Source organism: Streptomyces sp. NPDC033131, from assembly GCF_055578365.1.
In genome coordinates, this window is the sequence record NZ_JBVIPA010000004.1 from 143,776 (window position 1) to 199,953 (window position 56,178).

Annotated in this window: 48 protein-coding genes and 4 pseudogenes (1 of these 52 only partly in view); 29 read left to right on the forward strand and 23 right to left on the reverse strand. The window is 72.1% G+C overall.

Features of this window, described 5'->3' with window-relative positions; genetic code table 11:
* The 3 genes from ACZ5XS_RS07920 to lanKC all read right to left on the reverse strand — a co-directional run.
* The coding region (locus ACZ5XS_RS07920; protein WP_468648858.1) for an ABC transporter ATP-binding protein at positions 1–1,726 on the reverse strand (1,726 nt) is incomplete at its 3' end.
* 91 nt (positions 1,727–1,817) lie between these two features.
* On the reverse strand, positions 1,818–1,934 hold the full coding sequence (locus tag ACZ5XS_RS07925; RefSeq protein WP_383862910.1) for a SapB/AmfS family lanthipeptide: 117 nt from the start codon (positions 1,932–1,934) through the stop codon (positions 1,818–1,820).
* Between the two features lie 57 nt (positions 1,935–1,991).
* Positions 1,992–4,598 (reverse strand): class III lanthionine synthetase LanKC, encoded by a 2,607-nt coding sequence (lanKC, locus tag ACZ5XS_RS07930; protein ID WP_468648860.1) that lies wholly within the window; start codon positions 4,596–4,598, stop codon positions 1,992–1,994.
* Between the two features lie 188 nt (positions 4,599–4,786).
* On the opposite strand from lanKC, the gene ACZ5XS_RS07935 reads away from it, so the two are divergent.
* The 7 genes and pseudogenes from ACZ5XS_RS07935 to ACZ5XS_RS07965 all read left to right on the forward strand — a co-directional run bounded on the left by ACZ5XS_RS07935 (position 4,787) and on the right by ACZ5XS_RS07965 (position 9,827).
* Positions 4,787–7,303, forward strand: a complete 2,517-nt coding sequence (locus ACZ5XS_RS07935) for a SpoIIE family protein phosphatase (protein ID WP_468648862.1) — start codon at positions 4,787–4,789, stop codon at positions 7,301–7,303.
* Positions 7,300–7,719, forward strand: coding sequence for a CBS domain-containing protein (locus tag ACZ5XS_RS07940; protein WP_468648864.1), 420 nt, complete (start codon positions 7,300–7,302; stop codon positions 7,717–7,719). Before ACZ5XS_RS07935 ends, ACZ5XS_RS07940 begins: the two co-directional genes overlap by 4 nt.
* A 163-nt stretch (positions 7,720–7,882) precedes the next feature.
* Complete coding sequence (locus ACZ5XS_RS07945; protein WP_468648865.1) at positions 7,883–8,062, forward strand: hypothetical protein; 180 nt, start codon at positions 7,883–7,885, stop codon at positions 8,060–8,062.
* Between the two features lie 73 nt (positions 8,063–8,135).
* Positions 8,136–8,250, forward strand: a pseudogene (locus ACZ5XS_RS07950) (sugar phosphate nucleotidyltransferase); the annotation flags it as partial.
* 100 nt (positions 8,251–8,350) lie between these two features.
* Positions 8,351–8,755 carry a hypothetical protein gene (locus ACZ5XS_RS07955; RefSeq protein WP_468648867.1) on the forward strand — a complete coding sequence of 135 codons (405 nt, stop codon included), beginning with the start codon at positions 8,351–8,353 and terminating at the stop codon, positions 8,753–8,755.
* A gap of 104 nt (positions 8,756–8,859) precedes the next feature.
* Positions 8,860–9,027: pseudogene (locus tag ACZ5XS_RS07960) on the forward strand (dTDP-4-dehydrorhamnose reductase); the annotation flags it as partial.
* Positions 9,024–9,827 carry a class I SAM-dependent methyltransferase gene (locus tag ACZ5XS_RS07965; RefSeq protein WP_468648869.1) on the forward strand — a complete coding sequence of 268 codons (804 nt, stop codon included), beginning with the start codon at positions 9,024–9,026 and terminating at the stop codon, positions 9,825–9,827. The pseudogene ACZ5XS_RS07960 and the gene ACZ5XS_RS07965, both read left to right, overlap by 4 nt.
* Positions 9,828–9,948: 121 nt before the next feature.
* Here the strand turns inward: ACZ5XS_RS07965 and ACZ5XS_RS07970 are convergent, their stop codons facing one another.
* Positions 9,949–11,913, reverse strand: a complete 1,965-nt coding sequence (locus ACZ5XS_RS07970) for a glycosyltransferase family 2 protein (RefSeq protein ID WP_468648870.1) — start codon at positions 11,911–11,913, stop codon at positions 9,949–9,951.
* A gap of 184 nt (positions 11,914–12,097) precedes the next feature.
* Here ACZ5XS_RS07970 and ACZ5XS_RS07975 point away from each other — a divergent pair, with 184 nt between their 5' ends.
* Together ACZ5XS_RS07975 and ACZ5XS_RS07980 are read left to right on the forward strand one after the other, a co-directional pair.
* Positions 12,098–12,598 (forward strand): metallophosphoesterase family protein, encoded by a 501-nt coding sequence (locus tag ACZ5XS_RS07975; protein ID WP_468648872.1) that lies wholly within the window; start codon positions 12,098–12,100, stop codon positions 12,596–12,598.
* A gap of 91 nt (positions 12,599–12,689) precedes the next feature.
* Complete coding sequence (locus ACZ5XS_RS07980) at positions 12,690–13,604, forward strand: aminoglycoside phosphotransferase family protein (RefSeq protein ID WP_468648874.1); 915 nt, start codon at positions 12,690–12,692, stop codon at positions 13,602–13,604.
* Between the two features lie 22 nt (positions 13,605–13,626).
* Here ACZ5XS_RS07980 and ACZ5XS_RS07985 read toward each other — a convergent pair whose 3' ends face one another.
* Complete coding sequence (locus tag ACZ5XS_RS07985) at positions 13,627–14,748, reverse strand: XdhC family protein (RefSeq protein ID WP_468648876.1); 1,122 nt, start codon at positions 14,746–14,748, stop codon at positions 13,627–13,629.
* Between the two features lie 216 nt (positions 14,749–14,964).
* Here ACZ5XS_RS07985 and ACZ5XS_RS07990 point away from each other — a divergent pair, with 216 nt between their 5' ends.
* The gene (locus tag ACZ5XS_RS07990; RefSeq protein WP_468648878.1) at positions 14,965–16,935 is read left to right on the forward strand and encodes a GTP-binding protein; all 1,971 of its coding nucleotides are present in this window, start codon (positions 14,965–14,967) and stop codon (positions 16,933–16,935) included.
* Positions 16,936–17,028: 93 nt separating this feature from the next.
* Complete coding sequence (locus ACZ5XS_RS07995) at positions 17,029–18,888, forward strand: endoglycosylceramidase (protein ID WP_468648880.1); 1,860 nt, start codon at positions 17,029–17,031, stop codon at positions 18,886–18,888.
* Positions 18,889–19,291: 403 nt separating this feature from the next.
* On the opposite strand, the gene ACZ5XS_RS08000 is transcribed toward ACZ5XS_RS07995, so the two are convergent.
* Positions 19,292–20,545, reverse strand: a complete 1,254-nt coding sequence (locus ACZ5XS_RS08000; RefSeq protein ID WP_468648882.1) for a YncE family protein — start codon at positions 20,543–20,545, stop codon at positions 19,292–19,294.
* Between the two features lie 171 nt (positions 20,546–20,716).
* On the opposite strand from ACZ5XS_RS08000, the gene ACZ5XS_RS08005 reads away from it, so the two are divergent.
* On the forward strand, positions 20,717–21,379 hold the full coding sequence (locus ACZ5XS_RS08005; protein WP_468648884.1) for a TetR/AcrR family transcriptional regulator: 663 nt from the start codon (positions 20,717–20,719) through the stop codon (positions 21,377–21,379).
* 302 nt (positions 21,380–21,681) lie between these two features.
* Here ACZ5XS_RS08005 and ACZ5XS_RS08010 read toward each other — a convergent pair whose 3' ends face one another.
* On the reverse strand, positions 21,682–22,911 hold the full coding sequence (locus ACZ5XS_RS08010; protein ID WP_468649136.1) for a glycosyltransferase: 1,230 nt from the start codon (positions 22,909–22,911) through the stop codon (positions 21,682–21,684).
* Between the two features lie 204 nt (positions 22,912–23,115).
* Between ACZ5XS_RS08010 and ACZ5XS_RS08015 the strand changes: the two genes are divergently transcribed.
* The 3 genes and pseudogenes from ACZ5XS_RS08015 (at position 23,116) to ACZ5XS_RS08025 (ending at position 26,935) form a co-directional block, all read left to right on the forward strand.
* On the forward strand, positions 23,116–25,092 hold the full coding sequence (locus ACZ5XS_RS08015; RefSeq protein WP_468648886.1) for a ricin-type beta-trefoil lectin domain protein: 1,977 nt from the start codon (positions 23,116–23,118) through the stop codon (positions 25,090–25,092).
* A gap of 165 nt (positions 25,093–25,257) precedes the next feature.
* Positions 25,258–25,770, forward strand: a pseudogene (locus ACZ5XS_RS08020) (RNA polymerase sigma factor); the annotation flags it as partial.
* Positions 25,771–25,960: 190 nt separating this feature from the next.
* Positions 25,961–26,935 (forward strand): CU044_5270 family protein, encoded by a 975-nt coding sequence (locus tag ACZ5XS_RS08025; protein ID WP_468648888.1) that lies wholly within the window; start codon positions 25,961–25,963, stop codon positions 26,933–26,935.
* Here the strand turns inward: ACZ5XS_RS08025 and ACZ5XS_RS08030 are convergent.
* Both ACZ5XS_RS08030 and ACZ5XS_RS08035 read right to left on the reverse strand, forming a co-directional pair.
* Positions 26,936–27,040 (reverse strand): annotated as a pseudogene (locus ACZ5XS_RS08030) (bifunctional 5,10-methylene-tetrahydrofolate dehydrogenase/5,10-methylene-tetrahydrofolate cyclohydrolase); the annotation flags it as partial.
* Positions 27,041–27,289: 249 nt separating this feature from the next.
* Positions 27,290–27,670 carry a nuclear transport factor 2 family protein gene (locus ACZ5XS_RS08035; RefSeq protein ID WP_468648890.1) on the reverse strand — a complete coding sequence of 127 codons (381 nt, stop codon included), beginning with the start codon at positions 27,668–27,670 and terminating at the stop codon, positions 27,290–27,292.
* A gap of 173 nt (positions 27,671–27,843) precedes the next feature.
* Between ACZ5XS_RS08035 and ACZ5XS_RS08040 the strand changes: the two genes are divergently transcribed.
* The gene (locus ACZ5XS_RS08040) at positions 27,844–28,137 is read left to right on the forward strand and encodes a hypothetical protein (RefSeq protein ID WP_468648892.1); all 294 of its coding nucleotides are present in this window, start codon (positions 27,844–27,846) and stop codon (positions 28,135–28,137) included.
* Between the two features lie 58 nt (positions 28,138–28,195).
* Here the strand turns inward: ACZ5XS_RS08040 and ACZ5XS_RS08045 are convergent, their stop codons facing one another.
* The 6 genes from ACZ5XS_RS08045 to ACZ5XS_RS08070 form a co-directional block, all read right to left on the reverse strand.
* On the reverse strand, positions 28,196–29,440 hold the full coding sequence (locus ACZ5XS_RS08045) for a type III PLP-dependent enzyme (RefSeq protein ID WP_468648894.1): 1,245 nt from the start codon (positions 29,438–29,440) through the stop codon (positions 28,196–28,198).
* Positions 29,437–31,170 (reverse strand): IucA/IucC family protein, encoded by a 1,734-nt coding sequence (locus ACZ5XS_RS08050; protein ID WP_468648896.1) that lies wholly within the window; start codon positions 31,168–31,170, stop codon positions 29,437–29,439. Before ACZ5XS_RS08050 ends, ACZ5XS_RS08045 begins: the two co-directional genes overlap by 4 nt.
* Positions 31,170–31,325, reverse strand: a complete 156-nt coding sequence (locus ACZ5XS_RS08055; protein WP_468648898.1) for a hypothetical protein — start codon at positions 31,323–31,325, stop codon at positions 31,170–31,172. Before ACZ5XS_RS08055 ends, ACZ5XS_RS08050 begins: the two co-directional genes overlap by 1 nt.
* 16 nt (positions 31,326–31,341) lie before the next feature.
* Positions 31,342–33,072, reverse strand: a complete 1,731-nt coding sequence (locus tag ACZ5XS_RS08060) for an IucA/IucC family protein (protein WP_468648900.1) — start codon at positions 33,070–33,072, stop codon at positions 31,342–31,344.
* The gene (locus tag ACZ5XS_RS08065) at positions 33,069–34,241 is read right to left on the reverse strand and encodes an ATP-grasp domain-containing protein (RefSeq protein WP_468648901.1); all 1,173 of its coding nucleotides are present in this window, start codon (positions 34,239–34,241) and stop codon (positions 33,069–33,071) included. Before ACZ5XS_RS08065 ends, ACZ5XS_RS08060 begins: the two co-directional genes overlap by 4 nt.
* A 79-nt stretch (positions 34,242–34,320) precedes the next feature.
* A complete protein-coding gene (locus ACZ5XS_RS08070; protein ID WP_468648903.1) occupies positions 34,321–34,530 on the reverse strand; it encodes a hypothetical protein in 210 nt (69 codons plus the stop codon).
* Positions 34,531–34,703: 173 nt separating this feature from the next.
* Here ACZ5XS_RS08070 and ACZ5XS_RS08075 point away from each other — a divergent pair, with 173 nt between their 5' ends.
* Positions 34,704–35,549 (forward strand): (2Fe-2S)-binding protein, encoded by an 846-nt coding sequence (locus tag ACZ5XS_RS08075; protein WP_468648904.1) that lies wholly within the window; start codon positions 34,704–34,706, stop codon positions 35,547–35,549.
* A 13-nt stretch (positions 35,550–35,562) separates the two neighbouring features.
* Here ACZ5XS_RS08075 and ACZ5XS_RS08080 read toward each other — a convergent pair whose 3' ends face one another.
* The gene (locus tag ACZ5XS_RS08080; RefSeq protein WP_468648906.1) at positions 35,563–37,317 is read right to left on the reverse strand and encodes an ABC transporter ATP-binding protein; all 1,755 of its coding nucleotides are present in this window, start codon (positions 37,315–37,317) and stop codon (positions 35,563–35,565) included.
* 164 nt (positions 37,318–37,481) lie between these two features.
* Here ACZ5XS_RS08080 and ACZ5XS_RS08085 point away from each other — a divergent pair, with 164 nt between their 5' ends.
* The 4 genes from ACZ5XS_RS08085 to ACZ5XS_RS08100 all read left to right on the forward strand — a co-directional run bounded on the left by ACZ5XS_RS08085 (position 37,482) and on the right by ACZ5XS_RS08100 (position 40,588).
* Positions 37,482–38,570, forward strand: coding sequence for an S-(hydroxymethyl)mycothiol dehydrogenase (locus ACZ5XS_RS08085; RefSeq protein ID WP_468648908.1), 1,089 nt, complete (start codon positions 37,482–37,484; stop codon positions 38,568–38,570).
* Positions 38,570–39,199 (forward strand): MBL fold metallo-hydrolase, encoded by a 630-nt coding sequence (locus ACZ5XS_RS08090; RefSeq protein WP_468648910.1) that lies wholly within the window; start codon positions 38,570–38,572, stop codon positions 39,197–39,199. The genes ACZ5XS_RS08085 and ACZ5XS_RS08090 overlap by 1 nt, the downstream gene beginning before the upstream one ends.
* Before the next feature lie 10 nt (positions 39,200–39,209).
* The gene (locus ACZ5XS_RS08095; protein WP_468649138.1) at positions 39,210–39,584 is read left to right on the forward strand and encodes a DUF4180 domain-containing protein; all 375 of its coding nucleotides are present in this window, start codon (positions 39,210–39,212) and stop codon (positions 39,582–39,584) included.
* An 89-nt stretch (positions 39,585–39,673) separates the two neighbouring features.
* Positions 39,674–40,588 (forward strand): SDR family oxidoreductase, encoded by a 915-nt coding sequence (locus ACZ5XS_RS08100; protein ID WP_468648911.1) that lies wholly within the window; start codon positions 39,674–39,676, stop codon positions 40,586–40,588.
* Here ACZ5XS_RS08100 and ACZ5XS_RS08105 read toward each other — a convergent pair.
* Positions 40,579–41,157, reverse strand: a complete 579-nt coding sequence (locus tag ACZ5XS_RS08105) for a hypothetical protein (RefSeq protein WP_468648912.1) — start codon at positions 41,155–41,157, stop codon at positions 40,579–40,581. The two genes, ACZ5XS_RS08100 and ACZ5XS_RS08105, sit on opposite strands and share 10 nt — an antisense overlap.
* A 50-nt stretch (positions 41,158–41,207) precedes the next feature.
* On the opposite strand from ACZ5XS_RS08105, the gene ACZ5XS_RS08110 reads away from it, so the two are divergent.
* The 3 genes from ACZ5XS_RS08110 (at position 41,208) to ACZ5XS_RS08120 (ending at position 44,178) form a co-directional block, all read left to right on the forward strand.
* Positions 41,208–41,996 carry an SDR family NAD(P)-dependent oxidoreductase gene (locus tag ACZ5XS_RS08110; protein WP_468648914.1) on the forward strand — a complete coding sequence of 263 codons (789 nt, stop codon included), beginning with the start codon at positions 41,208–41,210 and terminating at the stop codon, positions 41,994–41,996.
* 53 nt (positions 41,997–42,049) lie between these two features.
* Entirely contained in the window at positions 42,050–43,333 is a 1,284-nt protein-coding gene (locus tag ACZ5XS_RS08115; RefSeq protein ID WP_468648916.1) for an MFS transporter, read from the forward strand.
* A 149-nt stretch (positions 43,334–43,482) separates the two neighbouring features.
* Positions 43,483–44,178: a L,D-transpeptidase family protein gene (locus tag ACZ5XS_RS08120; RefSeq protein ID WP_468648918.1), complete on the forward strand. Its 696-nt coding sequence runs from the start codon at positions 43,483–43,485 to the stop codon at positions 44,176–44,178.
* Between the two features lie 29 nt (positions 44,179–44,207).
* Here ACZ5XS_RS08120 and ACZ5XS_RS08125 read toward each other — a convergent pair whose 3' ends face one another.
* Genes ACZ5XS_RS08125 through ACZ5XS_RS08140 form a run of 4 tightly spaced genes read right to left on the reverse strand, consistent with a single transcriptional unit; the run spans position 44,208 to position 48,705 of the window.
* Positions 44,208–45,407, reverse strand: coding sequence for a Gfo/Idh/MocA family protein (locus ACZ5XS_RS08125; RefSeq protein WP_468648920.1), 1,200 nt, complete (start codon positions 45,405–45,407; stop codon positions 44,208–44,210).
* Between the two features lie 38 nt (positions 45,408–45,445).
* Positions 45,446–46,789, reverse strand: a complete 1,344-nt coding sequence (locus tag ACZ5XS_RS08130) for an ABC transporter substrate-binding protein (RefSeq protein ID WP_468648922.1) — start codon at positions 46,787–46,789, stop codon at positions 45,446–45,448.
* 10 nt (positions 46,790–46,799) lie between these two features.
* Positions 46,800–47,720 (reverse strand): carbohydrate ABC transporter permease, encoded by a 921-nt coding sequence (locus ACZ5XS_RS08135; protein ID WP_468648924.1) that lies wholly within the window; start codon positions 47,718–47,720, stop codon positions 46,800–46,802.
* Positions 47,721–47,739: 19 nt separating this feature from the next.
* A complete protein-coding gene (locus ACZ5XS_RS08140; protein WP_468648926.1) occupies positions 47,740–48,705 on the reverse strand; it encodes a carbohydrate ABC transporter permease in 966 nt (321 codons plus the stop codon).
* Between the two features lie 169 nt (positions 48,706–48,874).
* On the opposite strand from ACZ5XS_RS08140, the gene ACZ5XS_RS08145 reads away from it, so the two are divergent.
* From ACZ5XS_RS08145 to ACZ5XS_RS08155, 3 genes are all read left to right on the forward strand, one after another.
* Positions 48,875–50,035 carry an ROK family transcriptional regulator gene (locus tag ACZ5XS_RS08145; protein WP_468648928.1) on the forward strand — a complete coding sequence of 387 codons (1,161 nt, stop codon included), beginning with the start codon at positions 48,875–48,877 and terminating at the stop codon, positions 50,033–50,035.
* 100 nt (positions 50,036–50,135) lie between these two features.
* Positions 50,136–50,321 carry a hypothetical protein gene (locus tag ACZ5XS_RS08150; protein ID WP_217237898.1) on the forward strand — a complete coding sequence of 62 codons (186 nt, stop codon included), beginning with the start codon at positions 50,136–50,138 and terminating at the stop codon, positions 50,319–50,321.
* A gap of 126 nt (positions 50,322–50,447) precedes the next feature.
* Positions 50,448–51,269, forward strand: coding sequence for an EamA family transporter (locus ACZ5XS_RS08155; protein ID WP_468648930.1), 822 nt, complete (start codon positions 50,448–50,450; stop codon positions 51,267–51,269).
* 10 nt (positions 51,270–51,279) lie between these two features.
* On the opposite strand, the gene ACZ5XS_RS08160 is transcribed toward ACZ5XS_RS08155, so the two are convergent.
* Positions 51,280–52,644, reverse strand: a complete 1,365-nt coding sequence (locus ACZ5XS_RS08160) for a S1 family peptidase (protein WP_468648932.1) — start codon at positions 52,642–52,644, stop codon at positions 51,280–51,282.
* 199 nt (positions 52,645–52,843) lie between these two features.
* On the opposite strand from ACZ5XS_RS08160, the gene ACZ5XS_RS08165 reads away from it, so the two are divergent.
* Both ACZ5XS_RS08165 and ACZ5XS_RS08170 read left to right on the forward strand, forming a co-directional pair.
* Positions 52,844–54,022 (forward strand): MalY/PatB family protein, encoded by a 1,179-nt coding sequence (locus ACZ5XS_RS08165; RefSeq protein ID WP_468648934.1) that lies wholly within the window; start codon positions 52,844–52,846, stop codon positions 54,020–54,022.
* A gap of 96 nt (positions 54,023–54,118) precedes the next feature.
* Positions 54,119–54,499, forward strand: coding sequence for a PPOX class F420-dependent oxidoreductase (locus ACZ5XS_RS08170; RefSeq protein WP_468648936.1), 381 nt, complete (start codon positions 54,119–54,121; stop codon positions 54,497–54,499).
* A gap of 48 nt (positions 54,500–54,547) precedes the next feature.
* On the opposite strand, the gene ACZ5XS_RS08175 is transcribed toward ACZ5XS_RS08170, so the two are convergent.
* Positions 54,548–56,178: the 3' portion of an alpha/beta hydrolase gene (locus tag ACZ5XS_RS08175; protein WP_468648938.1), read on the reverse strand. It continues 1,117 nt past the right edge of the window; only the last 1,631 of its 2,748 coding nucleotides appear in the window; the start codon falls outside the window, past its right edge; its stop codon occupies positions 54,548–54,550.

The following is a 56,178-nucleotide window of genomic DNA, read 5'->3' on the forward strand; positions in this document are numbered from 1 at the left end:
GCCCGGATCCGCCGGAGTCGTCACCGGGCTCGCCAGAAGTACCGGGCTCCCCGAGCGCCGCCCGGTACTCCGCGTCCCGCCACAGCTCCTCGTGCGGTCCCACCGCCCGCAATCGCCCCCCGTCCAGCCACGCCACCGCGTCTGCGCGCGCTGCCGTGGCCGCGCGGTGGGCGATCAGGAGCCGGGTGCTGCCCGGACCGCCGCTCACCAGCGCCTCGGTGATGTGCGCCTCCGTCACCGTGTCGAGGCTGGAGAGGGCGTCGTCGAGGATCAGCAGCCGGCCGCCGTGGGCGAACGCCCGTGCTAGGCCCAGGCGTTGGGACTCGCCGCCGGAGCGCGGGGCGTCGGCGCACAGCGTGTCGTAGCCGTGGGGGAGACGGCGGACGAAGTCGTCCGCGCGGGCTGTCCGGGCGGCCTCGCGGATCCGGGCGGGGGAGGGGGACGGCAGGCCGAGGCCGATCGCGTCCTCGACCGTGCCGGTCAGCAGCGCGGGGCGTTCGAAGGCGTGGCCGACCGCGCGGCGCAATTCGTCGTGGGTCAGTTCGCGCAGCGGCACCCCGTCGAGGAGGACCTGTCCGGCGTCCGGGTCGGCGAGCCGCCCGGCGACCGCGGCGAGCAGCGACTTGCCCGCTCCCGACCGGCCGACCACCGCGAGTGTCGTCCCGCCGGGTACGACGAGGTCGACGCCGTCGAGCACGGCCCGCCCGCCGCGCCGGGCGGTCACCTGGCGCAGCTCCAGCCGGCCCGGGCCTGGAGGCAGCCGGCGCGGGCCGTAGGCGGGGGCGGGCTCGGTGAGGACCTCACCGAGGCGTCCGGCGGCCGCCCGGGCCCGGGCGAGCCCCGCGAGCTGTCCGACCAGCACGCCGACACCCGCCGCGAGAACCGCGTACCGCCAGGCGGCGAGCATGTCGCCCACCGACAGCCGGTGCCGGGTGAGCAGTACCCCGGCCACGGCCACGACCGCGAGCTGGAGCAGCGGGGCGACGGCGACGGCCTGGCCGGCCGCACGGCCCTGCACCTGCCACATGCGATGGCCCGCCCGGGCGAGTTCGGGCAGCGGCCGCAGGATCCGCGCGGTCTCCCGGTCCGCCGTACCGGCCGCCGCGATGGTGCGATGGCCGGCGACGGCCTCGGCCAGGGCGGACGCGATCCGCCCCTGTACCTCCTGGTAGTGCGTCACGCACCGCGAGGTGTCCCGGGACAGGGTCCGCAGGAGCAAGGCCAGCACCGGCGCTCCGGCGAGGAACACCGCCGCGAGCCACGGGTCGATCAGGGCCAGCGCCACGACGCCGCCGACCGGCCCGGCGAGCGCGGCGACCAGCGCGGCGCGTGCGGCGGGTGCGGTACCGGCCTGGGCGGCGTTGCCGACGAGGCGCGCCACGAGGTCGCCCGGCCCGAAGCGGGCGGCGGCCCGGGGGCCCACGTCCAGCACGTGCCGGGTCAGGTGCCGGCGCAGCCAGGCCGTGGTGCGGGCGTCGACCGTGCCGCCGAGCACGGTCTGACACGCGTCGAGCAGGGCGATCAGCAGGACCAGGCCGGCGCAGTACAGCACCCAGCGGGTCGCCGGGGTCTGGGCAAGCAGCTGGTCCAGGGCCCGGCCGAGTGCGGCCGGCAGCAGCAGGCCGGCGCCGGTCGCGGCCGTGCTCACCAGGCACAGGGCCACGCAGTGGGTGATGCTGTGCCGGGCGGCCGGTGCCGTCAGGCCCTTGTCGGCACAGGTGGTCATGCGGCCTCACATCCGGGGGTGGTGCACAGGGCCCCGGGCGGCCCTCCCGTGAGGGAGCGCACCGCCCGGGGCCACGGTTGCACGGTGCTCGTCAGAGACAGAGCGTGATGCTGGCCGCGCTGACGCAGGACAGCAGGCTCAGCGTGCTGTTGCCGCCGCCGCCGGTGTGCTCGTCGGACTCCATCGTCTGCAGGTCGAGAAGTGCCATCTCGTGTCCTTCCTCTAGGTCGTCCACCCGTGGGGACGGGGTTGGGTCACGACTCCGTCAGGTTGCGGAGCCGCGTTCTGTGGGCCGCCCGAGCGGCGGCAGGAACGGCAGGTGCGCGGTCGTCCGGTCGTCGAGGGCCGCGCCGAGCGCGAGCAGGCACCCTGCCGTTCCGGTGCCCAGGTCCATCGACAGCCGCATCATCTGGTGGCCCGGGAAGGCCAGTTGGCCCTGGTAGGACATCGCGTACCAGCCGAGCCCGGCGATCTGCTCGCCGAGCCGTGCGTCGCCGGCACCGGGCGTGCCGGTACGGGCGAGGTGCAGGATCATCCCGGCACGGCCCTGGAAGAGGCCGGGCTGCGCGTAGAAGCGGGAGGTGGCGGCGGTGAGTACGCCGGCGCGGGCCCGCTCCCACTCCCCGGTGTCGTCGGCGACGTGGGCGAGGTGGTCGTCGAGGACCATCCCGATGCCGGCGCTGCCGTCGCCGAGGTACGGCAGCGTCCGCCAGCCCTCGTCGACCTCCAGCGAGCCGCCCTCGCGGGTCACACAGTTCTCCAGGTCCCGGCGCAGCGCCCCGCCGGCCGCCGCCAGCAGCTCCGGCTCGCAGGTGTGCTCGTACTGCCGCAGCAGGAACAGCGCGGGCCCGGTCCAGCCCCGCAGGAGTCCGGCCCGGCGCCGGGACGTCGTGGGAGGTGGCTCCGCGAGTCGCCGTACGAGGATCCGAGCGGCCTCGGCGGCCCGTTCGGCGAGCTCCTTCTCGCCGGTGGTGTCGGCCAGGCCGCGCAGGACCAGGCCGAGTCCGGCCAGTCCGCCGTGCAGGTCGGAGGAGAGGTTCTGCCAGCGCTCCTTCAGGATCCCGTCGATCAGGTCGAGGGCGCGCTGCCGGTGGCCGAGCCGGTCCAGGACGTGGGCGACGCCCGCGAGACCGTCGTACAGGCCGAGCGAGGTGCCGATCGGGGCCGGCGCGGTGTGGTCGAGGAGCCAGCGTTCGCCCTCGTCGTACCTCTCGGCGCCGACCGCGTCCAGCGCGTACAGCACGCCGGCCGCGCCGTGCGCGAGTCCGAGGCCGCCGCCGTCGGAGAACTGGGTGATGTCGCCGGGGAAGAGCCGGTCGTCGCGCTCGGGGGTGGCCGAGGCGAGGAGCGCCTTGACCATGGAGTCGCGGCTGTAGGGCCAGTCGCCGGGCTCCACGAAGGAGACCGGGGGCGGCGACGGGCGCGCGGCCACGTCCCGCGTGATCTCCGTGACCGCCTCCTGCAGGAACTCCTTCGGTACGTCCGGGAACTGGCCGGCGATGACCTCCGCCAGGTGGGCCGCCTTGCCCCGGTCCACGACGAACAGCGTCGTGACGGGCAGGAAGAGGGCCAGGCGCAGGCAGGCCAGCGCATACCGGTCCACGTCGATGCCCGTACGGTCCGGCGGGGCGAAGAAGCCCGGATGGGCGACCACTTGCCGGCCCTGTTCCGAGACGGGGGCCGCTGCCTCGAAGTCGAGCAGGGACACCGACTCCTCGTCCGGGCCGACCATGATGTTGAAGACATGCAGGTCGTTGAAGACGATCCCGCGCGCGTGCACCGCTTCCACCGCCCGCTCCACCGCCTGGTGGATGCGCACCGCCCACGCCGAGTAGGCGGCGACCGCCTCCGGATCCGGGTCCGGGGTCAGCAGGGGGTGCCGCTCGGCGAAGAAGGAGTTGAGCGGCCGCCCCTCCAGGAAGTCCATGACCAGGAAACGGTGGTCGCCGAGCGTGAACCAGTCCCGCACCTCCGGCACCACACCGGTCCCGGACACCTGCTCCAGGGCGTACTTCTCCCGTTCGAGGCGGGTGATCGCGTCGGCTCCGTCGGAGGCCAGTCCCGCGTGCGGCCGCCCCTCCTTGAGGACGACCTTGCTGCCGTCCCGGAGGTCGGTGCCCGCGTACACCCCGCCGCCGTTGGAGAAGTGCAGTGCCTTCTCGATCCGGTACGGCAGCTCGCCCACCGTCGTGGTGTTCCGCGCCGCCAGATGCGGCTCCAGGAAGGCCGGCAGGGTGACCCACTCCGGCACCTGGAAGGAGGGTGCCCGCCGGTCCGGCACCAGTCGCCCCTCGCCGTCGCGCACCGCCGGCACGAGCGAGCCGCGGTCGTCGACGACGAAGGTGCGTGCGAAGGCGCCGTAGCGGACGTACAGCGGGCCGTCGTACCAGCGCAGGTCGGTGAGGATGTACGGCCCCTCGAAGCCCTTCAGGAGCCGGCCCAGCTCGCGCAGCACGTCGTGCAGCTGCTCCTCGTCGGCCGGGTAGACGGTGACGAACTTGCCGCTGGTGTCGCGACCCGCGTACTTGGTGTTGCGCAGGTGCAGCAGATGCGGGCCGGGCACGAACTTGAACGGGATGCGGCGCGGCACGCAGTAGTCCCACACGATCGCGGCGATCCTCTCCGCGTTCGCCCGGACGGCCGAAGCGTGGATCTTCCAGCCCTGGGCCGGACCCGCCACCCGTGAGCCGTCCGGGCCGAGCGGCGTGAGCGCCAGCCAGTCGCCGATCCGCGTCGCGTCCCAGCCCTCGGGCACCGCGCGCCGCGCCGTCTCGTACAGCGGTGCCGCTTCCTGTCCCTCCGCGGACAGCCGGTCCGGCGTCTCGTAGAAGTGTCTGTCGGCGAGTGCGTAGACCTCGTAGCGCTTGTCCATGCGTCCCCCTCCGTGGAACCGGCACTGAGCTTTCCAGTGAGCCCACGGCCACGGACAGTCACGTCTGTCACGAGATCGCCGTGCGGTACGCATGCGTAAAGACATGTTCGGGGAGTTTCGAGCGCGGACCGCCCGGTGACTCCACGGAACGGTCACAGGGGCTGCGCAGGTGCCCCATAAGCGTTGTAATGGCGGACGTGGTCAGTGAGGGCGCGGCGGGACGCGGAGCGAGAACGCTGCGTGCCGAAGCTGCCCTGACCTCGCTCACGGACGAACCGGGCTCACCGCAACGGCTGCACCACCTCCTCGAACTGGCGCTCGTTTTCGCGGGGGCGACCTTCGCCGCCGTGTACATCCCGGCCGAGGACGACGACCTGTTGTGCCTGATCGAATCCGCCGGCGTGCCCCGGACGCTGTACGGGCTGCGCGACACCTACGCCCGCTCCGGCCGCTCCCCGGTGGCCACCGCCCTGCGCGACGGCCGGCCGGTGGTGCTCGGCCCCGGAGAACTCGCCGCCTGCCCCGAGTCCCGGCGCGCGCTCTCGCAGGAGTTCCATCTGGCGGCCCTGCCCGCGCACGGCGACGGCGGCGGGGCCTGCCTGCTCGCCGTCAGCGAGGACACGGCCGGTTTCGGCACCGACGGCCGCAAGTGCCTCGAACTGATCGCCGGCGCCGTCGTCCGCCCGGCCCCCGCCGAGCGGACCGAGGGCGGCGACCTGGCCGCCGGTGCCTTCAGCCTCGCCATGGACACCGGCCGCGTCGAGGTCGGCGACGAGATCCTGGAACTGTTCGGCATCAGCGCCGACGCGTTCGACGGCAAGGTCGAGACCCTGCTCGGCCTCACCGTGCCGGAGGACCTTCCCTCGCTGATGTCGGTGGTGGAGGCCGACCACATGTCCATCGGCGACCGCGAGCTGGAGTTCCGCGTCCTGCAGCCCACCGGACCGCCCAGATGGCTCAGGCTGCGCGGTCGCCTCCTGCCCGGCGGCGACGGCCGCCCGGTACGGCTCGTGGGCACCGTCGGCGACGCCACCACGCTGCGCTCCGACGTCACCGACGTGGCCCGCGTCCAGCGCCTGGCCGCCGTCCTCGCCATCGCGGGCACGGTCCGCGACGTCAGTCACGCCGTCGTCGCCGCGCTGCGCGCACCGCTGCGGGCCGACCGGATCGCCCTCGCCGAACTGGAGGGCGACCGGCTCGTCGTCACCGTCCTCGACCCGCCCGAACCGGAGGACTGGCCCGAGCTGTGGCGCCTGGAATGGCGCTCCGAATGGCCCGACGCACCCGTGCGCGCCATGCCGACCCTCGCCGCCGCGCTGCGCGAGGGCCGCGCGCAGATCTGGCCCGCCGGCACCGCCCTGGAGCCCGCCCTCGCCGAGGTCGGCCCCGGCGGCCTCGCCGTACTGCCGCTACCCGGAGTGGGCCGGATGGCGGGCGCCTGTCTCATCGGCTGGGACACCCCGCACGACTTCGGCACCGACGAGCGTGCCCTGCTGACCGCCTCCGCGGGCCTCGCCGGACAGGCCCTGATGCGCGCCCACGCCTTCGACGCCGAGCACGAACTCGTCGGCATGCTCCAGCGCCAGCTGCTGCCGCGCCGCCTGCCCAGACTGCCCGGCGCGGTGGCCGTCGCCCGCTACCTGCCGAGCACGGCGGGCCTCGAGCTCGGCGGCGACTGGTACGACGTGATCCCCCTGCCGGACAATCACGTCGCCCTCGTCATCGGCGACGTCCAGGGCCACAGCGCGGCCGCCGCCACCCTCATGGGCCAGATGCGCACCGCCCTGCGCGCCTACGCCGTCGAGGGCCACCCCCCGGACGTGGTCGTCTCGCACGCCAACCGCCTCCTGATGGACCTGGAGACCGACCTCTTCGCCACCTGCGCCTACGTCGACGTCGACCTGGAGGAGGGCTCCGCCTGGTACGTGCGCGCCGGACACCTCCCGCCGGTGCTGCGTCACCCGGACGGCAGCACCGAGATCCCCGAGGCGGACGGCGGCCCACCGCTCGGCGTGGTGAGGCAGGGCGAGTTCCCGATGAGCCCGCTCAGGCTGCAGTCGGGCACCGTCCTTGCCCTGACCACGGACGGTCTGGTCGAGTCCCACGATGCCGACATCGACGAGGGCATGGACCGCTTCGCCCACGGGCTGGCCGTCTCCGACCCCGGCCACCTCGGCCTCGTCGCCGACGCCCTGCTCGGCAACGCCCGCCGCAGCGACGACGTCGCCCTGCTCCTGCTGCGCTACGACGGCATGGCCTCCCGCCCGCAGCGCGAGGCCTGGACGGTGTGGCGCGTCCCCCAGGCCGTCGGGCAGGCCCGCCGCTTCACCCGCCGCACCCTGCGAGCCTGGGGCATCCCGGCGCACGCCATGGACGCCGTCCTGCTCGTCGTCTCCGAACTCGTCACCAACGCCCTGGTCCACACCGACGGCCGGGTCCGTCTCGACCTCACCCTCGTCAACCACCGGCTGCGCGTCGCCGTCACCGACTCCTCCGCGCGCACCCCCGTCAAGCCCACCAGCATCGGCTGGGAGGCCACCGGCGGCCGCGGCATCCTCCTCGTCGAGGCCATGTCGGCGACGTGGGGAACCGTGCCGGTCAGCGGCGGCAAGCAGGTCTGGAGCGAGATCTCCCTGGAGGGGTACGACGTCGCGCCGACCGGGGTACCCGGGGCCCAGAACCCCGAGCAGAGAGGCATGCCATGACCCAGCACGTCAGCGACATCATGACCAGCGCGCCGGTCACCGTGGAACCGCAGACGTCCGTGACGGCGGTGGCCCGGATCATGCGCGACCAGGACCTCGGAGCCGTCATCGTCACGGACGGGGACGAGCTGCGCGGCCTGGTCACCGACCGCGACCTCGTGGTGCGCTCGCTCGCCGAGGGCGGCGACCCCGAACAGACCACCGTCGTCGACGCCTGCAGCGGCGACCTGGTCACCCTGACCCCCGAGGACGACGTGGACCACGCCGTCGAGCTCATGCGCGAGCACGCGGTACGCCGTCTCCCGGTCGTCGAGGGCGGCCGCCCCGTCGGCATCGTCGCCCTCGACGACCTGGCGATGGAACGCGACCCCGAGTCGGCCCTGGGCGACATCAGCGCGGCCCGGCCCAACACCTGAGGACGACAGCCCGAACGGAAGTGCGAAATCGGTGCCTGAGAAGGGGGGCGCCGGTTTCACCGCACCGTCTCGGGGGACTCGGTGGCGCAGCTCGGAAGGACGGAGCGCCCGGCCCCGGAGCGGGCCGGGAGCAGGACCGGACGCAGAAGGAAGATGAAGTGCCGTGACCGCGCAGACCAGTGAGAAACCCGCTGCCCGCAGGCCCGAGACGGGCTGGTCGAGGGCCCGCCGCCTGCGCGACGGACGTGCCCTGCGGACGTGCCTGCCCGCCGTGGCGGACGAGAGCACCCAGCGCGCCGCGCGGCCGGACGGCGAGGGGAACATCTTCAGGGGTGAGGACTGACCGTCCCACACGGGCCGTGACGCCAGGGCCAGGTGTTCGCCACGGTCCGTTCCGCCGGGCTATGGTGACGCAGATGAAGGCTCTCGTGTCGTCCGGCGGCGCCGGTACACGGTTGAGGCCGATCACGCACACGTCGGCCGAACAGCTGGTGCCCGTTGCCAACAAAACTGTGCTGTTCCACGGCCCGCAGGCCCGGATCCGCCTCGCGCCCCCACCAGCGGCCGCCCCCTCCGGAACCCTGGTCGGCGACTCCCACGTCGGAGATCGCAGCGAGGTGCAGATCCACCCATGAACCTCCTCGTCACCGGCGCCGCCGGGTTCATCGAGCCGGCCCACCTCCGCATGCCGCGCGCAGACGAAGCGTCCGACGCGGCCCGGACCGCCGCGCTCGACAGGCTCGCCCGCGCAGTCACCCTCGCCCTTCCCGAACTCGGCCTTCCCCGGCTGGAGTTCGTGCAGGGCGACATCCACGAGGCCGGACCCGTCGACGAACCGACGGCCGAAGCCGCCCGGATCGCACCCTTGGCCACCCAGTCGCAGACCGATCGCTCGATCGCACGTGCGAACAACTTCGTCCTCCGGTCGGATGCCTGCGGCGCCGACCGGAACCGCGTCGACCGGTTCAAGGTCCGCACCGAACTCGGCCACCGCGGGTGGAAGCCCCTGAAGCGACACACGCAGGGCCTGGCATGAGGCGGCCGGTCACCGAAGCGGGCGGCACCCCCGGACCCGACTCCGCCCGTACGACGACCCCGTTCGCACCCCGCCGCGACGCGGGCGGTTCCCCGCCCGCCCCCAGCTCCGGCGAGGCCACCTGGTACGACCCGGCCCGTGAGGTGTTCCGCCTCCTCGGCGCCGGCCCCGACCGGGTACGCCCCGTCGGTGGCGAGGCCCTTCCCCGGCCCGCCCCCCGCCCCACCCCGAATGAAGCCCCTCCACGGATCCGCAAGGAGTCCCCTGCGTGAAACGCCATGAGTTCCTGCGGGAGCTGCACAAGGTCAGCGCCAACCGCAACTACCTCGAGATCGGGGTAAACGACGGACGCAGTCTTGCCCTCTCCCGCGTCCCCAGCATCGCGATCGACCCCGCGTTCAAGGTGGTCACCGAGATCCGGTGCGACGTCCACCTGGTGAAGGCCACCAGCGACGACTTCTTCGCCCGGCCCAACCCGATCGGGCACCTCAAGGGCGGCCGTCACCCGATGCGCAACCTGCGCCGGGGCCGCAGCCCGATCGGCTACTGGCGGCGCACCACCCTCGACCTGTCGTTCATCGACGGCATGCACCTGTTCGAGTACGCGCTGCGCGACTTCATGAACGTGGAGAAGCACTCCGACTGGTCGAGCGTGATCGTCCTCGACGACATGCTGCCCCGCAACATCGACGAGGCCGCCCGCGACCGGCACACCGGCGCCTGGACCGGGGACGTCTACAAGGTCGCCGAGATCCTCCGCCGCTACCGCCCCGACCTGGTCACCGTCTTCGTCGACACCCAGCCCACCGGTCAGCTCGTCGTGTTCGGCGCCGACCCGGACAACAGGGTCCTGGACGACAAGTACGACGAGATCATGGCCGAGTTCGACGTGCCGGACCCGCAGAAGGTGCCCGAGGCGATCCTGGAACGGGTCCAGGCGGTGCCGCCGAAGGCTCTGGTGGAAGCCCCCTTCTGGGGCCCGCTGGCCAAGGCCCGCAACCTCGGTGTCAGCCGCTCCCGCGGCTGGGAGCCGCTGCGCACGGCCCTGGAGAAGGTCACCGGCACTCGCTGACCCCCCGGGCCGCGCCGGCCCTCACAGAACACGGAGCGGGTCCGGGACCACCACAGTGGTCCCGGACCCGCTCCGCGTTGGCGAGCGCCGGCGCCGCGTGGCGGCGCACGCACGTCTCACGTCACGCCCGCCAGGCTCTGACCTTGGCCGCGGCCTTCCTCCGGATCCGTCCGAGCAGCGGCCGCGCCGTGCGCGCCAGCCGCTCCACGACACCGGGCCCGGGCGGGTGCACCACCTGCACTCCGCCCGCCCCGACCCGCAGGGCCGGTGACAGGGAGAGGAAGCGGGGCACGCCGGCAACCGGGGCCGGGCACAGGGCGACCTGCCAGGTCGTGCCCTTGAGGTCGCCGACCGGCAGCGCGGCCTCCAGCAGCGCGCCGGAGCCGTCCGGGGACGGCGACAGCGTGCCGGGGACGTCGCGGGAGGCCGAGCCGGTGAGCCGCAGCAGCACATCGGCGTCGCCGGGGACGTACAGCGGCAGGGGCGCGTGCAGCCGGCCGTCGGTGACGGTGACGTCCTTGGCGGGCACGCCGGCGAGGCCCAGCCGCTTGTCCGCGCTGTCGACGGACAGGGCGAGACCGGCGTGCGGGTCGGTCCAGTACGGCAGTACGACCCGGCCGGCCACCACACCGCCGAGCGCGGCCGTCCGGTGCCCGCGGGGGGCCGGACGGACCGGCCCGAGGCGGCAGTCCTTGGTCCAGCCGCCCAGTTTGACCCGGACGTAGAAGTCCCACAGCCCGGCGTTCACGGGAGCGCCGTCGGCCGCGGCGGCGGGGTCGACGACGGCCGTGACGCGTAGCACCAGCTGGACCTGGTCGCCCTCCTTCACCGGGATGATCTCCCGGGTGATCTCGCCCGGCTGGAAGTACTGGGCGGAGGTGGCGCGTTCACGCAGCAGCAGGTCCGCCGTGGCCGTCCCGAACCGGGTGACGCTGTCGGCGGCCACCCGGGCGACCGCCTCGGCGACGTCCCGCGGCGGACCGGAGGGCGGGGTACCGGCCGGGTCGGCCGGGAACGTCATCGGTTCGCCGCCGACCGTGTACTCGACGGCGAAGTCGACGCGCAGTGTCCCGTCCTCCCACCGCACGCCGGCGGGCTCGGCCTTGAGGGCGACGGAGGCCTCCCACTCGGCGAACGCCACCACGTCGTCGTAGCGGTCGGCGGCGATCAGCGCGGCGACGATCTGCTGCGTCGGCTGGAGCCCCGCCGCGACACCCGGCCCGAAGCGCTCGACGACGACCCCGTGGATCTCGTCGAAGAGCTCCCTGCGGTAGTCCGCGGGCAGCTTGAGCAGCCGTCGGCCGCGCATCCGCTCGACCATCTCGTTGCGCAGCCAGCGCCGCAGCAGCCGGTCACGCACCGGTCCCGGCTCGGTGTACTGCTCGACGACGTCGAGGGCCTCGCGGAGGTTCTTGAAGTACCCGCCCGGATCGAAGCGCTGGAAGCCGGCGTTGGACGCGTCGTCCCGCCTGACGTGGTAGTAGCAGACGTAGTCGCTGAGCACGGAGACGTTGTCCGCGCGCAGATACGCCTCGGTGACGAAGACGTGGTCCTCGAGCCGCCGCCTGCCCTCCGGGAAGCGCAGCCCGATGTCGTCGAGGAACTTCCGGCGGAACATCTTGTGCGGGGTGAGGCTGTCGATCAGCGGGGCGTTCGCCACGCTCGCGCGCGGGTGGTTGCGGCGGAACAGCTCCACCGGCACCGGCCGGCCCTTGCCGGCCATCTTGCCGACGACGACGTCGGCGCCGTTGGCCACCCCGTAGTCGTACATCCGCTCGAGGGCCTCGTCCCCGAGGTAGTCGTCGTTGTCGACGAACATGACGTACTCGCCCTGGGCTGCGGCGATCCCCACGTTTCGGGGCTTGCCCGACCAACCTGAGTTCTCCTGGTGGACGACCGCGACCCGGGGGTTCGCCGCGGCGACCTCGTCGAGTCGGGCGGGCGTGCCGTCGGTGGAACCGTCGTCGACGAAGATCACTTCGTATTCGTCGGGAGGCAGTGACTGCCTCAGCAACGAAGCGATGCAGTCCTCGATGTAGGTCCCCGGGTTGTAGACGGGAACGATGACGCTGACCTTCACCGGCATCGGGCTCCGGGCCCCCTCAGTTCGCTTGCCGTGGGTGATGTCGCTGGTACGCGTTGGCAGATGCTAACGCCACCGAGCCCTTTGTCCATCGTCGGCCCACCGGCGGGGACACGCGGCGTGTCCCGTCGGCGGGGGCCCGGCGGGCCTGCGGATGCCGTCACCCCGGCGCGGGTAATCTGGCGCGGTGCGCCTGCTGTTGATGTCCGACACCCACCTGCCGCGACGCGCCAAGGAGCTCCCCGCGCCGCTGCTGGCCGAACTCCCGCGCGCGGACGTCGTGTTCCACGCCGGGGACTGGGTGGACACCGCCACCCTCGACCTGCTGGAGGCCCGCAGCGCCAGGCTCGTCGCCGTGTACGGCAACAACGACGGGCCGGAGCTGCGCGCCCGGCTCCCGGAGGTGGCGTACGCCGAACTCGACGGCCTGCGTTTCGCCGTCGTCCACGAGACGGGTGCCGCCCAGGGCCGTGAGACCCGCTGTGCCGCCCGCTTCCCCGACGCCGACGTCCTGGTCTTCGGGCACAGCCACATTCCCTGGGACACCACCGCGCCCACCGGCCTGCGCCTGCTCAACCCCGGCTCGCCGACCGATCGCCGCCGCCAGCCCCACTGCACCTACATGACCGCGACGGTGGCCGACGGCCGTCTCACGGACGTACGGCTGCACCGTCTGCCCCCGCGGTAGGAAGGGGGCACCGAACGCGCTCACTTCCCGAAGTGGCCTGCACCGCATATTCGTTGGACGTCCGGGGCCTGGCCCCGGTCAACTGGACGGCGTGCTGATCGACACCGCCCTCGTACGCCGCCTGCTCGCCGCCCAGTTCCCGCAGTGGGCGCACCTGCCCGTCGCCCCCGTGGAGCGGTCCGGCATGGACAACGCCACCTTCCGGCTCGGCACCGGTCTGTCGGTGCGGCTGCCGCGCTACGCCCACTGGGTGGGCCAGGTGGAGCGCGAACACCGTTGGCTGCCGCACCTCGCACCGCGGCTGCCGCTGCCCGTCTCCGAGCCGGTCGCCAAGGGCGAACCCGGCGAGGGCTACCCGTACCCCTGGTCGGTGTACCGCTGGCTGGAGGGGGACACGGCGACGACGGAGGCACTGGCCGACCCCGTCCGGGCGGCTCGTGATCTCGCCGGGTTCCTCAGGGCCCTCCGGCCGATCGACGCCACGGGCGGGCCGGGTCCCGAGCAGAGCAACGCGTTCCGCGGGGTGCCGATGGGCGACCCACGGGATTCGGTGGCCGAGGATTCACTCGTACGAGTCAAGATCGAAGCTCTGAAGAAGGCACGCCTGGTCGACACGGACGCGGTGACGGAGGTGTGGGAGGCGGCCCTCGCCGCCCCCGCGTGGGACCGGCCGCCGGTGTGGATCCACGGCGACCTCGACGCGGGGAACCTGCTGACCGTGGACGGCAGGCTCAGCGCCGTCATCGACTTCGGGACGCTGGCCGTGGCCGACCCGGCGGTGGATCTGCTGCCCGCCTGGAAGTTCCTGCCCGCCCGGGCACGGGACGCCTTCCGGGAGGCGGTCGACCTCGACGACGCGACCTGGGCGCGCGGGCGGGGCTGGGCGGTGGCCGGGTCGCTGCCGGTGCCGGACGACCCGTTCTTCCAGGCGGACCCCGCACGGGTGACGGCGGCGCTGCGTCACCTCGAGGCGGTCGTCGAGGACCACCGCCGGCACGGTTCCTGACGACCGAAGCGCCCGCCAGGAGTCACCGACGGGGACCGGGTCTAGGGCCCGCCGGATGGATCGCTCCCGCCGTCGCCGTCAGTGGGGCGCCGCTGCCGCCCCAGCGCAGCGCGACGATCTCCGCGGCGACGGACACCGCGACCTCCTCCGGGGTACGGGCCCCGAGGTCGAGGCCCACGGGGGAGCGCAGCCGGGACAGCTCGCCCGCCGCGAGGCCGGCCTCCGTCAGCCGTCGCAGCCGGTCGTCGTGGGTGCGACGGCTGCCCATCGCCCCGATGTACGCGGCCGGCCGGCGCAGTGCCTCCTCCAGCAGCGGCACGTCGAACTTCGGGTCGTGGGTGAGGACGCAGATCACCGTGCGGTCGTCGGTGCCGGTGCCCCTGAGATAGCGGTGCGGCCAGTCCACGACCACCTCGACGCCCTCCGGGAAGCGCTTGGGGGTGGCGAAGACCGGGCGGGCGTCGCACACCGTGACCCGGTAGCCGAGGAAGTCGCCGATGCGGGCGACGGCGGCCGCGTAGTCGATCGCACCGAACACCAGCATGCGCGGCGGAGGCGCGAAGGAGTGCAGGAAGACGGTGACCGCGTCCTCGCGGCGTTCGCCGTGGGGGCCGTAGTGCCGCAGGCCCGTCGTGCCGAGGGCGAGTTCCCCGCGCGCGTCGGCCGTGACCGCCGCGTCCAGGCCCGATGTGCCGAGCGTGCCGGCCACCCCGTCCGGCCACACCGCGAGGGTGGCTCCGCGCGGCGCCGGCCCGTCGGTGACCGTGGCCACGGTGACCGGGCGGCCGTCGGCGACCGACTCGGCGACCGCGCCGAAGGACGGGTCCGACCGCGGGGTGACGGGCCGGACCAGCACGGTGATCTCGCCGCCGCAGGTGAGCCCGACCGCGAAGGCGTCCGCGTCGCTGTACCCGAAGGTCTCCAGGCGGGCCTCCCCGCTCGCCACCACCTCCTGGGCGAGCTCGAAGACCGCCCCCTCGACGCAGCCGCCGGACACGCTGCCCACGACCTCGTCGGCCGGACCCACGGCCATGGCCGCACCGGGATCGCGCGGCGTGCTGCGGCTGACCGCCACCACCGTGGCCAGGCCGAACGGTGCACGGGCCGCGTACCAGCCGCTCACCACCGGAAGAATGTCACGCACGGTTCCGCTCCTTCCACGCAAGCCACGTGGGCTCCTGGCACCCGCGTCGCGTGGCCACTGGTCGAGCGTTAATCCGTTGCCCCGGTGGCCCTGGACCTGCTGCACTTCAAGTGAACCTCGTCCCGGCCTCACCGCACGATTCAGGAGAAGCAATGCGCGCACCGCTCATGTCCGCCCCGGAAGGAATCACCCCCTCTTCAAAGGACATGACGCTCCGTGCACTTGCTCAACCTCGGCATCCTCGCGCACGTCGACGCGGGTAAGACCAGCCTGACCGAGCGGCTGCTGCACTCGGTCGGTGTGATCGACGAGATCGGCCGTGTCGACGACGGGAACACGCAGACCGACACGCTCGCGCTGGAGCGCCGGCGCGGCATCACCATCAAGTCCGCCGTCGTCTCCTTCGCGATCGACGACGTGACCGTCAACCTCATCGACACCCCCGGCCACCCCGACTTCATCGCCGAGGTGGAGCGGGTCCTCGGCGTCCTCGACGGCGCCGTGCTCGTCGTCTCGGCGGTCGAGGGCGTCCAGGCCCAGACCCGGGTCCTGATGCGGACCCTGCAGCGCCTGCGCATCCCCACACTCGTCTTCGTCAACAAGATCGACCGACGGGGCGCCGGGTACGAGGGCGTGCTGCGGGCGGTCGCCGAACGGCTCACGCCCTCCGCCGTACCGATGGGCACCGCCGCCGGGCTCGGCACGCCGGGCGCCCGTTTCACCCCCGGCCTCGGCCCGGCCGCGCTCGACGTCCTGGCCGACCACGACGACGACCTGCTGTCCGCCTATGTCGAGGGCACCGTCTCCGAAGCCCGGCTGCGTGCCGCGCTCGCCGACGGGACCCGGCAGGCCCTGGTCCACCCGGTGTACTTCGGCTCCGCCGTCACGGGCGCGGGCGTCGGCGAACTGATCGGTGGCATCAAGGAGTTGCTGCCCGCCGCGGGCGGCGACCCCGACGGCCCGCTGTCCGGCACCGTCTTCAAGGTCGAACGGGGCCCGGCGGGGGAGAAGGTGGCGTACGCGCGGATCTTCTCCGGAAGCCTGCGCATCCGTGACCGGATCACCTTCGGCGACGCCCGTGAGGACGGCAGGATCACCGCGATCAGCGTCTTCGACCACGGCACCGACGTCCGCCGGGACACGGTCTGCGCGGGCCGCATCGCCAAGCTCCGGGGCCTCGCCGACGTCAGGATCGGCGACGCCCTCGGCGAACCCCGCAAGGCGTACGGCCACTTCTTCGCCCCGCCGACCCTGGAGACGGTCGTCGTCCCCGGCCCGGGCACGGACGGCAGAGCCCTTCATCTCGCGCTCGTTCAACTGGCCGAACAGGACCCGCTGATCGGCCTGCGGCACGACGAGGTACGGCGGGAGACCTCCGTGTCCCTGTACGGCGAGGTGCAGAAGGAGGTCATCCAGGCCACCCTCGCCGACGAGTTCGGACTCGACGTCACCTTCCGCGAGACCACGCCGCTGTGCGTCGAGAGGCCGGCCGGGACCGGGGCGGCGGCCGAGTTCATCAAGAAGGACGCCAACCCCTTCCTCGCCACCGTCGGCCTGCGCGTCGACCCGGCGCCGCCCGGGACGGGAGTCGGCTTCCGGCTGGAGGTGGAACTCGGCTCCATGCCGTACGCCTTCTTCAAGGCCGTCGAGGACACCGTGCGCGGCACCCTCGGACAGGGTCTGCACGGCTGGCAGGTCACCGACTGCACGGTCACGTTGACCCACTGCGGCTACTGGCCGCGGCAGAGCCACTCCCACCAGGGTTTCGACAAGAGCATGTCCAGCACCGGGGCCGACTTCCGGGGGCTGACCCCGCTGGTCCTCGTGGAGGCGCTCAGGCGGGCGGGCAGCCAGGTGTACGAGCCGATGCACCGCTTCCGCGCCGAGGCCCCGGCGGACACCCTGGGGGCGCTGCTTCCGGTGCTGACCGCCCTGCGGGCCGTCCCGCAGACCACCGAGACGCGGGATGAGACCTGTGTTCTGGAGGGTGTCGTTCCGGCGGACCGGGTACACGCACTGGAGCAGCGGCTTCCGGGGCTCACCCGGGGTGAGGGGGAACTGGAGAGCGCCTTCGACCACTACGCGCCTGTCACACACGGCACGGTGCCGCGCAGGCCGCGCACGGACAACAACCCGCTGCACCGCAAGGAGTACCTGCTGAACGTGACACGTCGGGTGGGCGGGTGAGGTTCCGGTCGCCGAGGCGGGTGCGAGAAGTTGACACTTACTCAGCAGTCAGATGTGTTGACGTTGTCAGGAAATCACCGGACTGTAATGGACATGCCGAATATACGCGCGCGTCTGCTCGTTGTTCTGGTGGTCCTCTCCGGATTCCTGACGGCGACGGGCGTGAGACCCGCCACCGCCGAAGCCCTCCCCGACTCCCTCTGGTTCGACGACACCCCCGTCACCGTGCAGGACGGCCGCTTCACCGACGGCCTCGGCCGCGAGGTCGTCCTGCGCGGCTACAACGTCTCCGGCGAGACCAAACTGGCCGAGAACAACGGCCTGCCCTTCGCCTCCGTCGCCGACGCGAAGAAGTCCGCGACCGCGCTGCGCGCCCTCGGCGGCGGCAACACGGTCCGCTTCCTGCTCTCCTGGGCCTACGCCGAACCCGTGCGCGGCCAGGTCAGTACGGCCTACCTGGCCGCCGCCACCGACCAGATGCGCGCGTTCCTGGACGCCGGGATCCGCGTCTACCCCGACTTCCACCAGGACCTCTACTCCCGCCACCTCTTCGACTCCGACAGCTGGTACACGGGCGACGGCGCCCCCAAGTGGGCCGTGGACGCCGGGAACTACCCGGACGAGAACTGCGGGATCTGCCTGTTCTGGGGTCAGAACATCACCCAGAACGAGGCCGTGAAGCAGGCGTCGTACGACTTCTGGCACAACGCGTACGGCCTCCAGGACGCGTTCCTCACCACCGCCCAGAAGACGATGGCGTACGTCAAACAGCACGTCGGCGCCGCCCAGTTCGCCGGCATCGTCGGCTTCGATCCCTACAACGAGCCGCACGCCGGCGTGTACGACTCCGGGCAGACCAGCCGGGCCTGGGAGCGCGACGTGCTGTGGCCCTTCTACGAGAAGTTCCGCGCCCGCATGGACACGGCCGGCTGGCAGGACAAGCCCGCCTTCGTCGAGCCGAACCTGTTCTGGAACGCCAACATCAGCTTCCAGAAGCAGGAGGGCGGACTCCTCGACGCCGGGACCCTCGGCCCGGACTACGTGTTCAACACCCACTTCTACGACCAGAAGGCCATCTCCGGGATCTTCATGCCGGGCAAGGCCGGGGACGGTCAGTACTCGACCGACTTCGGGACGGTCCGCGACCGCGCCGCGGCCACCGACACGGCCGGAATCATCAGCGAGTTCGGCCACCCCCTGGCGGGCAACGTCTCCGACAAGGCGCCCACCGTCCTCAAGGCGATGTACCAGGCCCTCGACTCCCGCCTGCCGGGCGCGAGTTGGTGGTCGAACCCGACGGCGTCCGGCCCGGTCCTGTCCGGTTCGCAGTGGCAGTGGGACATCTACAACGGACGTCACCGCGAGCTGATGAACAACAACCCCGACAAGGTGCTGACCACCGGCGACGCCTGGAACGACGAGGACCTGTCGGCCGTACGCCTGAACGACTCGGGAACGGCCGTACTGCGCCAGGACGCCCGGCTCCTCGACCGCCTCTACCCGAGCGCCACCGCCGGGACGACCGTCGCCTTCACCTATGAGGACCGCTCCCGCGACGGCTCCACGACCCTGACCTGGAACCCGGTACCGAGCTCACTGCCGAACGTCTCCCGGCTGGTGGGCTCCGGACAGTACGGGCTGCTGCTGTGGCGCTCCGACGGCACCTCGGCGCCCACCGAACTGCACCTCCCGGCATCCTTCCCCACCTCCACCACCACGGTCGTCTCCGACCTGGGCACCTCCTACGGCCCGCCGGCGTACACCCGGACGACCCCGGTCGCGGCGGCCGCGGAACCGGGCGCCACGGGCAGCCGCCGCCTCCTGCTCACCGCTCCCGACAACGGGGTCCTGCACTACGCGCTGGTGACCAACGGGGCGACCTCGCCCCCGGCGGACCTGCTCGCCGCGGCCCGGTCCGAGCTTTCGGCATGGGCGGCACAGCGCGTGCGCTGACCGCGTTCGACCCTTCCCCTCGCGTCGGGGTCCAGGCCGAACCCCGACGCGAGGGAAGGTGCGTGAGCTGCTGCTCCGGAGGCAGGTCGCGTCCTTGGCCGGAGAGTGGTGGTGCGCACGCTGCACCACCACGACAAGGCCGGCCGGCTTACGCCGGGCGAGGCGGGCATGAGGTTGGTTGCCCTCACCGCCCTCGCTGTCGGCCACCACGGCTCCGCGCGGCCGGCACCTGGCCGAGGGCGTCGGCGCATCGCCGGTCGGCGCCTGCCTCCAGCCCACCGCACCGCCCCACCGCACCGCCCCGGCCCGCGCCTCCTCGGTTCGCCGCGCAGCGCACGGCGGAGCGAGGGCGGAACGGGCCGGGGCGGTCAAAAACACTTGCCCGGCTGACGGGTGGGTAGCCTCAGGAGGCCGTGCCCGTCCAGCCGGCGGTCACGTGGCCGAGGCGTACGCGCTGCGGGTGGTCGCCCACCGGGACGGACACCGTCTTCCTGCCGGTGGCGAAGTCGATCGCCGTGACCTGGTCGGCGCCGCTCTCGGAGACGACACAGCTCTTGCCGTCACCGCTGACGGTCGCCCAGTAGGGCTTGGCGACGGGGACGAGCGGGCCCTCCTGGAGCGTGGCGCGGTCCACGACCGTCGCGTAGTCGTCCATCGTGCCCGCCACGCACAGCTTGGAGCCGTCCGGCTTCATCGAAATGCCGTGGTGGCGCGAGTCGTTGACGAACGTGGTGCGGTCGTCACTGGTCGCCGGGTTCTTCGGCAGGGTCTTGGTCCGGGTGATCTTGTCGGTGGCGATGTCGTACTCGAAGAAGCCGTTGAAGAACGACACCTGGAAGTACAGCTTGGACTCGTCGGGCGAGAAGACGGCCGGCCGGACCGCGTCGGAGTGGTCCTTCAGACCGATCGCGTCCAGCCGCTGCCGCATGTCGATGACCTTGACCCGCTTGTACGTGGTCGCGTCGACGACGGTGATGAGCCGGTTGCCCTTCGTCCAGTCCAGCCACGGCGCGTCGGTCGCCGTGTTCACGTCGCCGATGGACATATTCCAGATGTACTTGCCGTCGTTGCTGAAGATGTTCTCGTGCGGCTTGTCGCCGGTGGCGAAGGAGCCGAGCTGCTTGCCGGTCACGATGTCCAGCACGTGCACGGTGTTCCCGGTCGACGCGGACACCGCGACCCGCCTGCCGTCGGGGGAGACGGCCATGTGGTCCGAACGGTAACCCGACACGGGGAAACGCCAGTTGATGTTCCCGGTGGCCAGGTCGATCGAGACGACGTCGGCGAAGCTCGGCCGCGAGACCACCACCGACCTGCCGTCCGGGGTGGAGTACATGTCGTCGACGAACTGGTCGTGGCCCTCGCCGACGCTGTTGCGGATGGTCATGAAGGCGATCCACCGGATCGGATCGGCGTTGATCTCCGCCATCCGCTGGTCCTTGTCGGGAATCACGTTGATCCGGCCGACCTTCGCGAAGTCCCCGGTCGACTTGATGACGTCGGCGGTGCCCTCCCAGTTGTTGCCCACGAACATCACCTCGCGCAGGGCCGCGGCCGAGGAGTCCGAGGCGGCGCCGGCGACGGTCGCGGGGGCGGTGACGGTCAGGACGAGGGCGGCGGCCATGGAGCAAAGGTGCCTGGATCTGAAAGCAGGCATGAGTGCTCTCTCCTCTGGGGTGGGCGGGTGCCGGGACGCGGCGATGATTCTGAACACGACTGCATTCAGAGTTGACTTACTCGAAAGTAAGGAAGGGGTGGCCTTCTCGACAAGACCGCGTACACGACAAACTTGGTGTCCCAGGACGGGGCGAGGCAGCGGGGAGGCACGGTGGCGGGCAGACTCAGGGCGCCGAGCGGCCGTTACGGCGGCAAGTCGGCCGAGGAACGGCAGGCCGAGCGGCGCCGCCGCTTCCTGGACGCCGCACTCCAGCTCTTCGGCGGCGTCCCCGGATACCGGGCCACGACCGTCGCCGCGCTCAGCGAGGCCGCCGGGCTGTCCACGCGCCAGTTCTACGAGGAGTTCCGCACCCTGGAGGACGTCCTCGCCGCTCTCCACCTCCAGGTCAACGACTGGGCCGAGGGGGCCGTCGTCGCGGCGGTCGCCGACGCGCAGCACCTGCCCATCGCCGAACGCGCCGCCGCCCTCTTCCGCGCCTACGCCGCGAACGTCACCGCCGACCCGCGTCGCGTCCGCATCACCTTCGTCGAGATCATCGGCGTCAGCGCGCGCCTGGAGGAACAGCGCCTGGCCCGCCGTGCCCGGTGGGTCGACCTGGTCTGCGCCGAGGCGGAGGCGTCCGCCGCGCGGGGAGAGGCGGCGCCCCGCGACTACCGGCTCGCCGCGACCGCGTTCATCGGCAGCGTCAACGGCCTGCTGCACGACTGGAGCGCGGGGTGGGTGGAGGCCACGCTCGACGAGGTGGTCGACGAGCTGGTCGGACAGTTGCTGGGAATCCTGCGGCCGCCGGGGTGGGTGCCGGGGGCCGGCTAGGGGTGGGCGCGTGTGTGGTGGAACGGCGGCTGTCGGCCCATTCGCCGCGGGGCGGGTCCGGCATGGGAGCGCCGGGGCGGACGGCGTCCGCAACCCGGTTGCCTGCGGTCGGCCGGACCGGCCGGACCGGCCGGACCAGTCGGACCGGCTCAGCGTCGGCGCGATGCACCACCGGCGGGACCCTCATCCGAGCGTGGCGTGCCTCGTCGTTCGGCCGGTGCGCGTGGGTGGCTGCCTCGTCGTTCGGCCGGTGCGCGTGTGTGGCTGCCCTTGCCGGTCGGCCGGTGCGCGTCTGAGCCTGTCTAAGTCTTCAGCCGGTTCACCGCCTCCAGCACCGGCGTGACCCCGTCCTCGCTCCGGATGCGTGCCCCCAGCGCCCGCGCCCGCTCCCCGTGTCCGGGATCCCGGGTGGCCCGTACGAGCGCAGTGGCCAGCGTGTCGGACGTCAGGCGGCGCAGCGGCAGGGCGCGGGGGGCCACGCCCAGGCCGACCAGTCGTGCCGCCCAGAATCCCTCGTCGAACTGGACCGGTACCGGAACGGCCGGTACTCCTGCCCGCAGCCCGGCCGCGGTGGTGCCCGCGCCCGCGTGGTGGACGACGGCCGCCATCCGCGGGAAGAGCAGGGAGTGCGGGACCTCGTCAATGGTCAGCATGTCGTCGCCGGAAGCCTCCAGTCCGGCCCAGCCCCGCTGGATCACCCCGCGCAGCCCGGCCGCCCGCAGGGCGCGCACGATCTCGGCGCCGAGCCGCCGTGGATCGGGCACGGTCGCGCTGCCCAGCCCGACGAAGACCGGCGGAGGTCCGGCGTCGACGAAGTCCTCCAGCCGGGCCGGCAGCCGGTCCGTGCCGTCGTACGGCCACCAGTAGCCGGCCACCTCGAGGCCCGCCCGCCAGTCGCGCGGCCGGGCGACGACCAGCGGGCTGAAGCCGTGCAGGACCGGCCGGCCCTGCCGCTCCCGGGACCACGGCCCCGCCGTGGTCCGGGACCGGGGCATACCCAGCCGGGCCCGCAGGGGTGGTACGGCCGTTGCGAAGACATGCTCGAGGGCCAGGCTCACGCCCACCCCGGCGACGCGGTTGCCGACGGAGCCCCAGGAGCCGACGCCCAGCATCGGCGGCGCGAACTCCCGGGTGGGGGAGAGGGGTTGGAGGTGGACGCCGATGCTCGGCAGGGAGAGCCCCTCGGCGATGGTGTGCCCCAGCGGGCCGAGAGAGGCGGCCACGAGCAGGGCGTCGCTCGTGCGGGCCGCGGCCACCAGGTCGTCGGTCATCCGACCGGCCAGCGCCCGCGCCATCGCGGCCACCCGCACCAGCTTTCCGACGCCGGACGCGCTGCGGTGCAGCCCCTGCCCACGCGAGGACTCCAGCTCTGCCCGTGGGTCCACCGGCAGTGGATGGAACCGCAGCCCGGCCCGCGCCGCGAGCGGCTCGAACCGGGCGTGGGTGACCAGGGTGACCTCGTGTCCGGCACGGGCCAGACCGTGCCCCAGGCCGGTGTAGGGGGCCACGTCACCCCGGGATCCCGCTGTCATGATGGCTACGCGCACGACGGCCAGTATGGCGGCGGACCGCCCGTCCCGGGCGAACGACCGCATCAGGAAAGCGACTTCACGCCTGTCGCATCCGTTGACTTGACTCCCTGGTGGCTCTACGTTCGGCGCGCACAGTGTTCGGAACACCGATCTTCGTTCGAGATATCGACCGCGCTCGGGGTTCCTCCCCCATGAAGGAGCCGCATGTATCCCCCGCCGCGATCACCCCGCGCGACCCTCAGAGGTCTCGCGCAGCGCTGCAGAGCCACCGCCGTCCGCGCCCTCGTTCTCGCCCTGACCGCGACCGCCGCGCTGCTGTTCGCCCAGCCGACCCCGGCACAGGCGGCGACGACCCGTCAGATACCGGTGACCACGGCCCCGATGGGCTGGGCCTCCTGGAACAGCTTCGTCGCGAAGATCGACTACAACGTGATCAAGCAGCAGGTCGACGCGTTCGTCGCGGCGGGCCTGCCCGCGGCCGGATACCAGTACATCAACATCGACGAAGGCTGGTGGCAGGGCACCCGGGACGCCGCCGGCAACATCACGATCGATGAGACCGAGTGGCCGGGCGGCATGAAGGCCATCGCCGACTACATCCACAGCAAGGGCCTGAAGGCGGGCATCTACACCGACGCCGGCAAGGACGGCTGTGGCTACTACTTCCCGACGGGCCGGCCCGCGGCGCCCGGCTCCGGCAGCGAGGGCCACTACGACCAGGACATGCTGCAGTTCTCCCAGTGGGGCTTCGACTTCGTGAAGGTCGACTGGTGCGGCGGCGACGTCGAGGGCCTCGACGCGAAGACCACGTACCAGGCCATCAGCGACGCCGTCACGAAGGCCACGGCCACCACGGGCCGCCCGCTCACCCTCTCGCTCTGCAACTGGGGCTACCAGAACCCGTGGAACTGGGCCCCGGGCCAGGGCGCGATGTGGCGGACCAACACCGACATCATCTACTACGGCAACAAGCCCTCCATGGCGAGCCTGCTGACCAACTACGACACCAACCTGCACCCCACGGCCCAGCACACCGGCTACTACAACGACCCGGACATGCTGATGGTCGGAATGGACGGGTTCACCGCCGCCCAGAACCGCACCCACATGAACCTGTGGGCGATCTCCGGCGCCCCGCTCCTGGCCGGCAACAACCTGGCCACCATGACCGCGGAGACCGCCGCGATCCTCAAGAACCCCGAGGTCATCGCGGTCGACCAGGACTCGCGCGGTCTCCAGGGCGTCGAGGTCGCCGAGGACACCGCCGGGGCGCAGGTCTACGGCAAGGTCCTGTCCGGCGCCGGCAACCGTGCGGTCGTCCTGCTCAACCGCACCTCCGCCGCCAAGAACATCACCGTGCGCTGGTCGGACCTCGGCCTGACCAACGCGGGCGCCACCGTCCGTGACCTGTGGACGCGCGCCGACGTCGGTTCGTACGGCACGAGTTACACGGCGAGCGTCCCGGCGGGCGGCTCGGTGATGCTCACGGTCACCGGCGGCACGGAGGCGGCGAGCAGTACCTACACCGGAACGTCGGACTTCACCGGCGTGGTCGCCGGCAGCACGGGCCTGAAGACCGTCGACGTCTCCTACACCAACGACACCTCCACCGCCCGCACGGCCACCCTGAGGGTCAACGGCCAGACGCCCACCACGGTCTCCTTCCCGCCGACCGGATCGACCCCGGGCACCATCTCCGTCGCGGCCTCCCTGTCCAAGGGCTCCGCCAACACGCTCGCCTTCTCGGGAGCGTCCGGCATCGACTCGATCACCGTGCGGCCCCTGCCCGGCACGAACGGCACCCTGGCCGTCGGCAAGCAGTCCGGCCGCTGCCTCGACATCTACGACAACACCATCACCAACGGCACCCAGGCCGAGCTGTGGGACTGCAACGGCGGCCCGAACCAGTCGTGGACCCACACCTCCCGCAAGGAACTCGTGGTCTACGGCAACAAGTGCCTGGACGCCTACGACCGCGGCACCACCAACGGCACCAAGGTCGTCATCTGGGACTGCAACGGCCAGAGCAACCAGCAGTGGAACGTGAACAGCGACGGCACCCTCACCAACGTCAACGCCGGCCTCTGCCTCGACGCGAACAACAACGGCACGGCCAACGGCTCGCTGCTCGTGCTGTGGTCGTGCAACGGCGGCGACAACCAGAAGTGGACGCTGACCTAACACCCGCCCAGGCGGACACACCGGCAACGCCACCGCGGCGCCGCCCAGCAGCCAACAGGCGGCGCCGCACAGGCCGCGAAGCGACGCCCCTCGATGTTGTGGCGAGCGACGAGGGTCACGAAAGACAGGTGTGACGATCACGAAGGTGCCGGACACGAACGGAACATGAGCAACGACGAAAGCTTCGCCGCTGCCTATCGCGAGCACTACTGGGCGGTCAGCCGCTACGTCGCGCGGCGGTTGGACGGGCGGACCGGCGAGGTGGAAGAAGTGGTGGCGGAGGTCTTCACGGTCGCCTGGCGCCGCCGGGCCGACCTGCCGGTGTCCCCACTGCCCTGGCTGTACGGCGTGGCACGCAACTGCCTGGCCAACGCGGTACGCGGCCACGGCCGCCGCCGCCGGCTCGTCGCCCGGCTCGGAAACGACGACACCGCGCACGGGCGGCACATCGCGGCAGGTCCCGACACCGAGACACCGGGCGGCTGGGTGCACGACGCCCTCGCCCGTCTCTCCCCGGCCGACCGGGAGGTACTGCGCCTGACGGCCTGGGAGGAACTCGGCATCGACGAGGTCGCCGTCGCCCTCGGCTGCGGCCGACGGGCGGCCTCGATGCGGCTGCACCGGGCCCGCCGCCGGCTGAGAGCCGAGATCGACCGCATGTCCCCCGCGAGCGCCGCGGACCCACACGTGCCGAGCCGGGTGACTTCGTCGAGCCGGGCGATCCCGTCGGACGCGGCGGCCTCGGCAAACGCGGCGGCCTCGTCGCATGCGGCGCCCCCGTCGAACCGGGCCATCTCCTCGCACGCGGAGCCCTCGTCGAACCGGCCCACCCCGTCGCACCCGTTCAACTCGCCGAAGGAACAGGGCCATGGCTGACGAACTGGAACTCCTGCGCCGCGCCAACCCGGTCCCGATCGACGCACCCCACTTCGGTGAGGGACCCCTGGACCACCACGCCGAGCGCCACCTCAACCGGCTGCTGCACGAGCCGGCCCCGGCCTCCCGGAGCCGCGCCCGACTGGCCTGGGGCCTCGTCGCGACCGCCGTCGTCGCCGCCCTCGCCCTGGCCCTCGTGCTCGGCAGCCCGAACACGCCCCCCGCGGCCGCCGCCCCCCGCCCGCTGGTCGTGCAGGCCGGCTCCACGCCCCTACCCCTTCGGGTGCTGGCCGAGCGCGCCGGGCAGGACGCCGTCGACGGTTCGCCCGTGCTGCGCAAGGGCACGCACGTCCTGTCGTGGAGCATGGGCATGTCGCAGGACAAGCCCCCGGTCACGCTCGCCGAGGAGCGGGTCGTGCGCTGGAAGGCCGACGACAGCCACACGGAACTGGTCGTGGCGACCGACCCGCGGTATCCCGGTCGGCCGGTCCTGTCCGACGAGGACGGAGAGCCCCGCCTGGTCGAGGACGGCCACGTCGTCAGCAGACGTACCTTCGGCCCGAGCTGGAGCGACGCGCCGCCCCAGTCGCCGCCGCCGCACGATCCGACGCGGCTGCGCGCCTACCTCCAGGAGGCGCAGTACATCGACACCCCTCTGACCACGCCCGAACTGCTCGACGCCGTGGGCGTACTGCTCGACCACTGGACCCTCGGCGCCCGCGAGGACGCGGCGGTCGCCCGCCTCCTCGCGGACACCGAGGGGCTGCGGCCGGTCGGCCAGGTGACCGACCGTCTCGGCCGGCGCGGGCAGGCGTACGTCTGCGACGATGACGGCGCCCGCCGGATGCTGATCATGGACCCGGTCTCCGGGGCCGTCCTGGGGCTGGAAGCCACCTTCACGGTCGACGAGCCGGAGTACGGCGTCAGCGCGGGCGACGTCATGGAGTACAGCGTCTGGATGCGCTGATCACTGCCTCAGCCGCCGGGTGGCGGCGTCCACGGTCTGTTCCGGCAGCGTGGCGATCGTCATCGATCCGACGCCACCCGGCACCGGCGTGATCAGGGAACCTCGGCGCCGGTCACAGCCCGCCGCCGAGACTAGGACCTGTCCGGCCGATCAAGTCGCAGGGAAGCGACGGTGCGACATCAGTGCCGGTGAGCGGGGTGTGGTGCGTGCAGCTGCAAGGCGGAGGAGGGCGTCGACGCGATGGGGGTGCCCCCGCTCGAGCGAAGTCGGGAGTGGGGGAGTCGGCAACCGACGACAACGCGGCAGATGCGCGTGCCACACCCCGCGTCTGCGGCATGACCGGCCGGACAGGTCCTAGCCTCCCGCCTCCTCGTCCCAGGCCTGGATCATGGTCTGGTCGACGATCTTCCCGTCCCGCAGCGACATCATCGACTCGGCGAACACGCGTACCCCGTCGGAGTACTCGCAGCTCTCCGTGAAGGCGACACGGTCCTCCTGGACGACGCACTGCTCCAGCTTGTGACCCTTGATGTCGCGGCTGTAGACGTCCTCCAGCATCTCGCTGATCTCGTCCCGGCCGTGCAGGACCTTGGGGTGGCTGGGCTGGGTGTTGCGGTCCACGACGCGAATCTCCGCGTCGTCCGCGTAGAGCGACAGAAGACCCGCCGCGGTGTGTCCTTCGATGGCCCGGCGCAGGGTTTCGGCGTCGAACCCGGAACGTGCCGCACTGCCCATGGTGACCTCCTTCGAAGGCCGCGGCCCGGCGAGGAGCGGGCCGCGAGGTGCCTCTCTCTTCGAGACTCCTCCGCCCCGGCACGCTCGGCAAGCGCAGTCCGCGCGCTGCGCCTGACGAGTGAGCGACGGCCGCCGCCCGTGTCCGGCACGGCCCCGCCGGCGTTGCTGTTTGCATGATCTCAACACGACGTATCGTCGCCGCCGTGGGTCTCGCCGTCGGGGTCACCGGCCTCGCCGCTCCGCTCGCGAACGCGGCCGACGCTGCTGCTCCGAGCGCCGGTCAGCTGAACCCCATCACCACGCTCGACTCGCTCGCCACGAGCGACATGCCCGCTGAGCACCAGGCGGAGATGCCGCGGGTCTCGCAGCAGTTGTCCCAGCTCAACCGCCTCAACGACCTGAACGAGCTGCAACAGCTCACCGACCTGGTCGCCCCGGTCACGAACGTGCTGCCCGGCCTCAGCTAGGCACTCGCGCACCGTCGAGGGCCGCCCGTAACCGGGCGGCCCTTTCCGTTGCCCGGTGTCACACGTCCGCGTCCTTGTCCTGGTCTTGGTCCTTGTCCACGTTCCCGTCCTCCGTGTCGAGGAAGTGGAAGCCGGGCCGCGGGTGCATCAGGAAGTCGTGATGCGAGATGTTCCAGGCGTAGGCACCCGCCAGCGCGAACGCCACCCGGTCCCCGGCTCTCAGCCCGGGGGCGCGCACGTCCCGGGCCAGGACGTCCTTCGGGGTGCACAGTTGTCCGGCCACGGTGATCCGCTCACCCTCCGCCGCCGGGCGTGGCCACGGGTGCTGCCAGGCGTCCACCGTCAGTACGGAACAGGGCTGGTCGTGCCCCTTCGTCGCAGGGGTCCGCAGATGGTGGGTGCCGCCCCGCACGACGGCGAACTCCTCGCCGTGGCTGTGCTTGACGTCCAGCACCTCCGTGACGTACCAGCCGCAGTACGCCGTCAATGCCCGCCCCGGCTCAATCCGCACGGAGAGGCCCGGATGCGCCTCGGTCAGCCGGGCGAGGCCCTTGCCGTAGGCGGCCCAGTCGAAGAGGCGCTCCGGGCGGGTGTAGTCGACGGTCATGCCGCCGCCGACGTTCACTTCGGCGAGCGGCACGCCGAGCCCCGTCGCCCACGAGACGACGGTCCCGGCCACCGCCAGCTGCTCGGCCGCTTCCAGGCCGCTCGCCAAGTGGGCGTGAATGCCCCGCAGTTCGAGGTGGGGGTAGGTGCCGTCGGCGAGCGCACGGACGGCTTCGCGAGCCTGCGCGGGGTCCATGCCGAAGGGCGTCGGCCGCCCTCCCATCGCCAGTGAACTGCCCGCCAACGAGCCGTCGGGGACGGGCAGGTTGACGCGTGGCAGCACTCCCACCCGCCGCCCCGGCGCGTACCGTCGCGCCAGCTCGGCCAGCACGCGCAGCTCGTACGGGCTCTCCACGTGGAAGCGCTCGACGCCCCGTTCCAGCGCGGCCGTCACCTCGTCCGGCGTCTTGCCCGGCCCCCCGAAGGCGAGCGGGCGGCCCGGGACCGCGTCGGCGACATGGGCGAGCTCGCCGCCCGAGGAGACCTCGTAACCGTCGACGTACGGACCGAGCGCGGCAAGGATCTCCGGCTCGGGGTTGGCCTTGGCCGCGTAGTACACCTCGACGCGCTCGGGCAGGGCGTCCCGCACGGCGGCGGCGTGGGCGCGCAGCGCCGTCAAGTCGTACACGTAGGAGGGGAGTCCGGTGGAGGGAAGGGAGCGGGCGCGGTCGTGGACCGCGGGCGTCGGGCCGGTCATCGGGTGCTCCCGGCCGTGTCGCGCGGGATGCCCTCGACGAGAGGGGACGGCAGCCGGACGTAACCGGCCTCCCGGTCGGCCTTGCGCTCCCAGCGGGTGAGCAGGTTGGCCTTGGCGGGCAGCGGCACCCCGGCGAGCAGGGCGGCCAGGCGCGGCGGACAGCCGCTGCGGTCGGCGTACGCCCGCAGGGTGTCCCGGACGCGGCCCCACAGCTCGGCCTCGGCCCGCGGGTGCAGGTCGGCGAGGGCGGCGAGCAGCTCGGCGACGTGGTTGACCAGCAGGCAGTACACGACCCGGTCCCAGCCGCGCTGGGCGTCGTACGTCAGCGGGCCCGCGACCTCGGGCGGCAGGGCGGCCAGCGCCTCGGCGTGGTGCTCGGGGACGAGCTTGGTGCCCTCCAGGTCGCGGAAGAGGACCTGGGCGGGCATGCCGTCGCCGTCGACGCAGATCAGGACGTTCTGCAGGTGCGGTTCCAGGACCAGGCCGTGGTCGAAGTAGGCGGCCAGGACGGGTGGCAGGAGGAGACCGAGGTACGCCGACCACCATGTGAGGGCCCGCTGTTCGTCCGCGCCGGCGAGGAGGCGGGAGATGTGGGCGGGGCCGGTGGGGTACTCGTCGGCGACGGCGCCGGCGAGCAGGGGAGTGGTGCCCGGGGCGAGCCGGCGCGGCAGCCCTTCGCGGACGATGACGCCGAACCCTTCGAACAGCGCGCGGTCCGGTGTGCCGTCGGGGCCGGGCAGGGTGAGCGTGCGGTAGGCGGGCTCGCGGAGCACCGCGCTGCCGGGGAAGCGCCGGGTGAGGTCGGCGAGCGCCGGGACCAGGGCACGGGTCAGGGCGACGGCGCCGGACAGCTCGTAACTGCTGTTCTTGCGCAGGCAGTTGGTGATCCGCACATTCAGGCTGAACTTCAGGAACGTCTGGCCGTCGTAGAGGGTGCGCACGGACGCGGTGGCGGCGAAGGGCTGTCCGCCCGGGCCGAGGTCGAGGATGTCGCCGTCGGCGAGGGCCGCGCGCAGGGCCGGATGCCCGCTGAGCGTCTCGTACTGCCAGGGGTGGGCCGGCAGCAGCCGGTACCCGTCCGGGACGTCCGCGCGCTGCCGGTCCAGCGGGGCGACGGCCTGGGGGTCGGCGTACTCCTCGGCGACCAGGTGCGTACGGACGGCGAGGTGCCGCAGCGGGAACGCGGCCCCGGCCTCCGGGGCGTACGCGGACCAGGCGCGTGGGTCACCGGTGCGGGCCTTGGGTGTGGGGTGGAAGCGGTGCCCGAACAGCAGCGACTGCTCGGAGGCGAGGTACGCCGAGAGGCGGTCGTTAGGGGCTTGGTCGGCTCGCACGGTGAGCAGGGCGGCCCCGACCGCCTGGTGGCTGGAGGCGATCTGCTCCAGGAACTCCTCGTTGCGCACGCCGGTGCGCAGCCACAGCTCGTCGTGCGTGTACTCGGCCAGGCGTCGCCAGTCCATCTCCGCCCAGCCGCCCCGGCTCTGTTCGCTCACCGGGCCGGTGAACCGGTGGGCGCCGAGCAGTGAGCTGCGGCGCAGGGCGACGCGCAGCAGGACTCCGCGGCGCGGCAACCGCAGCAGCAGGCGGCCGTCGGTGACGACGGACTGGTGCTCGGGGCCGGACACCTCGCGCAGCAGACAGTTCAGGAGGGTGTGGGCCACCACCTCGTCGGCGGTGGGCAGCCCGGCGGGGGCGGCGGTGCGGGCGGGCGGATGGGTGAGGGAGGGCATCAACGGCTCCAGCGGGTGCGGAACTTCAGCGGGGGGAGGGTGACAGCGAGGACGGTGGCGGCGGCACCGCCGGTCGGTACGGGTGCGGCCGGGCCGAAGCGGGCGCTGCCCGCCACCGCGCGCACCCGGCCCCGGCCGAACGAGGAGCGCGGCATGCGCAGGGTTCGCCACTCATGCCGGACCCTCGGCGAGAAGCAGGTAGTTGGGGCCGGTGGTGTAGTGCTTGTTGATGTCGGCGGCGCCCGAACGTGCCTTGGTCAGCAGCGTCCCGGCGGTCACCATCGCCTTCACCGGCAGGGTCGGCGCGTCCAGGATCCGGGCGCGCAAGCCGGCCCCGGCCTCCCCGCCGAGCCGGTCCACCGCCTCCGCCAGCCGGTCCCGTACCAGCCCCAGCAGCACGGGCAGCGGGGCGCGGCCCCGCCGGGCCAGCCCGAACGCGTAGGCACCCGCACAGAGATGGACGGTGATGGTGGCGAACAGGTCGGCGACCGGCCCGTCGTCCCGTCCGAAGGTCCGCACGTCGTCGAAGGCCCACGGTCCGGGGAGCAAGGGGTCCAGCCGCCCGGTGTTGACACGGGGACCGTCGTTGTCCTTCAACAGCAGCCGCACGCTGCCCCGGCGCAGCACCAGCGAGATGTTCTGCTGGTGCGACTCCAGGGCGATGCCGTACCCGAACAGGGTGGTCTGCCAGTCGAACAGCAGCGTCAGACAGGCGTCGAGGAGGGCGAGGGGGTCTCCGTCGTGGAAGCGGTCGGCGAGGTGGTCGAGGATCAGGCGTCCGTCGGGGGCCTCGGCGAGGAGTGCCGCCATCGGTACGACCGCCGAGTCGTCGAGCCCGGCCGGGTGGCGGCGGCACAGGACGGCGAGCAGCTCGTGCCCGGCGTGCGCGTACGTCGTCTCGTCGGCGTGCAGGATCGTGCCCCGGAACCGGGGTTCACGGGCCATCACCGCCTCCAGGAGCCGCTGCCCCACCGCTCCGTCCACGAGCGTCCCGGGCTTGATGGACCGCTTGTTGCGCAGCCCCAAGGTGGCCGTGACCAGGGGCAGTTTGAGGTGCACCGACGGGTCCGCGGCCGTCGCCACCGTACGCATCGACAGCGTCGGTACGACGCCGAGGTGGGCCCGCTCGGCGAGCACGGCGCTGTCCGCGAGGCCGGCATCCCGCAGCGCCGCGTCCAGCGGGGCACCGACGGTCAACGGGTGCACCGGCAGCGCCACATGCGTGTGCTCCACCCGGGGCAGGCCGAGAACCTTCGGCGTCGGCCAGAACCGCGGGAGCGTGCCGGTCAGGGTGACCGCGTCGCGCGGCACGGCGAGCCAGCGCAGTGCGAACCGCGGATGGAACTCCGGGGCGTACCGGCGCAGTTGCTCCTCGGTCAGGCCCGAACGTCCGCGCGCGGTGGGATACACGGGATGGTCGAGCCGGGCGGCGAGCGTGTCGTACGCCAGGCCTGCGGCCGGGCCGGTCCAGCGTGCCGGGGCGTCGCCGTACCGGTCGGTCAGGTGCCTGGCCACCTCGGACCGGGTCGCCGCGTGCAGCCGCAGCGTGGCCAGCGTCTGACGGCACTCCTCGGCGAACGCGTCGAAGCCGCCCCGGTCCTCCGGCTCGGCGAGCGCACGCAGCGCGCCCAGCACACTGTCGTACGAGGTCAGCTCGGCGCCGTCCGACTCGCGCACGAGGAGGGGCAGCCGTGCGGCGTACACGCACTGGTAGCCGTCCTCGGCGACGGGCATGAGCAGGGCGTCGCCCTCCGGTGTCACCAGCCGCAGCCAGTCGCCGTCCGACTGGGGCACCAGCGTGCTGCGGGTGCGCAGTCCCACGACATCCTCACGCAGCAGGGCGCCCAGTACCCGGGTCAGCAGCTCCGCCTCGCAGGTGTCCGTGACGCTCGGCGCGGTCACGGCTGGATCTCCCAGCGCCGGGCGGCCAGGAACTCGGCCGTGACGCGGTCCACCGCGCACTGGTCGGTGCCGGCGGCCCGCAGGACACCGAGGTAGTCGCGGTTGGTGCGGTACAGCTCGTGCCGCTCGCCCACCGTTCGCAGCGGACGGTACGTCAGATGCACACCGTCGACCGTGAGTTCGGTGGCGGCGGGGGCGCCGACCAGGGTCCCGGCGCGGTCGGCGCACGGGTACTCCAGACGCGCCGCCCCGTCACTGCGGGCGCCCAGGCCGGCCGGCAGCGGCTCGCCGAGGTGGGTGCGCAGGATGTGCTCGAAGAGCGGTATCTCCAGCAGCCGGGCCAGCAGCAGGTCGCACTGGTCGCCGATGGCACGGTAGTTGACCTCGATGATCCGCGCCCGTCCCGCGTGCACGACGAACTCGGTGTGACAGGCGCCGAACCCGACGCCCAGGGCGTCCAGTTGCGCCAGGATCTGCGCGACGACCGGCTCGGGGTGCGCCGGGACGAAGGTGAGACTCTTCTCCACGAAGTACGGCGGCGGCGACAGCTCGGTGTGGAAGCCGCCCAGAACATGGCGGGCGGTGCCGTCGCCGAGGGTTTCCAGGGTGTACAGCTCGCCGGGGAGGTACTCCTCGACGACCAGTACGGCGCCCGGGCGCCGCCCCAGGATCTTTGCGGAGTACGACACCAGTTCCTCGGCGTTCCCGACGAGGACGACGTCCTCGCTGGCCACGCCCTCGCGCGGCTTGAGCACGCAGGGGTAGGGAGCGTCGAGCGCGGCGGGTTCGGTGAGCTCGGCCGACCACACGCTGTCCACGCCGGCCGCGGTGAGCCGGCGGCGCATCTCGGCCTTGTCCTTGGTGCGCAGCGTGACCCGCCAGTCCTTGCCGGGGAGGCCGAAGTAGGCGGCGGCCAGGGCGGCCTGGGTCTGGAGGTGGTCGCTGTTGGTGAAGACGGCGTCGGGCCGGTGGTGCGTGGAGATCCGCGTGATCACGGCCCGGAAGTCACGGACGTCGCACTCCAGGATCTCCACGTCCGGATACGTGGCACGGTGCGCGTCGGGCTGGTCGGTGAGGACGGTGACGTCCAGGCCCAGCCGTGCGGCGGCGGGCAGGAAGCCCTCCGTGACGGAGTCGGTGGGATTGAGGGCGAGCAGGTACAGGCGCATGACTGGGCAGGAACTTCCGCTAGCGGGCGGGGGGCGAAGGTACGGGCCGCGCTCGTGGCGACGGCCCGCCGCGAGCGCGTCAGGCGGTGGTGGCGCAGTGCCGTATCGCGCTGCTGTTCCTGACGACCAGCCAAGTGCCGGTGAGCTCAGGCGCGAGGACGGCGACGAGCGCGGCGGCGACCGTGGCCGGGGGCGCGGGGCGGGCGCCGGGGGCGAGACTCGGCGCGGCACGGAGCAACAGGGCTCCGGGTCCGGCGAGAAAGAGAGGTCCGTGCCTGGTCGCGGTCACGAAGCGTGAGCTTAGGTGAGGCTTGCTTTGCTGACCAAATGGCTGTGGCCCCGCTGTGACGTGCGCTTCTTTCGGTCGTGCACGGGAACCCCCTTGATCACCACCCGAGATTTTATAGATAAGGTAAGCCTTGCCTACCTCGATTCCGCCGATTTCCCTGCCCTGGAGCGTCGATGTCCGTGGCCCTGAAGACCTCTCCGGACGGTGCCGTCGCCCACGCCCTCGCCGATGCCTACCGGCGCCTGACCGGCGTGTGCGAAGCGCTCGACGTGCGGGTCGCGGAACCGGGCGACGCGGCGGCACAAGAGGGCGTGTCGGCAGGAGAACTGACTTCCGATCAGCGCGTGCTCGACGCCTTCGTCGACGCCGAGGCCGCCCGGATCGAGGACCGCTACGGGACCGCCCCGCGCCGCCACGTCGCCGCCTCCCGCGCCCTGCACGACTACGCCTGGACCGTCGGGCTGCTGATGGGCGGCGTCTGGTACCTCGAACGGCGGGTACCCCGGATCCGGCCCGAGGATCTCCGGCTCGACCTCGCCTCCGCCACGTACGTGATCACCCCGGGCACCGACCTCGCCTGTCTCCCGGGCGACCCGGTGGCCACGCTGCCGGGAGTGCTGACGCTCCCTCAGGACGAGCAGCTGCGGGCCGCGTTGCGGATGGCGGTCGCCGATCACATGCGTCCGCTGCTGGCCGCGATCGGCCCGACGGCACGACGCGGCGCGCGCACCCTGTGGGGCATGGTCTCCGACGACCTCGTCTCCGGGATCTGGTACCTCGGCCGGATGCTCGGCCAGGAGGACGACGCCCTGCGGGCCGCCACCGAGGTCCTGCCGGCCCCCGTGCCGCCGTACCCCTCCGGCGCAGGCTTCCGCCACCTGGTGGGCGACGACGGCCGGCGGCACGTCACCCGCACCCGCGCCGGCTGCTGCATGTTCTACGCCATCCGGCCCGCCGAGGCCTGCGTGACCTGCCCCCGCACCGGCGACGCGGAACGACTGCGCCGCCTGGAGAACTGAGCGGCCGGACGGCTCACCCGGCCGTCGCGAGGAACTGCGTGGCGGCCAGCTCCGCGTACAGCGGGTCGGCGGCGACCAACTCCCGGTGCGTGCCCACCGCCCGTACCCGCCCCGCGTCCATCACGACGATCCGGTCCGCCATCGTCACCGTCGACAGCCGGTGGGCGACCACGAGCACCGTGGTCGTCCGGGCGACATCGGCGACCGTGTCGCGCAGCGCCGCCTCGTTCACCGCGTCCAGCTGCGACGTGGCCTCGTCGAGAAGGAGCAGCCGCGGGCGGCGCAGCAGGGCGCGGGCGATGGCGACCCGCTGGCGCTCACCGCCCGACAGCCTGGTGCCGCGATGGCCGACGAGCGTGTCGAGGCCGGCGGGCAGGCGGGAGACCAGGCCGTCGAGCCGGGTCGTCTTCACCACCCGAGTGACGGCCTCCTCGTCCGCGTCCGGGTTGCCCAGCAGCAGATTGTCCCGCAGCGAACCCGACAGGACCGGGGCGTCCTGCTCCACGTACCCGATGGCGGAACGGAGACCGGGCAGATCCCAGTCCGCGAGGTCCCGGCCGTCCAGCGTCACCGTCCCGGACTCCGGGTCGTAGAACCGCTCGATGAGGGAGAAGACGGTGGTCTTGCCCGCCCCCGACGGCCCGACGAACGCCGTCATGCCCTGGGCGGGCACGGCGAACGTCACGCCGTGATGGACATACGGCAGATCCTCCGCGTACCGGAACCGGACGCCCTCGAAGGCGACGGACGCGGGTTCCGCTCCTGTGGACGGCAGCGGCGCGGGCGCCGCCGCGGGCTCGGCGGGCAGCCGCATGGCCTCCTGGATGCGGGTGAGGGCCGCGGCGCCCGTCTGGTACTGCGTGATCGCGCCGACGACCTGCTGGATCGGCGACATGAGGTAGAACACGAACAGCAGGAACGCCACCAGCGTGCCCACGTCGATCGCCCCGGTCGCCACCCGCGCCCCGCCGGCGGCGAGCACCGTGATGAACGCGATCTGCATGGCCAGTCCCGCCGTGTTGCCCGCCGCGGCCGACCACTTGGCGGCCCGCACGCTCTGCCGCCACGACTCCTCGGCCGCCTCGTGCAGCGTCCGCTCCTCACGGTGCTCGGCGCCGGACGCCTTCACCGTGCGCAGCGCGCCGAGTATCCGCTCCAGGGAGGCCCCCATCACGCCGACCGCGTCCTGCGCCTGCCGGCTGGCCCGGTTGATGTGCGGCACGATCACCCCGAGAACCGTGCCCGCGCCCGCGATCACCGCCATCGTCACGGCGAGCAGCACCGGATCCACCAGGCCCATCATGACCACCGTCGCGACCAGCGTGAGCCCGCCGGTGCCGAGGCCCACCAGCGAGTCCGTGGTGACCTCCCGCAGCAGCGTGGTGTCCGAGGTGATCCTCGCCATCAGATCGCCCGGTTCGCTGCGGTCCACGGCCGCGATCCGCAACCGCAGCAGATACGACGACAGGCTGCGCCGCGCCCCGAGCACCACCGACTCGGCGGTGCGCCGCAGCACGAACGAACCCAGCGCCCCCAGCGCCGCGTTGGCGATCACCAGCCCCGACATGAGGACCAGCCAGCCGGTGACGGCCCGGTCGTGCGACAGGTCGTCGATCAACTCCCGGGCCACCAACGGAAGCATCAGCCCCGTCGCCCCCGTGACGAGCGAGAGCGCGGCACCCGCCAGCAGCGCCCACCGGTGCGGCCGTACGTATCCGAGGATCAGCCGCCACGCGGGCGGTCCGGTCTCGGTCTCTGCGATGCTCACGATGCTCCCTCGGGCCTGCCTGCGGGCGGAGCGTTCAGGCTACGTCGGCGCCGATGCGAGGCGCCTTCCGGTGGGCGTCACCTCGTGATGCCGTCCCGTTACTGATCAGTCAGACGTAGGGTCGGGGCAGGGACAGACACGAGCCGAGGGAAGGGGCCGGCACCATGGCGCAGGAAGTACGCGGCGTGATCGCACCGGGCAAGGACGAGCCGGTGCGACTGGAGACCATCGTGGTGCCGGACCCCGGCCCCGGTGAGGCCGTGGTGCAGGTGCAGGCCTGCGGGGTCTGTCACACCGACCTGCACTACAAGCAGGGCGGCATCAGCGACGACTTCCCCTTCCTGCTCGGGCACGAGGCGGCGGGTGTCGTCGAGGCCGTCGGCGCCGGGGTCACCGACGTCGCCCCGGGTGACTTCGTGATCCTGAACTGGCGCGCGGTGTGCGGGCGGTGCCGGGCCTGTCAGCGCGGGCGGCCGTGGTACTGCTTCGACACCCACAACGCCGGGCAGAAGATGACCCTCGCCTCGACCGGACAGGAACTGTCCCCGGCCCTGGGCATCGGGGCGTTCGCCGAGAAGACGCTGGTGGCGGCCGGGCAGTGCACCAAGGTGGACCCCTCGGTCTCGGCGCAGGTCGCGGGCCTTCTGGGCTGCGGAGTGATGGCCGGCATCGGCGCCGCGATCAACACCGGACAGGTCGGCCGCGGAGACACGGTCGCCGTCATCGGCTGCGGCGGCGTCGGTGACGCGGCGATCGCCGGAGCGAACCTGGCGGGCGCGGCGAAGATCATCGCGGTCGACATCGACGCCCGCAAGCTGGAGACCGCCCGCACCATGGGCGCCACCCACACCGTCAACTCCCGCGAGACCGATCCGGTGGAGGCGATCCGCGAGCTGACCGGCGGGTTCGGCGCGGACGTCGTGATCGAGGCGGTCGGCCGCCCGGAGACCTACAAGCAGGCCTTCTACGCCCGCGACCTGGCCGGCACGGTGGTCCTGGTCGGTGTGCCCACCCCCGAGATGAAGCTCGAACTGCCGCTCCTCGACGTCTTCGGCCGCGGCGGCTCCCTGAAGTCCTCCTGGTACGGCGACTGCCTGCCCAGCCGCGACTTCCCCATGCTGATCGACCTGCATCTGCAAGGCCGCCTGGACCTGGGGGCGTTCGTGTCCGAGACCATCGAGCTCACCGACGTGGAGAAGGCCTTCGAGCGCATGCACCACGGCGACGTCCTGCGCTCGGTGGTGGTGCTCTGATGGCCCCGCGCGTCGAACGCCTCGTGACCTCCGGCCAGTTCACCCTCGACGGCGGCACCTGGGACGTCGACAACAACGTGTGGATCGTCGGCGACGACCACGAAGCGATCGTCATCGACGCCGCCCACGACGCCGACGCCATCGCCGAGGCCGTAGGCGACCGCCGGCTGACCGCCATCGTGTGCACCCACGCCCACAACGACCACATCGACGCCGCGCCCGCCCTCGCCGAGCGCACCGGAGCCACCATCTGGCTCCACCGCGACGACCTGCCGCTGTGGAAGCAGACCCACCCGGACCGGGACCCCGACGCCTGGCTGCAGGACGGCCAGGTCATCGAGGCCGCCGGCGCCGACCTGCGGGTCCTGCACACCCCCGGGCACGCGCCCGGCGCGGTCTGCCTGTACGACCCGGGCCTCGCCACCGTCTTCACCGGCGACACCCTCTTCCAGGGCGGCCCCGGCGCCACCGGCCGCTCCTACTCCCACTTCCCGACGATCATCGACTCGATCCGCGACCGTCTGCTGGCTCTGCCGCCCGAGACGAAGGTCCTCACCGGCCACGGCGACCCGACGACCATCGGGGCGGAGGCCCCGCAGCTTCAGGAGTGGATCACCCGTGGCCACTGACGAAGCCGCCATGTCCGCCGACGACGTCGTGCGCCTGAACGACGTGGGAATCCTGCGCTGCGCCCCCGACGGACCGGTCCTCGACGGCGAACGCGCGGCGCTCGACCTGATCGGCGACGCGTTCGGACGGGACGCCCAGGTGGTCGCCGTGCCCGTGGAGCGGGTGGCCGAGGAGTTCTTCCGGCTGCGGTCGGGGGTCGCGGGCGCGGTCGTGCAGAAGTTCGTGAACTACCGGCTGCGCCTCGCCGTCGTGGGAGACGTCTCCGCTCACGTCACCGGGAGCACGGCTCTGCGCGACTTCGTCCACGAGACGAACCAGGGCGGCCACATCTGGTTCGTGGCGGACTTCGACGCGCTGGAGGAGAAAGTGCGCGCGGCCGGGTGATCTCGCCCTGAAAGACGACAGGAGATGTCCGGCTTACCCGCCACCCTCGTAGCGAGACCCATCGCACACAGGGAAACGGGAGGCCGGACATGCCGGAACAGCTGACGGGCAAGGTCGCACTGGTCGCCGGGGCGACCCGGGGAGCCGGACGGGGCATCGCCGTGGAGCTCGGGGCGGCCGGCGCCACGGTGTACGTCACCGGCCGCAGCACCCGGACCCGCCGCTCGGAGTACGACCGCCCCGAGACCATCGAGGACACCGCCGACCTCGTCACCGAAGCCGGCGGCCACGGCATCGCCGTCCCCACCGACCACCTCGACCCGGCACAGGTCCGCACCCTCGTCGACCGCATCGGCGAGGAGCAGGGCCGCCTCGACGTCCTCGTCAACGACATCTGGGGCGGCGAGCACCTCTTCGCCTGGGACGCGCCCGTCTGGGAACACGACCTCGACAAGGGCCTCAGGCTGCTCCGGCTCGCCGTCGAGACGCACGCCATCACCAGCCACCACGCCCTGCCGCTGCTCCTGCGCCACCCCGGCGGACTGGTGGTGGAGATGACCGACGGCACCGCCGAGTACAACCGCGACACCTACCGCAACAGCTTCTTCTACGACCTGGCCAAGACGTCCGTCCTGCGGATGGCCTTCGCGCTCGGTCACGAGCTCGGACCGCACGGCGCCACCGCCGTCGCCCTCACCCCGGGCTGGCTGCGGTCGGAGATGATGCTCGACAACTTCGGCGTGCGCGAGGACAACTGGCGCGAGGCCACCGCCCGCGTCCCCCACTTCGCCATCTCCGAGACACCCCGCTACGTGGGCCGCGCGGTGGCCGCCCTCGCCGCCGATCCCGAGGTGGCGCGGTGGAACGGCCAGTCCCTCTCCAGCGGCGGACTCGCCCAGGTGTACGGCTTCACCGACCTCGACGGCAGCCGCCCGGACGCCTGGCGCTACCTCGTCGAGGTCCAGGACGCGGACAAGCCGGCGGACACGACCGGCTACCGCTGAGGTTCCGTGTCCCGCACCGGTGTCGGCGGCTCCGTGTCCCGCACCGGTGCGGGCAGCGGCCAGCGCGCCGAATGCCCCGGGGGCAGCGCCAGATCGTCGCGTACGGCCGCGTAGTAGCCCTCGCGTCCCCGGCGCTGCCGCTCCAGCAGCGCCTGCCACGCCTGCGGATCACGGGTTTCCTCGCGCAGGAACCGCTCCATCTCCATCACGGTGACCACCCACGTCCGGGCCCGCTCCACCACCTGCGGACTGCCCAGCAGGATCAGCGCCTCCCCGGACGGATCCCGGGCGACCGTGGCCTCGGCCATCAGCGGTGCCGCCTCCCGCGGGGACAGCGGGTGAGGGTGCGGGTCGTTGCCGAGATGCGCGGCGACCCGGTACGTGAGGGTGACGGACGTTTTCAACGTTCGTGCGTACTCGGCGTACACGGAGAGCTTGCGCTCCTCCCAACGGGCCGCCTGTTCACGGTGGAACCGGGCCCGGTCGCTGCGCACGACCGCGAAGTACGAGCCGAGCGCGCCGATCACGACACCCAACAGGGCGGGGAGTTGCTGCAAGAACGCGGACATGGCCGCACGGTACCTGCCCGGTTGATCGCTCCGGCACTACCTTCGGCATCATGACGCACACACAGCGCTTCGAGGGATACGGGGTTCTCGTCACCGGTGCGGCCCGAGGCATCGGCGCGGCCACCGCCCGCCGGTTCGCCGAGGAGGGGGCACAGGTCCTGGTCACCGACGTGGACCTGCCGGCCGCGGAGAGGACCGCCGCAGAACTGCGCCGACCGGGCCTCTCGGCGGAGGCCTTGTCGTGCGACGTGGCGGACCGGGCGTCCGTCGACGCGGCCGTGGCGCACGCCGTGACCGCCTTCGGCACCCTCGACGTCCTGGTCAGCAACGCCTTTCGGTGCACCCCCGACGCCCCGCTCTTCGAGGACGAGTCCGAGGAGGTGTGGGCAGCCGACCTGGACGTCACGCTGACCGGCGCGTACCGCTGCGCCCGTGCCGCCCTCCCGCACCTCGCGGCCTCCGGTCGCGGCGCCGTCGTCAACATCGGCTCGGTCAACGCACTGCAGGACTTCGGCAACCACGCCTACAGCGCCGCCAAGGCCGGCCTCGGCTCCCTGACCCGTACCCTCGCCGGACACGCCGCCGCCCGCGGGGTCCGCGTCAACCTCGTGGCACCGGGCACCGTACGCACGACGGCCTGGGAGGGCCGGGACGACCAACTGGACGCGGTGCGCGGGCAGTACCCCCTCGGCCGGATCGGCGAACCCGAGGACATCGCGGCGGCCGTCACCTTCCTCGCCTCACGCGACGCGGCCTGGATCACCGGGACGACGCTCACCGTCGACGGCGGCCTCACCGCGGTCAACACGGGGTTCCGCCAGACGATCGGCACGACGTAGGAACACTTAACGGTCTCCGGAGATCTTTTCACTTGTCCTGCGAGGACGGTGTCGTGCACCGTTCTTCCGTGCTGTCCGACTCCCCATGGCGCAACGCCGACTTCCGCAATCTGTTCGCCGCGAGCACGCTCAGCCAGCTCGGCGTGAACGTCACCTACGTCGCCGTCCCCCTGTTCGCCGTCGCCGCGCTCGACGCCGGCCCCGGCCAGGTCGGGGCCCTGGCGACGCTGAGCACCCTGGCGTTCCTGCTCATCGGACTCCCCGCCGGGGCCTGGGTGGACCGGATGCGGCACCGCCGGGTACTCGTCGCGGCGGACCTGGCCCGCGCGGTCCTGTTCGCCTCCGTCCCGCTCGCCTGGTGGGCGGACACGCTCACACTCGGCCAGCTCTACGCCGTCGTCCTGCTGAACGGGTGCGCGACCGTCTTCTTCGACGTCACCGCACAGAGCACCCTGCCCCAACTGGTGGGCCACGGAGCCCTCGTGCGGGCGAACACCGCCATGGTCAGCCTCCAGGCGACGGGCAACGTCGCCGGACGCGGCGCCGGCGGTGCCCTCGTCCAGTTGCTCGGCGCGCCCGTGGCCGTGTTGTGCGCGGCGGCCGCCCATCTCGCCTCGGCGCTCCAGCTCACCTTCATCCGCCGCGAGGAGACCCCGCCCGGCCGCCGTACCGGGCACGCCGGCCTGCGCGCCCAGATCGCGGAAGGCCTGCGGCACGTCTTCGGCAACCCGGAACTGCGCGCCCTCGCCCTCACGGCCGCTCTGACCAACCTGGGCATGCAGATCGTCAACACCATGCTGCCCGTCCTCTTCGTGCGCGAACTCGAGCTCCCCGCCAGTGCGCTGGGCCTGTTCTGGGCGGCGGGCGGTCTCGGTCTGCTCTTCGGCGCCCGCTGCGCCCGCGTGGTCTCCGGGCGCCTGGGACACGGCCGTACCCTCGGGCTGGCCGGAGCGTGCCTGGCGCCCGCCGGCCTCCTGGTGCCGCTGATCGGCCACGGTCCCTGGCTGTGGCTCGCCGGTGCGGGCTGGGTCCTCGCGCTGTTCAAGACCGGCATGGACAACGTCCTCGGGGTGAGCCTGCGGCAAGGGATGACGGCCGACGGCCTGCTCGGCCGCATGAACGCCACATTCCGGTTCCTGTTGTCGGGATCCCTCGCGGTCGGCGCCGCCGTGTCGGGCCTGATCGGTGAGCTGGCCGGCGTACGCCCGGCGCTCTGGGTGGGCGGGGTGGTGCTGGCGACGGCGTTCCTGCCGGTCTACCTCTCCCCGGTGCGCACCCGTCGTGAACTCCCGGTCCGGCGGCAGGCACCGACCGCCGGCGAGCCGGCACCGAAGTGACAGGGCCCGGTCCACGAGCGAATGTCACCGTTTCGTCGCAGCGTGAGCGGCGCTACAACCGATGGCTCCGGGCGCGGGTCTAGCTGGCGAAGAACGTAGAACCGCTTGAGCAAAACCGAGCATATTCAGGCAAAAGGGGAAGGGTCGTCATGGGGGACGTACGCCGACGGGGAGCCGTCGCACTCGGGGTAGCCGGACTGGTGGCACCGCTCACGCTCGCGCTGGGCGCCACGCCCGCGCAGGCCGCGAGCTGCACCACACAGACCGGCCCCTACCAGAAGCAGGTGGAGAAGTTCCTCGGCCGGCCGGTCGACGGCAAGCAGTCCGCCGCCGACTGCAAGGCGATCCAGGGCTTCCAGAACAAGCACGGCATCACGCCGAACGCCGGGTACGCGGGGCCCGTCACCTGGGGCGTGATGGACCTCATGAACAAGCAGAAGGCCGTCGGCACCAACCCCAACAAGGCCGGCAAGTGTCCGGTCAACAAGGGCCGCATCGCCTGCGTGAACCTGACCCTCCAGCTCAGCTGGATCCAGGACGGCAAGAAGCTCGTCTACGGGCCCGTCCCGGTCCGCACCGGCCGCAACGGGTACGAGACCCGCACCGGCCTGAAGAAGATCTACTGGCGGAACATCGACCACGTCTCCAGCATCTACGACGTGCCGATGCCCTACAGCCAGTTCTTCGACGGCGGCCAGGCCTTCCACTCGGTCGGCGTCAGCATGTGGAACCCGCCCGGTTCGCACGGCTGCGTCAACATGACGACGACCTCCGCCAAGAAGTACTGGGCGCTGCTGAAGAAGGGCGACGACGTCTTCGTGTACGGCCGCAAGCCGGGCACCTGACAGAAGCACCCGGCCCGCGCGTGCCCCCCTTACTGGGGCGCGTCCCCGAAGTCCGGGATCTCCAGCCTGGCCCCGCCCTGCCGCGCGGAATCGTGCGCGACGATGCCCGGCAGGGTGTAGCGGGCGGCCACCCACGCGTTCACCGTGGGCAGCGTCCGCGTGTTCACGGCGGTCACGAAGTCGTCCACCAGGAAGTGGTGGCTGCCCTCATGACCGTTGTGCAGGTTGTCGAACTCCCGCGGCAGCCGCGCCCGGTCGTGCACCGGCGCCGACCCCGAGGTGAAGGCGGCCCGGAGATCCGGGGCGATGTGCTGGAGTGACGGGTCGTCGGGCGACATGGTGGGCTTGGGCTCCAGCAGTTCGCTGATGTCCTTGACGCCGTTCTTGTCCTGCCACATGGCCACCGTGGCGAGCTGCTCCATGCTCCCCTCCGTCCCGAAGAACCGGAAACGCGACTCCCTTATGTGGGAGGGATAGCCCACCCGCCGGAACTCGTTGGTACGGAACGACCCGCCGCCCGCGACCTCGAACAGGGCCGTCGCGTTGGAGACGTCGTTGCCGAACTGGCTGACCTCCTTGTCGAACACCCCGTCGTCGCGGTCGTCGACCACCCCGATCGCCGACACGCTCACCGCGTGCGTCTGCCAGGCACCCAGCACCCCGCCGATCGAGTGCGTCGGATAGAGCAGCGGGGGATAGCTGGCGGTCGCCTTCCATCCCTCGCCGCCGCTGTACTGGTACGCCTCGTAGAAGCCCAGGTCCATGTCGTGGACGTAGTCGCCCTCGGCGTAGAAGATCCGCCCGAAGGCGCCCTCGGCGATCTGGTTGCGGGCGTGCACGGTCGCCGGGTTGTACTGGCTGGTCTCGCCCATCATGTACGTCAGCCCGGTCGCCTTGACCGTGTCGATGATCGCCGCGATCTCCTCGGTGGTGATCGCCATCGGGACCGCGGAGTACACGTGCTTGCCGGCGTTGAGGCCCTTCACGACCAGCGGTCCGTGCGTCCAGCGCTGGGTGAAGATCGCGACCGCGTCGACGGCCGGCGACTCCAGCATGGCCTCGTACGAGGGGAAGGTGCCGGTGAGGCCTTCGGCGGCGGCCAGTTGCTCGGCCCGTTCGGGGAGCAGGTCGGTGACGTAGACGTCGCGGACGCCGGGATGGGCCAGGAACAGCTTGGCGAACTGGCCCGAGAACTGTCCGGCGCCGACGATGCCGAGGGAGAACGTCATGTGTGGCGTGCCCTTCACTGGTCGATTGGGTGGTCGGTTCACTGGTCGAGAATCAGGTTGATCTGGTCGGTGGTCTCGTCGAGGCTGCTCACGGGCTTGCCGTTGCCGTAGATGTCCTGCATGGCGGGGTGCATCAGCGCGAACATGTCCGCCGAGTAGTCGGTGATCGGGAAGGAGAAGGTGGTGAAGTCCTTCTTGTCGGCGACCGGCCGGGTGAAGGCCGTGACGTCGATGCCCTTCTTCTTGTACGCGGCCACCGCGGCCTTCGTCCCGTCGGGCGTGGCCGGGAAGACGATGCCGTAGCCGCCCACGGACTTCTGGCACGCGTCGGACGACAGGTACTTCACCCACTTCAGGGCGCCCTGCCTGTTGGGGGCGTTCCTGGTGACGGAGTCGGCGAGGCCGTTCATCATGGTGGCGCGCCTGCCGGTGGGGCCCACGGGGGTGAAGGCGGTGCCCACCTTCAGGCCCTTGACGCCGTAGTACGTCGAGATCATCCAGGCACCGTCGAAGGCTGCGGCCGCCTTGCCCGCGGCGACCTGCGCGTTCGCCGGATTGGCGCCCGCGCTGTAGTCCGTGAGGGGGGCCAGGTAGCCCTTCTCGGCCAGGCCGAAGTACCACTTGATGACGGACTGGAAGGTCTCGCTGTCGTACTGGTACTTCGTGCCCCACCGCTTCTTGTCGGTGTAGGTCCAGCCCGCGGAGGCGGCGAAGTTGCTCCACTGGGTCTGGCCGTCGCCGTCCCCGCCGCCGCCCGTCGCGAGGCCGTACACCTTGACGTGGTGCCTGTCGAAGCCCGGTTCGTCACCGCGCTTGCCGTTCCTGTCGACGGTGAGATGGGCGATGGCCTTCTCGAAGGTGCCACCGTCCTGCGGGTTCCAGGAGAGGGTGTTCAGCTCCTGCGCGGTGAGCCCGGCGGACTTGGCCATCTTCTGGTTGTAGAAGAGGGCGACGGTGTCCCAGTCCTTGGGAGCGCCGTAGCTGTGCCCGTCCTGGCCGGTCCAGTTGCCGGCGAGCCCGGACTGGTAGTCGGACGGGTCGATGCCCAGGCCGTCGAGTGGTTCCAGCACCTTGAGATCGGCGAACTGGCCGAACTTCTGGATGTGGTCGGTGAACACGTCCGGTTCGGTGCCCGCGATGAAGCTCGCGGTGAGCTTGGTCCAGTAGTCGTCCCAGCCGAGCTGTGTGATCTTCACGTCCAGGCCCGGGTTCTCCGCCTCGAAGCCCTTCGCGCAGGCCTGGTAGGCGGGCAGCTGGTTGGCGTCCCACAGCCAGTACGACACCGTGTTCGCGGACGAACCGGCGGAGCCTTGCTGGGCGCAGCCGGCCGTCAGGGACAGCGCCAGCGCTCCGGTCAGTGCCACGACTGTACGCATTCGCATGCCCGTCCCCCTACTTGATTCCGGTGAAGCTGATGGAGCTGACGATGCGGCGCGCGAAGACGCCGAAGAGCACCACCATGGGCAGCGCGGCGATGAGCGTGGCCGCCATCAGGCCGGACCAGTCGTAGCCGGTCTGCGGCGTCTGCGCGCGGAAGATGGCCAGCGCCACGGTGAGCACCCGCGAGCTGTCGCTGTAGGACACCATCAGTGGCCAGAAGTAGTCGTTCCAGGAGGTGATGTACGTCAGGACGCCGAGCGTGAGGACGGGGGTGGACGCCATCGGCAGCATCACCCGGAAGAAGATCCGGATCTTTCCGGCGCCGTCGAGCAGGGCCGCCTCCTCGACCTCGCGGGGCACGTTCATGAAGAACTGCCGCAGGAAGAACACCGCGAACGGCGTCATGAACATCGTCGGCAGCGAGATGCCCAACAGGGTGTCCACCAGGCCGAGCTGTTTGATGAGGACGAAGTTCGGGAGCAGGGTGAAGATCGCGGGCACCATCAGCCCGGCCAGGAACAGCCCGAACATCTTGTCCCGGCCGCGCCACCTGAGGCGTGCGAAGGCGTACGCGGCCATGGCGGAGAAGAAGATCTGGCAGACGGTGATCAGGGTGGAGACGAACACCGAGTTGATCAGATAGCGCCAGAACTTCAGACCGCCGCCCGCCCCGCCCTGGGCTATCGCCTCCTCGGTGGACTGCAGACCCAGGGCTCGCTCGAAACCCCCGGACGTGAGGTCCACGGGCAGGGGATCGCCCGGGTGCGCTGCGAGCGCGGTGTTGGTGGACAGCGCGGTGCGCAGGATCCAGTAGAAGGGCAGCAGGGTGATGAGCACGATCGCGGCCATCGCCGCCCAGGCCATGATCCGGCCGAAGGGAGGCCGGCGCCTGGTGGTGGGCCGTACGGTCGTCGTGGTTGCCACGGCAGCCATGTCGGTGTCTCCTTCCCCGTCAGCCGAGGTCGGTCTGGCCGGCCCTGGTGAGCCGGTACTGAAGGAAGGTGATCGCGCTCAGCACGACCAGCAGGGCGACGGACATCGCCGAGGCGTAGCCGAACTGGAAGCGGCCGAAGGCGGCGCCGTAGATGTAGTACTGGAGCACGTTGGTGGCGTTCGCCGGTCCGCCCATGGTCGTCACGGCGACCGTGTCGAACACCTGGAACGAGCCGATCACCGTCATGATCAGCACGACCGCGAGGACCGGCCGCAGCAGCGGCATCGTGATCCGCCAGAACATCCGCCACTCGCTCGCGCCGTCCACCTTGGCGGCCTCGTACATGTCGTTCGGGATGGCCTGGAGCCCGGCGAACAGCAGCAGAGCGGTGTAGCCGACGTGCCGCCACACATTGATCAGCGCGATCGTCGGGATCGCCCAGGTGTCGTCCGCGAGGAACGGGATGCGGTCGAAACCCAGCCCCGAGATGATCTCGTTGCCGATGCCGAGCTGAGTGTCCAGGATCCAGAGCCAGACGATGCCTGCGACGACGTTCGCCATCAGGTACGGCGTGAGCACGATTCCGCGCAGCACCGCCGACTGCGTCAGCCGCTGGAGCAGGACGGCGATGGCGAGCGCCGAAACCGTCTGCACCCCGATGTTGATCAGCACGTACTCGACGGTGACCCTGAGCGAGGCCCAGAAGATCGGGTCCTGCACCATGCGGACGTAGTTGTCGAGGCCCACCCACTCGGGCGGTGTGAGCAGGTTGTAGCGCGTGAAGCTCAGGTAGATGCCCCGCAGCGTCGGCCACAGCAGGAAGACCAGGAAGCCCAGCAGGGCGGGCGCGATGAACAGTGCGGCGAGCCGCCCGTCGCCCCCGCGTTCGTGGACCTCGACCCGGCCCGTCCTCGGTTTGCTCGGTGCCCTCTCGGTGCTGCCCACGGGCAGACGCGACGGAGGGCTGCTGGAGGCGATGGTCATCGGGAGACTCCCTCGTCCGCGGCGGCTCGTCCTCGGCCACTTACTTTTGTTGCGGAAGAATCCAGGCGTCAAGGGGCGTGCAAACATCTTTTCCAGGCCTGACGAAACCCCGTAACATGGCCATGTTGCTTTTATAGCGAAAGAAAATCTCTGTGGGAGTCTGACCTACATGACCGCAGGTGCCGCAAGCTGGCTTCCCCTGAGCCCGGGCGAACGCTCGGTGGCGATCGAGGTGCTCGTCCACGGGCCCCTGTCGCGCACCGAGATCGCCCGACGGCTCGACCTCTCCGCGGGCAGCCTCACCCGCCTGACCAAGCCGCTGATCGAGTCCGGCCTGCTGGTCGAGGTCCCCGAGGCGGGCAGCCCGGCGGAGGTCCGCCAGGGGCGCCCCTCGCAACCGCTCGACGTCGTCGCCGAGTCCCGTTCCTTCCTCGGGTTCAAGATCACCGACGACATGGTCTACGGCGTCGTCACCACCCTCCGCAGCGACATCGTCGCCCGCCACGACCGGCCGCTCACCACCCACGAGCCCGCCCGGGTCGCGGACGTACTGGCCGAGATGACCGGGGAGCTTGCCCGTTCCCACCCCCGGATCGCGGGCATCGGCATCGGGGTCGGGGGCCTGGTCGAGGACCGGGCCGTGGTGGGGGAGTCCCCCTTCCTCCACTGGCGCGAGGTCCCGCTGGCCGCACTCGTCGAAGAGCGCACCGGACTGCCGGTCGTCGTCGAGAACGACGTGGCCGCCCTCGTCGAGGCCGAGACCTGGTTCGGTGCCGGCCGCGGCCTGGACCGGTTCGTCGTCCTGACCATCGGCGCCGGCATCGGCTACGGCCTCGTCCTGGGCGGCAAGCGGGTGCCGTACGCCGAGGAGGACCGCGGCTTCGGCCGCCACTGGATCGTGAACCCCAACGGCCCCCTCACCCCCGACGGCGAACGCGGCAGCGCCGTCTCGCTGCTGACCATCCCCAACATCCGCTACCAGGTCCAGGCCGCCACCGGCCGTGACCGCACCTACGAGGAGATCCTCGCCCTCGCCGCGGCGGCGGACCCGATGCCCGCCCGCGTCATCGAGGAGGCAGGGCGCGCCCTTGGCACCCTGGTCGCCCAGATCGCCAACTTCGTCCTGCCCCAGAAGATCCTGCTCGCCGGCGAGGGGGTCGGCCTGATGGACGTGGCCGGCAAGACGGTCGAGGAGACCATTCGTGCCCACCGGCACCCGCTGGCCGCCCCGGTCGGCCTGGAGACCAAGGTGTCCGACTTTCACGACTGGGCTCGCGGCGCAGCCGTCTTGGCGATCCAGGTGCTGGTGCTGGGGGCGGCGCAAGTGTGAAGTCCGCCACGGGGCTTGGCATATGGACGTGATCAGCAACACGGTCCGAAATGCCCCATTGGCTCGTGATGACTCACATCGCCTTCACGTCCGGAGCCGTATGCTTCACATCATGTCCACCAGTGTTGAACCCGCTACCGAACGTTCGGCTGACGAGGTCAACGAGGAGATCAGGGCCCTGTGGCTCCGGTCGGGCGGGACACTGAACGGCGAGCAGCGCGAGGAGTACCGGCGGCTCGTCCTGGAGTGGGCCGCCGCGGCCCCGCAGTCGTCGGAAGCGGCCTGAGCCTCCCCGAAGTCCCGCCGCCCTCCTCGAAGTCCCTCCACCTTTTCCTGATTCCCGGCGTCCGCTCCCGCCTCCGGGCGGAGCCCGCCGGGCATCACCGCGTCCGCCCGGGGCACCCCTGACCGGATGGGCCCCCTTCTGGCACTGACCTCGGCCGTCTGCTATGGCATCGTCGACTTCGCCGGCGGGCTGCTGTCCCGGCGTACCCACTTCGCCGCCGTCACCTTCCTCGGCCAGGCCGGCGGACTGCTGCTCGCCCTCGCGGCCGCCCTGCTGTATCCCGCCGACGCCGTCCGGTCGGCCGATCTCTTCTGGGGTGCGCTGTCCGGAGTGGGCAGCGGCACCGCCATGCACTTCCTCAACCGCGGACTGAGCCGCGGCGCGATGAGCGTCGTGGTGCCGGTGAGCGCGGTCACCGGGGTCGCGCTGTCCGTGCTGTGCGGGGTGCTCCTCGGCGACCGTCCGACGCCCCTGGCGTGGGTGGGCATCGCCGTGACCGTGCCCGCGCTCTGGCTGGTCTCCGCGGGTGACAGGGCGGCCCGCGGGGGAGTGCCCGACGGTCTGCTCGCCAGCGCCGGTGTCGCCGTCCAGTACATCGCGCTCGCCCAGGCGAGTGCGTCGAGCGGGCTGTGGCCGGTGGCCGCGGGCCGGATCGCCGCCGTGCTCGTCCTGCTGCCCGGCGCGGTACGGCACGCCGGCCGCCTGCGGATCCCGCCCGCGCTGTGCGCCCAGTCGCTCCTGGTCGGGGCGGGAGCCGCACTCGGACTCGTCCTGTATCTCCTCGCCGCCCAACGGCAGTTGCTGGCCGTCGCCGTGGTCCTCGCCTCCCTCTATCCGGCTCTGCCGGTCGTCCTCGGACTCGCCCTGCTGCACGAGAAGGTCACCCGGAGACAGACAGCCGGTCTGCTGGGGGCGGCCGCGGCCACGGGATTGCTGACCCTCGGATGAGCCGGGCCGGTCAGCCCCACGTGGCCGAGTAGTACCGCCGGTACGCCTTGCGGTCCTGCTCCGCCCGGATGTACCGGGTGGCCACCAGGGCGATCAGGCTGCCCGCGATGACCAGTAATCCGGGACCGACGTTCCTGCTGTCGGTGAGCCGGGTCAGCAGCGGCGCACCCGCCGTCCCGCCCGCCACCGGAGCCGACGCCCCGGGCGCGGCCGCGCCCGGGGCGATCGAGCTCTGCGTGGCCGAGGCCGACGGCGAGGGCGCCGCGCTGCCACCCGCGGCGGGGGGCGCCACGAGCAACTGCACGTCGAGGTCGGCCAGCGCCTTCGTCACCGGCTGGAAGAACGTCGTACCGCCCGACTGGCAGTCCCCGCTGCCGCCCGACGTCACGCCGAGCGCGATCCCCTCGGAGAACAACGGCCCCCCGCTGTCCCCGGGTTCGGCGCACACGTTCGTCTCGATCAGGCCGCTGACCGTTCCCTCGGGATAGTTCACCGTCGCGTTGAGCGCCGTCACCTGGCCGTCGCGCAGTCCGCTCGTACTGCCGCTGCGGAACACCCGCTGCCCGACGGTCGGGTCGGCCGCGGCCGTGATCTGTACTCCCTTGCCCTCACCGATGGCCACCACGGCGGCACCGTCGCCCGCCCGGCCGTCCGCGTACTGCACCAGGGAGAAGTCGTCGCCCGGGAAGCTCTGCGTGACCGTCTTGCCCACCTGCTCCTTCCCTCCGTCATCCGCGAACCAGACGGAACCGGTGGGCCCGCAGTGCCCGGCGGTGAGGATGAAGTCACGTTTCCCGTCGGTCACGTTGAAGCCGGCCGAACAGCGTCCGGCGGTCGACAGGATCGGCAGCGCGCCGTTGAGACGGGGGGTGAACGTGCCCTCGGTGCGTTCCATCCGCACGAAGGCGCCGATGCCGTCCGCGACCCGCGTCATCCTGGACCAGTCGGCGGCCGAGACGGTGCTGTCGCCTCGTACCACGATCTGGTTGGTCCGGTAGTCCATCGCCCAGGCCGTCCCAGCCACCCGGGGCGCCGAACGCAGCGCCTGTGTGGCCGACTTGAGCTCGTTCATGCTGTGCGAGACGACCTTCGGCTCGGCCCCCGCGCCGCGGACCTCGGCGGCGGCCTTCTCGTCGGTGACCGCGACGACCGGCCGGCCGTCGTCGCCGATCCAGGTGCCCGCCGTGCGGGAGCTCCCGAGCCGCGAGACCAGACCGGCCCCCGTGTCGGCGGCCTCCTGGGCGTACGTCCGCGGGACGGCGTCCGGAGACTCGCTCGCCATGGCCCGCGTGACCATCGTGCCTCCCAGGAGGAGTCCGCCGACGGCCGCCAGCCGTGTCACTCGCCGGACGACCCGTCGTCGTGCGTGCCTCATGCATGGCTCCCGAACCCGAACACACGGTGTGAACACCGCGGGGCCCTCCGGTCGTTGAGCACCCACTATCCATACGCGGCCCGGGACCGCCGTGTTCACGGCATCCGTGATCTCTCCGAATCCGGGAGGCGGACCCCATCCCCCCACCGGCCTCAACCGGCCGACGGGTCAGCTCACCCACGGCCCCTATCTTGTGGCCATGACCAGGATCCCGCACGAACCGTCCGGTGAGCCGAATCCCCTGCGCGCACTCACCCTCGACCGCCTCCGATGCCGTACGAGCATGAAGTGGCGCTCCTACCCCGACGACGTCCTTCCGCTGTGGGTCGCCGAGATGGACGTCCCCCTCGCCGGACCCGTGGTCCGCGCGGTCACCGACGCCCTCGAACTCGGTGACACCGGATACCCGGCCGGCACCGCCTACGCCGAGGCCCTCGCCTCCTTCGCCGACGAACGGTGGGGCTGGGGCGGGCTCGCGGTGGAACGCACCGCGATCGTTCCGGACGTGATGCTCGGGGTGGTCGAGATGATCAAACTGGTGACGGGGCCCGGTGACCCGGTCGTGGTGAACCCGCCCGTGTACCCGCCGTTCTTCCAGTTCGTCGGCCACATGGACCGGCGGGTGGTCGAAGCCCCGCTCGGTCCGGACGGGCGCCTGGACCTCGGCGTTCTGCGGGACACCTTCCGCCGGGCCGTCTCCGGCGGTCACCGGGCCGCCTACCTCCTGTGCAGCCCCCACAACCCGACCGGCACGCTGCACACCGCCGCCGAACTGGTCGAAGTTGCCGCCCTCGCCGCCCGGTACGGCGTGCGGGTCGTCGCCGACGAGATCCACGCGCCGCTCGTCGCCGACGGTGCGCGCTTCGTGCCCTACCTCAGCGTGCCGGGCGGCGAGGGGGGCCTGTCCCTCATGTCGGCGTCCAAGGGGTGGAACCTCGCCGGTCTCAAGGCCGGGCTGGCGGTCGCGGGCCCCGCGGCCGCCGCCGACCTCGCCCGGCTGCCCGAAGAGGTCGGGCACGGCCCGAGCCACGTCGGTGTCATCGCCCACACCGCGGCCCTGCGCGAGGGCACCGCCTGGCTGGACGCCCTGCTCGCCGGTCTCGACGACAACCGGCGTCTGCTCACCGGCCTGCTGGCCGAGCACCTGCCCGCGATCGCCCACCGCCCCGGAGAGGCCACCTATCTGGCCTGGCTCGACTGCCGCGCACTGGATCTCGGCGACGACCCGGCGGACGTCTTCCTGCGGCGCGGCCGGGTGGCGCTCAGCTCCGGCCTCCCGTTCGGCACCGGCGGGGCCGGACACGTACGCCTGAACCTGGCGACCTCGCCGGAGCTCATCGAGGAGGGCGTGCGACGGATGGCGGCGGCGCTGCGCTGACGTGAGCACGCGCGGCGCGGCTGTGGGGCGTTGCGGATCGCCGGGGCCGGCGCTCGGCCCTCCTCGCGTCCGCTGCGGCGGGCCTAGACTGCCCGCATGGACGACACGCCGCTGGAGCGGCTCGGTGCGGGCAAGTATCTGCTGATCACCAGCTATCGGAAGAACGGCACCGGAGTCGCCACCCCGGTGTGGGTGGTCCGCGACGGGGACGCGCTGGGTGCCTGGTCGGCCGCCGACGCCTGGAAGGTGAAGCGGATCCGGGCGCGCGGAGACGTCCTGGTCGGCCCGTGCGACCTGCGCGGCAACCCGACCGGCGACCAGGTGCCCGCCACCGCCGAGATCGCCGACGCGCAGACCACCGCCCGCTACCGCCGGCTGATCGCCCGCAAGTACGGCATCGTCGGCCGCCTCACCCTCCTCGGCAGCCGGCTGCGCCGGGGATCGGACGGGACCGTCGGGATCCGCGTGACGCTGTGACGTACGGGGGCACGGGCCGGGCGGTCCGTGCCCCCGTACGCGAGCGGCCTACGACGCGTCCAGCACCGTGCCCGTCAGCACCGGGCGGCCGGGCAGCGGCTCGCCGTCGTAGTCGGTCGGCGCGAGACGCATGGACTCGGCCGGCTCGGCCACCTGGTCCTTCACGGTCGGCACCGTGAAGTCGGCGCTGGTGCTCCCGGCCGGGACGCTCATCCACACCCACAGGTTGGCCTCGGACAGCGTGCGCTCCGGGTCCGGCGAGTCACCGAAGTTGTCCATGAGCCACTGCGGGTCCACGTCCTTGGTGGACAACTCGGCGCCCCCGGAGACCGGAAGCACCCGGACCGGCTGCCAGATGTCCAGGTCGGCGGCCTCGGCCAGGGACATCCGCCAGGTCAGCGTCTCCCCCTCGGTCACCCGGTCCGCGACCGGCGTCAGGGTGATCTCGGGTTCGGGGTCGTCGTTCTCCGCGGTCACGCCGCCCCGGTGCGAGCCGATCACCGCGTTGCGTACCGCCTTCACGACGATGTCGTGCCGTACGTCGTCGGCGAAGCGCGTGTTGCCCTTCACCTCGACCGGTATGTCGATGGCGTCGCTACCGGGCCGTACCGTCACCAGCCGGTTCGTGACGAGGTCGGTGTCCGGATCAAGGACGTACACACGGACCTGGCCGCTGCCGCGCCCGGAGATCTCGACCGGAACGCGGTAGGTGCGGCTGCCCGAGTCGCCCTCCTTGACGAGCGTGCGGCCGACGTCGACGCGCGGCAGCGGGGCCGCCTTCACCGCCGGAGTCCCGGGGGCCCAGCCCCAGGCGTCCATCAGCCAGGCCTGCCCCGACTGCGAACGCGGGGTCAGAGCGAGGGACTTGACGTGCCGCAGATCGAGACCGGCCCGGATGGCCGCGGTCAGCGGGACGCGCACCTCGCGTGCCCAGTAGGAGGAGGTGCGGCCGCTGCCGGGTAACCCGTCCACCTGTACCCGGCCGAGCGCGGCGCGGCGTCCGGCGGTGTCGGTGACGGACACGTCGAGCTGCGTGCCGGTCGTGTTCGGCGGCACGAAGACGCGCAGCGCCAGGTCCCTGGAACCGGCGAGGGAGAGCGGCTCGGCGGGGCTGACCCGAGCCGCCGAACCCGGCGCCGACCAGGTGAGCGCGACCGCGCGGCGGCCGGTCTCCTGTCCCGTCTCCCACCACGCGAAGTGCGGCGAGGAGCCGGCGGCCTCGGGGTCCAGACAGGCGACGGCCGGGTCGGGGTCGATCGCCGAACACAGCTTGGCGCCGGTCACCTCGACCGGGCCGTCCGGCAGGAACCCGGCACCGCGGCGTGCGCCGACCGCGTGGGTGAGCACGCGGGCGGGATCGGCGGAGGGGGCCCGCCTGCCCGAGCCGTCGAGCAGCGGACGCACCCGGTCGTCCCCGCCGACGAACAGCCCGGCCGCGGCGGCGATGTAGGTGGCCCCCGCCCGATGCTGCTGGTCGGCGGTCAGCCGGGTCGCGGTACCCGTCGAGCACACCGGGTCCGGTGCTTCCTCGTCCTCCCAGAAGTCGTCGTCGGCGGGCGCCTCGGCCTGGCCCGGGGTCCACTCGCTGTTGAAGTAGTTGTGGTTGGCGCCGACCATGTAGACGGCGCTGTGCAGGGCGGTGCCCCGGCTGATGCCGCGTGTCCCGTCGACGTAGACCT

What these genes read in the sequence shown, in the direction of transcription:
- ACZ5XS_RS07995 (WP_468648880.1), top strand. Translation starts at nt 17,029, where the DNA reads ATGCCGAATATACGCGCGCGTCTGCTCGTTGTTCTGGTGGTCCTCTCC.
- ACZ5XS_RS08085 (WP_468648908.1), top strand. Translation starts at nt 37,482, where the DNA reads ATGGCGCAGGAAGTACGCGGCGTGATCGCACCGGGCAAGGACGAGCCG.
- ACZ5XS_RS08035 (WP_468648890.1), bottom strand. Translation starts at nt 27,670, where the DNA reads ATGGGCAGTGCGGCACGTTCCGGGTTCGACGCCGAAACCCTGCGCCGG.
- ACZ5XS_RS07970 (WP_468648870.1), bottom strand. Translation starts at nt 11,913, where the DNA reads ATGCCGGTGAAGGTCAGCGTCATCGTTCCCGTCTACAACCCGGGGACC.
- ACZ5XS_RS08010 (WP_468649136.1), bottom strand. Translation starts at nt 22,911, where the DNA reads ATGACAGCGGGATCCCGGGGTGACGTGGCCCCCTACACCGGCCTGGGG.
- ACZ5XS_RS08110 (WP_468648914.1), top strand. Translation starts at nt 41,208, where the DNA reads ATGACGCACACACAGCGCTTCGAGGGATACGGGGTTCTCGTCACCGGT.
- ACZ5XS_RS08090 (WP_468648910.1), top strand. Translation starts at nt 38,570, where the DNA reads ATGGCCCCGCGCGTCGAACGCCTCGTGACCTCCGGCCAGTTCACCCTC.
- ACZ5XS_RS08095 (WP_468649138.1), top strand. Translation starts at nt 39,210, where the DNA reads ATGTCCGCCGACGACGTCGTGCGCCTGAACGACGTGGGAATCCTGCGC.
- ACZ5XS_RS08025 (WP_468648888.1), top strand. Translation starts at nt 25,961, where the DNA reads ATGGCTGACGAACTGGAACTCCTGCGCCGCGCCAACCCGGTCCCGATC.
- ACZ5XS_RS08155 (WP_468648930.1), top strand. Translation starts at nt 50,448, where the DNA reads ATGGGCCCCCTTCTGGCACTGACCTCGGCCGTCTGCTATGGCATCGTC.
- ACZ5XS_RS08045 (WP_468648894.1), bottom strand. Translation starts at nt 29,440, where the DNA reads ATGACCGGCCCGACGCCCGCGGTCCACGACCGCGCCCGCTCCCTTCCC.
- ACZ5XS_RS07940 (WP_468648864.1), top strand. Translation starts at nt 7,300, where the DNA reads ATGACCCAGCACGTCAGCGACATCATGACCAGCGCGCCGGTCACCGTG.
- ACZ5XS_RS08160 (WP_468648932.1), bottom strand. Translation starts at nt 52,644, where the DNA reads ATGAGGCACGCACGACGACGGGTCGTCCGGCGAGTGACACGGCTGGCG.
- ACZ5XS_RS08170 (WP_468648936.1), top strand. Translation starts at nt 54,119, where the DNA reads ATGGACGACACGCCGCTGGAGCGGCTCGGTGCGGGCAAGTATCTGCTG.
- ACZ5XS_RS08140 (WP_468648926.1), bottom strand. Translation starts at nt 48,705, where the DNA reads ATGACCATCGCCTCCAGCAGCCCTCCGTCGCGTCTGCCCGTGGGCAGC.
- ACZ5XS_RS08105 (WP_468648912.1), bottom strand. Translation starts at nt 41,157, where the DNA reads ATGTCCGCGTTCTTGCAGCAACTCCCCGCCCTGTTGGGTGTCGTGATC.
- ACZ5XS_RS08065 (WP_468648901.1), bottom strand. Translation starts at nt 34,241, where the DNA reads ATGCGCCTGTACCTGCTCGCCCTCAATCCCACCGACTCCGTCACGGAG.
- ACZ5XS_RS08165 (WP_468648934.1), top strand. Translation starts at nt 52,844, where the DNA reads ATGACCAGGATCCCGCACGAACCGTCCGGTGAGCCGAATCCCCTGCGC.
- ACZ5XS_RS08145 (WP_468648928.1), top strand. Translation starts at nt 48,875, where the DNA reads ATGACCGCAGGTGCCGCAAGCTGGCTTCCCCTGAGCCCGGGCGAACGC.
- ACZ5XS_RS08125 (WP_468648920.1), bottom strand. Translation starts at nt 45,407, where the DNA reads ATGACGTTCTCCCTCGGCATCGTCGGCGCCGGACAGTTCTCGGGCCAG.
- ACZ5XS_RS08100 (WP_468648911.1), top strand. Translation starts at nt 39,674, where the DNA reads ATGCCGGAACAGCTGACGGGCAAGGTCGCACTGGTCGCCGGGGCGACC.
- ACZ5XS_RS08075 (WP_468648904.1), top strand. Translation starts at nt 34,704, where the DNA reads ATGTCCGTGGCCCTGAAGACCTCTCCGGACGGTGCCGTCGCCCACGCC.
- ACZ5XS_RS08150 (WP_217237898.1), top strand. Translation starts at nt 50,136, where the DNA reads ATGCTTCACATCATGTCCACCAGTGTTGAACCCGCTACCGAACGTTCG.
- ACZ5XS_RS07925 (WP_383862910.1), bottom strand. Translation starts at nt 1,934, where the DNA reads ATGGCACTTCTCGACCTGCAGACGATGGAGTCCGACGAGCACACCGGC.
- ACZ5XS_RS08055 (WP_468648898.1), bottom strand. Translation starts at nt 31,325, where the DNA reads ATGCCGCGCTCCTCGTTCGGCCGGGGCCGGGTGCGCGCGGTGGCGGGC.
- ACZ5XS_RS07935 (WP_468648862.1), top strand. Translation starts at nt 4,787, where the DNA reads ATGGCGGACGTGGTCAGTGAGGGCGCGGCGGGACGCGGAGCGAGAACG.
- lanKC (WP_468648860.1), bottom strand. Translation starts at nt 4,598, where the DNA reads ATGGACAAGCGCTACGAGGTCTACGCACTCGCCGACAGACACTTCTAC.
- ACZ5XS_RS08120 (WP_468648918.1), top strand. Translation starts at nt 43,483, where the DNA reads ATGGGGGACGTACGCCGACGGGGAGCCGTCGCACTCGGGGTAGCCGGA.
- ACZ5XS_RS08135 (WP_468648924.1), bottom strand. Translation starts at nt 47,720, where the DNA reads ATGGCTGCCGTGGCAACCACGACGACCGTACGGCCCACCACCAGGCGC.
- ACZ5XS_RS08015 (WP_468648886.1), top strand. Translation starts at nt 23,116, where the DNA reads ATGTATCCCCCGCCGCGATCACCCCGCGCGACCCTCAGAGGTCTCGCG.
- ACZ5XS_RS08130 (WP_468648922.1), bottom strand. Translation starts at nt 46,789, where the DNA reads ATGCGAATGCGTACAGTCGTGGCACTGACCGGAGCGCTGGCGCTGTCC.
- ACZ5XS_RS08000 (WP_468648882.1), bottom strand. Translation starts at nt 20,545, where the DNA reads ATGCCTGCTTTCAGATCCAGGCACCTTTGCTCCATGGCCGCCGCCCTC.
- ACZ5XS_RS08040 (WP_468648892.1), top strand. Translation starts at nt 27,844, where the DNA reads ATGATCTCAACACGACGTATCGTCGCCGCCGTGGGTCTCGCCGTCGGG.
- ACZ5XS_RS08050 (WP_468648896.1), bottom strand. Translation starts at nt 31,170, where the DNA reads ATGCCCTCCCTCACCCATCCGCCCGCCCGCACCGCCGCCCCCGCCGGG.
- ACZ5XS_RS07955 (WP_468648867.1), top strand. Translation starts at nt 8,351, where the DNA reads ATGAACCTCCTCGTCACCGGCGCCGCCGGGTTCATCGAGCCGGCCCAC.